Raw genomic sequence first — 55,052 nt, forward strand, 5'->3', positions numbered from 1 at the left:
ACAGAATGCCGAAACCGTCGATCAGAGCCTCCGTGCCGCTGAGGGTGTCAATTTCCCGCTTCACCTCGACGACGTGGGCGTAGGCCGTCTCAGACGGCTGACGTCCCAGTGCTTCTTCTGCGCTGCGGAGCTCCTTATTTAGGGAGCGGAAGCGGTGATGCAAGTGAAGCGCCTGGCGCACCGCCTCGCGCGCATCCTCGGGCGCCGCCGTCTCCAGCACGGTCCACAGGCGGAGCTCGCGCAGCCGCTGCTGGTAGGCCTCGTAGATCGTGCCAACGCCCTTCGCCGGCAAGTGCGAGAGCAGCTCCTCGCGCGAGGTCGGATGGTGCTCGGCATAAATGTCGAGCACGGCCGAGCGCAGATGGGCGAGATCGCCCGCCGGCAGTTCCAGATCCGCGAAGTAGTCGAAGGCCTCGTGGAACAGCAGCGGATGGTTGACGAAGCCGATGACGATGGTGACCTCGCGCAGCGCCGCATCCTGCAGCCCGGCGCGCTTCATCAGGCTCGACCGGGTCAGCCGGTCGGAGACCACGGACCGGCGCATGCCGCCGCCCGGCTTGCCCGGCCCATTCTCCCCGCCTTGCCGCTGCCCCTTGGCGAACCGCTCGCCGCCATTTCCGCCGCCTTGCCCCTTGCCCGAGGAGCCGCGCCCGGATCCGAAGAAGCTGCGCAGCCGGTCCTCGACGTCCTGCAGGTAATGGCGCCGCACGCTCTCGTCGCCGACGACACGGGCCAGCGCCTTCAGCCGGTGCTCGAGATCGGCGCGCCGCTCGGGCGTGTCGAAGCTGCCCCCCGCGGTCTCGCGCATCCAGAGAAGGTCGGCGAGCGGACGGGCCGACGCCATCACCTCGCGAAACGCCTCGGGCCCGTTCTCGCGCACGAGGTCGTCGGGGTCCTTGCCGTCCGGCAGCAGCGCGAAGCGCAGCGAGCGGCCGGGCTTCAGCAGCGGCAGCGCCAGCTCGGCGGCGCGGTGCGCGGCCTTGATGCCGGCGGCGTCGCCGTCGAAGCAGAGGATCGGCTCGGCGGCGTTGCGCCAGAGCAGTTCCAGCTGACGGTCGGTCAGCGCCGTGCCGAGCGGCGCCACGACGTTCTCGAACCCCGCCTGGTGGAGCGCGATGGTGTCCATGTAGCCCTCGACCACCACCAGCGTGCCGGCAGCCTTGGCGGCGCGGCGGGCGCGCGCGATGTTGAACAGCGTCGCGCCCTTGTGGAAGACGTCGGTCTCTGGGGAGTTCAGATACTTCGCCGAGATCTCGGACGACAGCGCCCGCCCGCCGAAAGCGATGATCCGCTCCTGCGCGTCGGCGATGGGAAACATCACCCGGTCGCGGAACCGGTCGTAGGAGACGGCGATGCCCTCGCCGTGCACCACCATTCCGGACGCCTCGACCTCGGCCTTGCCGACGCCCCGCCCAGAGAGGAACTCCTTCAGACGGTTGCGGCTGTCGGGGGCGTAGCCGAGGCCGAACATCTTCTGCGTCGCCGGGTTGAGGCCGCGGTCGCGCAGATAGGCGCGCGCCTTGGCGCCGTCCGCCTCCTGCAGCACGCCGGCGAAGAATTCGGCCGAAAGTTTTAGCGCTTCAAGGATGGTCGAGCGCTGCTCGTCGCGCTTTTCGGCCGCGGCGTCTCTTTCGGGCAAGGCCAGCCCCGCCTCGCCGGCCATCCGCTCGACCGCCTCGGGAAACGACATTCCCTCGGCTTCGACAAGGAAGCGGAAATGGTCGCCCGAGACGCCGCAGCCGAAGCAGTGGTAGCGGCCCTTCTGGTCCTCGCAGTGGAAGGAGGGCGACTTCTCGCTGTGAAAGGGGCAGCAAGCCCAGAAGTCTCCCTTGCCGGGCTGCGACTTCTTGCGGTCCCAGGTGACGCGCCGACCGATCACGTCGGAAATCGGCACCCGGTCGCGGATATCGTCGAGGAAGCTCGGGGAGAAGCGCATGGGTCTTTCGGAAGCTTGTGAGGCGCAGCCATACCACGCCGACCGTCAACATGTGGTGTCTGCCGGGGGTTGTCACCGCGATTCACAGGCGGCAGCACGGCAAAAGCATGGCGCTCCCCTCGCGCCGGCGGTTAGGTAGCGCCCTCACCCCGTTTGGATCCGCCATGCTTGCAGCCCTCACCGCCATCTTCGTCTGCCAGCTTGCCGGGGAGATGATCACCGTCGGGCTCGGCCTGCCGCTGCCGGGGCCGGTCATCGGCATGGCGCTGCTGTTCCTTTTCCTGGTGGTGAAGGGCTCGGTCCCCGCCGCGATCGGCAAGGCCGGCGACGGGCTGCTGCAGCATCTCTCGCTGCTCTTCGTGCCGGCGGGCGCCGGGATCATGATGCATGTCGGCCGGCTCGAGGAGAACGCGCTCGGGCTTGGGGCGGCCCTCCTGTTCTCGACGCTCGCGACGATCCTCGTGACCGCGCTCGTCATGCGGGCGATGACCGGGGGGCGCCGCGATGCCGACTGAAACGCTGCACGACGTCTGGGTCTACCTCGCGGCCTCGCCGCTGCTCTCGCTGACCTTGACGCTGGTGCTCTACAAGCTCGCCTTCGCCGTCTATCGCCGCTCGGGCTTCGTCGCGCTGCTGAACCCGGTGCTCCTAACGGTGATCATGGTCGTCGCGCTGCTGGAGGCGACCGATACGCCCTACCAGACCTATTTCCAGGGTGCGCAGTTCATCCATTTCCTGCTGGGGCCGGCGACGGTCGCGCTGGCGATCCCGCTCTACCGGCAGTTCGAGCGCGTCCGGCAAAATGCGCTCGCGGTGGTCGCCAGCCTGCTGACGGGATCGCTGACCGCCATGGTCACCGCCGTCGGTATCGGCTGGGCTTTCGGCGTCGACCGGGTCAGCCTGATCGCGCTGGCGCCGAAATCGGTCACCGCGCCGGTCGCCATGGGCATTGCCGAAAAGCTCGGCGGCGTGCCCTCGCTCACCGCCGTCTTCGTCATCGCCACCGGCATTCTCGGCGCCTCGCTCGGGACGGTCGCGCTGGATCTCTGCGGCATCCGCAGCCCGATCGCCCGCGGCTTTGCCATGGGCACGGCGTCGCACGGCATCGGCACCGCCCGCGCCTTGCAGGAGAGCGAGATCGCCGGCGCATTCTCGGGACTCGCCATGGGGCTCAACGCCCTCGCCACCGCGATCCTGCTCCCGGTGCTCTGGTCGCTGCTGTTCTAAGAACCCTCAACACCTGGCACAGGCGATGCTGCCGGGGCGAACCGACCGGCAGCATCGACGGCGCGTGTCAGCTCAGCAGGCGCTTGACCACGCCGTTGGCCTTGCCGAAATCCATCTGCCCGGCATGGCGCTCCTTCAGCGCGGTCATCACCTTGCCCATGTCCTTCATGCCGGCGGCGCCGATGTCGGCGATAACCGCGGCGATCGCCGCCTCGGTATCGCCTTCGGCCATCTGCTGCGGCATGAAATCGGCGATGATGGCGATCTCCTCGCGCTCCTTGGCGGCGAGTTCCGGACGCGCGTTGTCCTCGTAGATCTTGGCCGACTCCTCGCGCTGCTTCGTCATCTTGCCGAGGATCTGAACGATCTCGTCCTCGCTCGCGGCGTCGCGGCCCGAGCCGCGGTTGGCGATGTCCTTGTCCTTGATCGCGGCGTTGACGAGCCGCAGCGTGCCGGTGCGGGTCTTGTCCCCGGCCTTCATCGCGTCCTTCAGGGCATTGGTGATCGTGTCGCGCATGGTGGCCTCCTCGGCTCTGTTCTTGTTCTTGGTTCTTGTTCTTGCTGCGGCCGCGGGCACGTGGCGCCGCCTCGTCCGGGGGGCCGGAGAGCCCGGCCGGAGCGTCGCGTCCCGGCGCCTGCGGCCATGCCGGCGTGTCGGTCCGCGATGTAGAGTGACGGGGAAACCCGCGCAAGAGACTTGCAGTTCACGCGGGGAAGGTCGATATCCCAGCGGATGCACATTCTTCCTGCGCCCGACCGCGCGTGTCTGCCCGGCTTTCCCGCCCCGGCAGGGACGCCTTTCCCCGCAGGACTATACACCGAGAGGGCACCGCGATGACCGAAGGCTGGACGAAACGCAAACCGACCGCGCTGCTGGTCCTCGCCGACGGCACCGTCATCGAGGGCGACGGCCTCGGCGCCATCGGCGCGACCGAGGGCGAGGTCTGCTTCAACACCGCGCTCACCGGCTACCAGGAGATCCTGACCGACCCCTCCTACGCCAAGCAGATCGTCACCTTCACCTTCCCGCACATCGGCAATGTCGGCGCGAACGACGAGGACACCGAGGACATGGTGCCGGCGAACGCGCATGGCGCCGTCGGCTGCATCCTGCGCGCCGAGGTCTCCGAGCCCTCGAACTATCGGTCGGCCGGTCATCTGGATGCCTGGCTGAAGAAGCGCGGCGTCATCGCGCTGTCGGGCATCGACACCCGCGCCCTCACCGCCCACATCCGCGACAACGGAATGCCGAACGCCGTCATCGCCCATGATCCCGACGGCAATTTCGACGTCGAGGCGCTGAAGGCGCGGGCGAAGGCCTGGTCCGGCCTCGTCGGCCTCGACCTCGCCAAGGACGTCGCCACTGGCCAGTCCGTGGTCTGGGAGGAGAAGCCCTGGGAGTGGAACGTCGGCTATGCCAGCGAGGCAGAGCCCCGCTACACCGTCGTCGCCATCGACTACGGCACCAAGCGCAACATCCTGCGCCTGATGACCGGCCGCGGCGCGCGGGTGATCCTGATGCCGCCGACCGCGACGGTGGAAGAGGTCATGGCGCACAAGCCCGACGGCGTCTTCCTGTCCAACGGCCCGGGTGATCCGGCGGCAACCGGCGTCTACGCCGTGCCGACGATCCAAGGGCTGATCGACACCGGCGTGCCCATGTTCGGCATTTGCCTCGGCCACCAGATGCTCGCGCTGGCGCTCGGCGGCCAGACCTCGAAGATGCACCAGGGCCACCACGGCGCCAACCACCCGGTGAAGGACTTCACCACCGGCAAGGTCGAGATCGTCTCGATGAACCATGGCTTCGCGGTCGAGTCCGGTTCGCTGCCGGAGACGGTCGAAGAGACGCACATCTCGCTGTTCGACCAGTCGAACTGCGGCCTCAAGGTCAAGGGCGCGCCGGTGTTCTCCGTGCAGCACCATCCCGAGGCCTCGCCCGGCCCGCAGGACTCGCACTACCTGTTCAACCGCTTCTTCGAGCTGATCGACGCGCACAAGGCGGCCTGACCGGCCCCTCAAAACCGCTGCTTACGATGAAGGCGCTCGGGTCACCCCGGGCGCCTTCAGTCTTTCATGAACCTCATCTATGCAGCCTCAGAAGCCGGCGGACGAACAGCCGCAGGCCGCAATAGAAGGTGGCGTGGCGGTGGAGATCATCGCGGTCGCGATCCCCGCCATAGGCGCTTCGGGCGAGGATGATGTCGACAAGCATGGACATGCCTTTCTCTAAACGGAGAGATACGCCGGGCCCGGAACAGGTGGTCGGCGGACGGCTTCATGCGGGAATGCGAAGAGGCAATAGTGACCATAATGTGCACTTCGTGCGCCGTGTCAATGGACATAAAGGCGCACTTCGTGCATATATAGCGGAGATCGCTGAACTGGGGCTTGTCGCCCCGTCCGGCATCTGGAAAGGCCTGCGGCAGCGGCCCTCGGCTGCGCCGCGCCATGGCATGACAACAGGGCTGGGAGCTCAGATGCAAGCGGAAGATTTTCGGAGCTGGCGCAAGGCGCTTGGCTGGAAGCAAAAGGACGCCGCCGAGAAGCTCGGCCTCAAGAAGCGCGTCATCCAGTATTATGAAAAGGGCGATCGGGACGGCAAGCCGGTCGAGATCCCGAAGACGGTCGAGCTCGCCTGCCTTGCCGTGACGCTCGGCTACACGTCCTATGATGGCCGGATGGCCGAGACGATTTCCCCGCCTGAGCCGATCGAACCCGCCGAAGCACCGTCGGACGAGCCGGCTGCGGTCGCGGAAACCGCGCCCGAGAAGGATGCGACCGAGAAAGCGGAAAAGCCACCGGCAAAGCCGCGGGCGAAGGCCAGGGCCACAACGGCAAAGCCCGCAGCCAAGGGCTGAGCCCGGCGCGGGAAAACCGCGGATCTTCAGCCGGCATCGGCACGAGCGCCTGGCAGGCGGCGCCTCGGGATGCCGGCTGTCTTTCTGCCCTTTCGCTTCCGCCGTCTTTTGCCTATAAGCCGGCCTTAGCCTGAAGAATCTTCCAAGCCCCCGAGCGGTCGCGTTTTGCGCGACCGTATTTTCGCGCGGAAACTGGACGCCGAGGAAAGACCCGCCATGCCGAAACGGACAGACATTCGCTCCATCCTGATCATCGGCGCGGGGCCCATCATCATCGGTCAGGCCTGCGAGTTCGACTATTCCGGCACCCAGGCCTGCAAGGCGCTGAAGGAAGAGGGTTACCGGATCATCCTGGTCAACTCCAACCCGGCGACGATCATGACGGATCCGGACCTCGCGGACGCGACCTATATCGAGCCGATCACCCCGGAAGTCGTTGCCAAAATCATCGCTAAGGAGCGGCCGGACGCGCTGCTGCCGACCATGGGCGGCCAGACCGCGCTGAACACGGCGCTGTCGCTCCGCCGGATGGGCGTCCTCGAGAAGTACAATGTCGAGATGATCGGCGCCGATGCCGACGCCATCGACATGGCCGAGGACCGCGCGCTGTTCCGCGAGGCAATGAAGCGGATCAACCTCGAGACGCCGAAGTCGCTGCTCGCCAACGCCACGGAAGCGAAGAGCGCCGACAAGAAGGCGCAGGAGGAGAAGAAGGCGCAGATCCTCGCCGGCGTCACCGACGAGGCCGAGCGCACCGCCATCCTTGCCAAGCTCGAAGCGGACTGGATCGCCGGTGAGGGTGATCGCAAGCAGCGCTACATGGGCCGCGCGCTCGCCGCTGCCGCCACGGCGCTGGAAGAGGTCGGCCTGCCCGCCATCATCCGCCCGTCCTTCACCATGGGCGGCACCGGCGGCGGCATCGCCTACAACCGCAACGAATTCTTCGAGATCGTCGAGGGCGGCCTTGACGCCTCGCCGACCACCGAAGTGCTGATCGAGGAAAGCGTCCTCGGCTGGAAGGAATACGAGATGGAAGTCGTCCGCGACAAAGCGGACAACTGCATCATCGTCTGCTCGATCGAGAACATCGATCCGATGGGCGTCCACACCGGCGATAGCATCACCGTCGCGCCCGCCCTCACCTTGACCGACAAGGAATACCAGGTGATGCGCAACGCCTCGATCGCGGTGCTGCGCGAGATCGGCGTCGAGACCGGCGGCTCCAACGTGCAGTTCGCGGTGAACCCGGCGGACGGGCGCCTCGTCGTCATTGAGATGAACCCGCGCGTCTCGCGCTCCTCGGCGCTGGCCTCCAAGGCCACCGGTTTCCCGATCGCCAAGATCGCCGCGAAGCTCGCCGTCGGCTACACGCTGGACGAGCTCGACAACGACATTACCGGCGGCGCGACCCCCGCCTCGTTCGAGCCGTCGATCGACTACGTCGTCACCAAGATCCCGCGCTTCGCTTTCGAGAAATTCCCCGGCGCCGAGCCGCTGCTGACCACCGCGATGAAGTCGGTCGGCGAGGTCATGGCGATCGGCCGGACTTTCGAGGAATCGCTGCAGAAGGCGCTGCGCGGCCTCGAGACCGGCCTCACCGGCCTCGACGAGATCAAGATCCCCGGCATCGGCGAGGGCGACGACAAGAACGCCATCCGCGCCGCGCTCGGCACGCCCACCCCCGACCGCCTGCTGATGGTCGCCCAGGCGCTGCGCATGGGCACCTCGGAAGAGCAGGTGCACCAGTCCTGCAAGATCGATCCCTGGTTCATCGCGCGCATCAAGTCGCTGATCGATCTGGAAGCCAAGGTGCGCGAGCACGGCCTGCCGGACGACGCCGAAAACTTCCGCTTCCTGAAGTCCGTCGGCTTCTCCGACGCCCGCCTCGCCACGCTGATCGGCAAGGAAGAAGAGGACGTCTACGCCCAGCGCGCCAAGCTCGACGTGCATCCGGTGTTCAAGCGCATCGACACCTGCGCGGCCGAGTTCGCCTCGCCGACGCCCTACATGTACTCGACCTATGAGCGGCCCTTCGCCGGCGCCTTGCGCTCCGAGGCCGACGTCTCCGACGCCAAGAAGGTCGTGATCCTCGGCGGCGGTCCCAACCGCATCGGCCAGGGCATCGAGTTCGACTATTGCTGCTGCCATGCCGCCTTCGCGCTGAAGGATGCGGGCTATGAGGCGATCATGGTCAACTGCAATCCCGAGACCGTCTCGACCGACTATGACACCTCCGACCGTCTCTACTTCGAGCCGCTGACCGGCGAGGACGTGCTGGAGATCCTGCGCCTCGAGCAAAGCCGCGGCACGCTGCACGGCGTGATCGTGCAGCTCGGCGGCCAGACGCCGCTGAAGCTGGCCGAAAGCCTGGAGAAGGCCGGCATTCCGATCCTCGGCACTTCGCCCGACGCGATCGATCTCGCCGAGGACCGCGACCGCTTCCAGCATTTCCTTAACGACCTGAAGCTGCGCCAGCCGAACAACGGCATCGCCCGCTCGGTCGACGAGGCCCGCGTCATAGTCGAGCGCGTCGGCTATCCCGTCGTCATCCGCCCGTCCTACGTGCTCGGCGGCCGCGCGATGGAGATCGTGCGCAACGGACCGCAGTTCGAGCGCTACATCACCGAAGCGGTCGTCGTCTCCGGCAAGTCGCCGGTGCTCATCGACAGCTATCTGTCGGATGCTATCGAGGTCGATGTCGACTGCTTGTCGGACGGGACCACCACCTTTGTCGCCGGCATCCTGGAGCACATCGAAGAGGCCGGCATCCATTCCGGCGACAGTGCCTGCTCGCTGCCGGTGCATTCGCTGTCCGACGCGATCGTCGACGAGCTGGAGCGCCAGACCCGCGAGATGGCGATCGCGCTGAAGGTCGTCGGCCTGATGAACGTGCAGTTCGCCATCAAGGGCGAGGAGATCTACGTGCTCGAGGTCAATCCGCGGGCCTCGCGGACCGTGCCCTTCGTCGCCAAGACCATCGGCTCGCCGATCGCCAAGATCGCCTCGCGCATCATGGCCGGCGAGAGCCTCGACGACGCCTTCGCGGCTTATGGCGGCAAGCCGAACTGGCGGACGCTGAAGCACATTGCGGTCAAGGAGGCGGTCTTCCCGTTTGCGCGCTTCCCCGGCGTCGACACGCTGCTCGGGCCGGAGATGCGCTCGACCGGCGAGGTCATGGGCCTCGACACCAGCTTCGCCGTCGCCTTCGCCAAGTCGCAGCTCGGCTCCTCGATCGACCTGCCGACTGCGGGGACGGTGTTCATCTCGGTGCGCGACGGCGATAAGGAGCGGGCGCTGGCGCCGATCCGCAAGCTCTTCGGGCTCGGCTTCCGCATCGTCGCGACCGGGGGCACGCAGCGCTATCTTGTCGAGCAAGGAATCGCGGCCGAGAAGATCAACAAGGTGCTCGAAGGCCGCCCGCACATCGAGGACGCCATCCGGAACCGCCAGGTGCAGCTGGTCTTCAACACCACGGAAGGCGCCAAGGCCTTGTCGGATTCGCGTTCGCTGCGCCGCGCCGCGCTGATCCACAAGGTGCCCTACTACACCACGCTCGCCGGCATGATCGCGGCCTCCGAGGCGATCGAGGCCTTGAAGGCGGGAAGTCTTGAAGTGCGGTCCTTGCAGTCTTACTTCACCGCCGCTTGAATCGGCCGCTGCGGCCGAGGCGGGGAAACTCGCTCGGCCGGCAGGCCTTGGCGCGGCGGCTGACTGCCATACTTGTCCGTCTATAGAACGGGATGTTTGACAGGCGGCTGGGTCCGCCGCATCATTCTCCCGTGCGGCTTCGCAGGGCCGCCAATCTTGATTTGCCGCTGGTTCCGGTCGGGTTTCCGCCCGGGACCGGTTTGTTTTGTGCGCCGGGCTTCGCCCGGTCGATTGAAAAGTGATCACCGGCCCGAGGGCCGGCGGTCTGAAAGGGTGAGGGCATGGAAAAGGTCCCGATGACGAGTGCAGGCTTCGAGACGCTCAAGGAAGAGCTGCGTCGCCGCCAGCAGGAGGAACGTCCGCGTATCATCGCGGCGATTTCGGAAGCCCGCGCGCACGGCGACCTCTCGGAGAATGCCGAGTATCACGCGGCCAAGGAGTCGCAGAGCCTGAACGAGGGCCGCATCTCCGAGCTCGAGGACTTTACCGCGCGCGCCGAGGTGATCGACGTCGCCAAGCTGTCGGGCGAGAAGATTAAGTTCGGCGCGACGGTCAAGCTGATCGACGAGGATACCGAGGAAGAGAAGATCTACCAGATCGTCGGCGACCAGGAAGCCGACGTGAAGCAAGGTCGCATCTCGATTTCTTCGCCGATTGCCCGCGCCTTGATCGGCAAGGGTGAAGGCGACACGGTCGAAGTGGCGGCGCCCGGCGGCGCGCGCTCCTACGAAATCATCGAGCTGCGCTGGGGCCAGCGCTAAGGCGCGGGTCTCCCCTTCCCGGGAGATCGCCCGGGCCGGACGAGATGATTTGATGGATATCCGTGACGTCGAGGTGATAGCCCCGAACTTCAAGCGCCGCCTGTCCGGCGTCACCTCGACGATCATCCAGCTGGTGCCATTGCAGCGCCAGTCGATCGGCATCGCCACGCTCGGCCCTGGCCTGCCGGATCACCTGCCAAAGCTGCGCTGGCCGCAGCTCTTCGGCCTGTGGTCGAAGCCGGCACGCCGGCCCTTCCGCATCTGGCATGCCCGCCGCAACACCGAGATGCTCGGCGGCCTCGTGCTGCGCGATTTCCTGCGCATGCGGCTGAAGCTCGTCTTCACCTCCGCCGCCCAGCGGCGCCACACCGTGTGGACCCGCTTCCTGATCCGCCGCATGGACGCCATCATCGCCACCAGCGGCCGCAGCGCGGCCTTTCTGGAGCGGCCTGCAACGGTTATCCTGCACGGCATCGACCTCGACGCCTTCTCGCCGGTCCCGCGCAAAGAGCCCTCCCCGGCCCTGCGAAAACTCGAGGGGCGGCTGGTCGTCGGTTGTTCCGGCCGGATCCGGTACCAGAAGGGCACCGACGTCTTCGTCGCCGCAATGATCGCGCTGCTGCCGCAGCATCCCGAATGGACGGCAGTCGTGACGGGGCGAACGACGGCCGAGCACGCGGACTTCGAGAGGGAACTGCGGGACAAGGTCACCAAAGCGGGACTTACTGAGCGCATTCTTTTCGTCGGCGAGGTCGATGACATCGCCGCCTGGTTCCAGCGTTTTGACCTCTACGTCGCACCGCCCCGCAACGAGGGCTTCGGGCTGACCCCGCTGGAAGCGATGGCATCCGAAACGCCCGTCGTCGCATCCGATGCCGGCGCGTTTCGCGAGCTGATCGTCGAGGGTGTGACCGGCAGTGTCGTCCCGGTCGACGATGTCGGCGCCATGGCGGCGGCGATCGAGCCTTACCTTGCCGATGGCGCGCTGCGTCATGCAGCGGGCCTCGCTGCCCTTGCGCATGTGCGGGCCAAGTTTCCACTGTCGCGCGAGGCCGCGGAGATCGGGGCCGTCTACGAGGGGCTGTGGTCCGCCGGCAGCTGAAACTCGGCCTCGACGATGTCGACCAGCCGGTAGCGATGGCCGAGCACCCGCCGGGCGTGCTCCCCCATCAACCGGAACTGTGTCGCGGCGCGGCGGAGGTGGAACGGCAGGTTCTCCCGCGTCACCGGCAACCGCCCGCGCGGGACCTGGATCGACGTTGCCGTCGGGATCGGCACGGGAAGGCCGCGCTCCGCCAGGAGATGCACCTGCATCGCTAGCGCCGGCTCGACCTGGAAGGAGGCGAGTGCCTTCAGGCCATGCAGGAAGGCGTCGACCGGGGCAGCCCCGCGCTCCGCCCGGAGCAGCAGTTTGCGCGCGCCCGCAGGCCAGAGCAGATAGGCGGCCGAGCCGGACTTGTCGCGCGCGACCCCGAGCACGGACAGGCCATCGCGGAGCTTGCGCCGCTCGCCGGTGAGGAAGCGCCGGCGTTCGAAATTCTCGAGGTTCAGGAGATCGACGCCGGCAAGGCCCGCGACCTGATCGAGAAGACTCGGGAGCCGCGGCGACAGCATCACGTCGTCCTCGAGCACCAGAACAGGGTCCACGCCATCAGCGATCTGGCGCCACAGCGCCTGATGCGACAGGAAACAGCCGAGTTCCGGCTTGGTCAGCGGACGCTCCCAGGAGCGGCCGATCCTTGCCGCCGTGGCATCGGTGATCTCGGCGGCCTCGACCGCCGCCATTCGCTCGAGCCGCAACCCCAGCCGCTCGCCTTGCCGCTCCATGAACCGGCGCCGCTCGGCCGCGCGCCCGAGATTGATGAAGACGCTCCGCACCGGCGATAGGGCCCCGGCAGCATCGCCACCCGGCAGAAGCTCGGCTTCCCCTGGCGAAAGCGGCGGCGGGCTGTGGCTCGGCATGGGGCCCCATTCAGGCAGGATCAGGATCGGTCGCCTCGGCGATTGCCCTCCTCTAGCCGGGATGGCGGGGGAGCGAAACCCTTCCCGCCTTCACCAGGCGGTCGCCATCCGGCGATCTCCCGGCCGCAAGCGGACCGTCTCCTCCACCGCTTCCGCCGGCTGTCGTGTTGTCAGTGCCGGTGCCCCCGGCTATGGAAGACGCCAGCCTTGAAAGCGCCCGACCGCACGGCCATTTCAAGGCGTCCCGCCTCTCCTTGTCCGAGTTGCAGATGACCGAGCGCCACGCCCCCGTCCTGATCATCGGTTCCGGCCCCGCCGGCTACACCGCGGCGATCTACGCCGCGCGGGCGATGATGAAGCCATTGCTCGTCGCCGGCCTGCAGGAAGGCGGCCAGCTGACCATCACCACCGATGTCGAGAACTATCCGGGCTTCGCCGACCCCATCCAGGGCCCGTGGCTGATGGAGCAGATGAAGGCGCAGGCGCTGCATGTCGGCACCGAATTCGCCAGCGACCTCATCGTCGAGGTCGATCTCGACCGTCGGCCCTTCCGGCTGCGCGGCGACAGCGGCACGGTCTACACCTGCGATTCCCTGATCATCGCGACCGGCGCCCAGGCCAAGTGGCTGGGCCTCGATTCCGAACAGCATTTCCAGGGTTTCGGCGTTTCGGCTTGTGCGACCTGCGACGGCTTCTTCTACCGCGGCAAGGATGTCGTCGTCGTCGGCGGCGGCAATACGGCGGTCGAGGAGGCGCTCTACCTCTCGCATATCGCCAGTTCGGTCACCGTCGTCCACCGCCGCGACAGTTTCCGGGCCGAGCGAATTTTGCGCGAACGGCTTGCCGCCAAGGACAATGTCAACGTCATCTGGAACGCCGAGGTCGACGAGATCCTCGGCACGACGACGCCGATGAAGTCCGTCACCGGCATCCGCCTGCGCGACCGCATCTCCGGCGCCCTGACAGAGAAGCCGACGCATGGCGTGTTCGTCGCCATCGGCCACGCCCCGGCGGTTGAACTGTTCACCGGTAAGCTGCGGCAGAAGGACTCAGGCTATCTCTGGGTCGAGCCTGGCACGACCCAGACCTCGGTGCCCGGCGTGTTTGCCGCAGGCGACGTCGCCGACGACGTGTTCCGCCAGGCGGTAACCGCTGCGGGGCTCGGCTGCATGGCCGCGCTGGAAGCCGAAAAGTGGGTGGCCGCCGCGGCCATGGACGAGGAACGGCAGGCCGCTGAATAGCCCGGCGTTAAACGACCACGCCGTTTAGTAGCCAGACATTAATCCTTAAGATCGAAATCAAGCTTCGCACCTCGCGTGGTTTGCTATATCGGCCGTCGGAGCGTCCTGCAGCGGGGCGCCGCACCGTAATTCCGCCTCACCTTCCTCCGATGCAATGGCGCGTCTGCGATTAGCCGACCCGGCTGAGCGCAGGTCCGAGCGGGCAACCTGTCGGGCAAGGATCGAACGGCGGAGCAGCCGGTCGAAGGGGGTTTGATGAGTTCCACCGACACGTCGATCAATCCGGAGCCGCCAGCCGCAGCCCCCGCTTCGCGCCTTGCCCTTGCCGGGGAGTGGCTTTCCGCGCACCGCTCGATCCTTGGCATCGCCGCCGTCGTGGCGGTCCTTGCGATCGCCGCCTTCGCCTTGATGCGCCTGACGTCTGAAGTGCGGTACGACGACGTCATCGCGGCTTTCGATACCACCGGCTGGCCCGCGGTGGCGCTGGCGATCGGTTTCACGCTCGTCAGCTTCGTCAGCCTTACCTTCTACGACGTTGGCGCGCTCTCCTATGTCGGCCGGAAACTCTCCTATCCCGCGGTCGCCGCGACGGCGCTCTGCGCCTATGCAGTCGGCAATACCGCCGGTTTCGGCCCGCTCTCGGGCGGCGCCATCCGCTACCGCGGCTACACCCGCCTCGGCCTGACGCCGGAGGAGATCGCCAAGGTCATCGCCTTCGTCACCGTCGCCTTCGGCCTCGGCCTTTTGACGCTGTCGGCGCTCTGCGTCCTGTTCATCGCCGGAACGGTCTCACCCTATCTCGGCCTGCCGCCACTGACGCTGCGCCTTCTGGCCGTTGTCGGTCTCCTGCCCGTCGTCGCGCTCGCGGTCATCGGCCGCGACGGCCACCCTGTACGTCTCGGTCGTTTCGGCTTCCGACTGCCCTCCCGGACGCTGGTGCTGCGCCAGTCCGCGGCCACCGTGATCGACGTCTGCGCGTCCGGCGCCGTGCTCTACGTCCTCCTCCCGCCGACCGATATCGGCTTCCCGACTTTCGTGTGCATCTACGCGGTGGCGATCGCCATCGGCGTGCTCAGCCATGTGCCCGCCGGTCTCGGCGTGTTCGAGACGGTGATCGTGGCGGCGCTCGGCTCGACCGTCGACATCGACCGCGTGCTCGGCGCGCTGGTCCTCTACCGGGTGATCTACTACCTCCTGCCGCTGCTGTGCGCCGCGGTCTTCGTTAGCCTGGCCGAACTGCGCGGCGCCCTCAGCGCCAGCATGGGCACCGAGCTGAAGCTCGCCGGCCGCCGGCTGGCCCCGCCGGTGCTGGCGACGCTGTCGCTGGTCTTCGGCCTGATGCTGATCCTCTCCAGCGTCACGCCGACGCCCACTTCCGACCTCGAGGCGCTGCAGAACGTGGTGCCGCTATTCATCGTCGAAGGCGCGCACTTCCTGACGAGCCTTCTCGGCCTCGTCTTCCTGGTGATGGCGCGCGGCCTTGCCCAGCGGCTCGATGGCGCCTGGCTGGTGGCGCTGACGACGACGTTCGCGGCAATGTTGATGGCGCTGGTCCAGGCGGTCGCCGTGCACGAGGCGGCGCTGCTCCTTTTCTTCGCGCTGGCGCTGATCGCCACCCGCAAGGAGTACAGCCGTCCAGCCTCGATCTTCCGCCAGGCGCTGACAGGCCCCTGGATCGCTGCGATGCTGACGATTTGCGTCAGCGCGGTGATCGTCCTCCTCTTCGTCTACCGTGACGTCGAATACGGCAACGAGCTTTGGTGGCAGTTCGAGTTCACCTCCGAGGCTCCGCGCAGCCTCCGTGCCATGCTCGGCATCACCATCCTTGCCAGCGGCCTTGCCATCTGGAGCCTGGTGCGCCCGGCGATCGGGCGGATCGAAGACCCCGTCGAGGACGACATCGACCGGGCAGCGGAGATCGTGCGGCAGCAGGAGTCCGCCGACGGCAATCTGGTGCGGATGGCCGACAAGAGCGTGTTGTTTTCCAAGGACGGCCGGGCCTTCATCATGTACGCCCGCCGCAACCGCTCGCTGATCGCCCTCTTCGATCCGATCGGGCCGCGCGACGCCTGGCCGGAACTCGTCTGGCAGTTCGTCGAGATGGCGCATGGATGCGGCTGCCGCGGCGTGTTTTACCAAGTCTCACCGGAAGCTCTGTCGATCTATGCCGATGCCGGCATGCGCGCGTTCAAGCTCGGCGAACTCGCGATGATCGACCTCAGCAAGTTCAACCTTGCCGGCGGCAAGCGCGCCGGCCTTCGCCAGGCGAAGACCCGCGGCCAGCGTGACGGGCTGGAATTCTCCGTCATCGAGCAGCCGGATGTGCCCGCGGCTTACGACGAGCTGAAGGCCGTCTCCGACGCCTGGCTGGCACGCCACATGGCGAGCGAGAAGGCGTTCTCCCTCGGCGCGTTCGACGAGGCCTACGTCAAGGCACAGCCGGTCGCGGTGCTGCGCAAGGACGGCCACATCGTCGCCTTTGCGACCTTGATGGTAACCGACACCAAGGACGAGTCCTCGGTCGACCTGATGCGCTTCCACCCAGACGCGCCCGGCGGTTCGATGGATTTCCTGTTCGTGCTGCTGCTGGAGCACCTGAAAGAAGCGGGCTTCAAGCGGTTCAACATGGGAATGGCGCCCTTGTCGGGAATGTCCGGCAACCGGCACGCCCCGATCTGGGACAGGATCGGCACGACGCTCTTCGAGCACGGCGAAAAATATTACAACTTCAAGGGACTGCGCGCCTTTAAAGCCAAATTCCACCCGGAATGGAAGCCGCGCTACATGACGACGTCCGGCAGCCTCAGCCCCGCCCTCGCGCTGATGGACGTAACCTTGCAGATCGGCGGCGGCTTCAAGGGAGTGGTGCGCAGGTGATGTCCGTTCGTTCCAGCATGCTCGCGGCGCTCCTCGCGCTCACGGCTCCCGTCCTGGCGCAGACCGCCCCGGCAGCCCCGGTCGCGCCGGCGCCGGCTGCAGCCGGCACCGCCGCCCCGTTCGACTATGGCATGATCCCTCCGGAGCACATCCTCATGCCGAAGGGCGAGGCGAAGGCGATGGTCGTGCTGCTTTCGGATCAGGCCGGCTGGACGCAAGCTGAGACGACGCTGGCGGATGACCTGTCGGCCAAGGGTGCTTTCGTCATCGGAATCGATCTCAAGGAATACTACCCCGCGCTGGAGAAGGACCAGGACGACTGCGTCTACATGGTCTCCGACATTGAAAGCCTCAGCCAGCAGGTCCAGCGGTCGGTCGGCGGCAGCATCTACCATCTGCCGATCGTGGCGGGCCTTGGCGGCGGCGGCGCTCTGGCGCTGGCGATCGCGGCCCAGACGCCCGACGCCACCATCCAGCACACCATCGCCGTCGATCCGCAAGGCGGCATCCCGCTGGCGAAGGAGCTCTGCACCGATGCCGTGCGCCAGCAGGCCGGCGCGGTCTCGACCTATGGTCTGGCCGATGGCGACCTGCCCGACCCCGTCACCGTCATCCTGACGCCGACAGCACCGGCCGACGGGCGCGCGCATGTCGAAGCCTTGGTCAAAGAGCACGACGACATCACCGTCACCGAGAGCGACGATGCGGCGGCTGCAGCGCTCGCGGACGCGATCGACGCGGCGATGGAAACCGGCGCCTCCGACGAGCTCGGCCTGCCGCTGAGCGTGCTCGAGACCAAGCCGACGCGCGACACGATGGCGATCATCTACTCCGGGGACGGCGGCTGGCGCGACATCGACAAGGAAATCGGCCAGGCCTTCCAGGACGAGGGCATGCCGACCATTGGCGTCGACGCCCTCCGCTATTTCTGGTCGGAGCGCACACCCAAGGAGACGGCCGCCGACCTCTCGCGCATCATCGAGTTCTACACCAAGCGCTGGGGCGTGAAGCACGTGCTCTTGGTCGGCTATTCCTTCGGCGCCGATATCCTGCCGACCACGTACAATCTGCTGCCGGCTGCCGACAAGGCGAAGGTCGCCGAGCTCTCGCTGCTGGCCTTGTCGAAATCGGCCAACTTCCAGATCTCGGTCATGGGCTGGCTTGGGGTCGACGACGACGACGCCTCGAACGTCGCCCAGGTCGCCAAAATCGACGCCAAGCTGATCCAGTGCGTCTACGGCACGGAGGACGACGACACGATCTGCCCCGACCTCAAGGCGTCCGGCGCGGAGCTGATCCCCACCGAGGGCGGTCACCATTTCGATGGCGACTACTCCGCCATCGGCGCCAAGATCCTGGCGGGTCTCGATGCCCGGCTGAAAGCCAAGCCCTGAAGGCCGCTTCGTCGCGCTAGAGGCTTTAGAAGCGGCTTCTCTGGCTTCGGCGATCGATTATGCCCGTCGTGCCTTGATCCCCCCATCTGGATGCGGTCTACGATGGAGGGAACGGGATGCAGGACGCGCGGCTTGACCGTTGCGGTACGGCACACGTCGGCTGGACAACGAAGAGCCGAAGGCTCGATAAGGCTGGCAGGCAGGGAGAAACCAGGATGGCGCTCGACTGGGACAAGCTGCGGATTTTCCATGCCGCAGCCGAGGCCGGCTCCTTCACCCACGCCGCGGATGTTCTCAACCTCAGCCAGTCGGCGATCAGCCGCCAGGTCGCCTCGCTGGAGCAGGAGATCGGCGCACCGCTGTTCCATCGCCATGCCCGCGGGCTGGTGCTGTCCGAGCAAGGCGAACTCCTGTTCCAGACCGCGGCGGAGGTGCTGAAGCGGCTGGAAATGGTCCGCATGCAGCTGACCGAAACCCGGGAGAAGCCGACCGGCCGGCTGCGGGTGACAACGACCGTCGGCCTCGGCTCCGGCTGGCTCACCGAGCGCGCCAAGGAGTTCCTCGAGCTCTATCCGGAACTCGAGCTGCAGCTGGTCCTCGACAACGAGGAAATCGACCTGACCATGCGCAAGGCGGATGCGGCGATCCGTCTGCGCCAGCCGCAGCAGCCCGACCTCATCCAGCGCCGGCTGTTCACCGTGCACCTGCATGTCTATGCCGCCCCCACCTACCTCCAGCGCTTCGGTACGCCAGAGACGGTGCAGGACCTCAGCCAGCACCGGCTGATCACCTTCGGCGAACCGGCGCCGCAATACCTGCGCAACCTCAACACGCTGGAAACGGTCGGGCTGCCGGACGGCCAGTCGCGCTCGTCGATCCTGCAGATCAACAACCTGATGTCGATCAAGGCGGCGATCGAGCGCGGCATCGGCCTCGCGCTGCTGCCGGACTACATGATCGACAAGAACTCCAAGCTGGTCCAGGTGTTGCCGGAAATGGAGATGCCGACCTTCGACACCTATCTCTGCTACCCCGAGCAGCTCAGGAATTCGGCCAAGCTCAAGGTTTTTCGCGATTTCCTGATCTCGAAGGCGCGGACCTGGTCGTACTGAAACTCGACCAGTGGCGGGAAACTTCCCAGCGCCAGCTCTTACCAAATCGAATGCCCATCAAACAGACAGTTCACTGAACCGCCTACTTCCTATGCATTTTATGCATGGCAGGCATGTCATATTGCCAGTGGTTGCGGCGAGCAGGACTGGTAGCCTCATCTCATCGAACGCGGGAAGGCACCTCCTCCCACCGGACCGCTTCGAGCGTCTCCTCCCAAGGATCTGCCAGCAGATCCTCTTTTTAAGCCGGGCTCTCGCGAACCCGGCTTTTTCTTTGGCGGCGTTTTCGCGCGCATGAAGCCCGGTGCCGGTGAGGCTTGCGGCCCTCAGTGCAGCCAGAGCCGTTTCAGCTGCGCCTCGTCCCCGTTGAACTTGTCGCGGTCACAGCGCCCTGCTCCATCCACATCATGCGGGGCCGGCCCGACCGAGCCGTCGGTGTACTGCCACATCGTCCAGGTGTTCCAGTTCCGCGGCACGACCGGTGTCGGGCCGTACTGCGCCAGCCAGAGCCAGCACTGCGCCAGGGTGCTGTCGGTGCCGTTGCCCAGCAATTGCTTGATGTAGTGGCCGGAGTAGAGGCCGGGAAACTTCCCTTGCTTCGCCTCTATATGGGTGACGAAGGCCCTCGCCTCTTCCAGCCCCATGCTGGGCCCGGTCGGGTTCGGCTCGAAGTCGAGCACGAGGAGGGTCTTGTCGTCGGGTTCGGCGACATCGAGGAAATGCTCTGCCTGCTTCACCCCGTCGCTGCCGGTCGCGAAGTGGTAGGCACCCCAGAGGAGACCTGCTGCAACGGCACCCTTGCGGTGCGCGGCATAGGTCTGGTCGACATTGCTTTGACCCTGCGTCGCCTTGTGGAAGACGCCGACAATGCCGGCCTCTTTGATCTTGGCGAAATCCAGATGTCTGTTGTGGTGCGAGATATCGATGACGGCATTCAGGACAGTCGGCATGCTTTCCACTCCCCGTTGAACGACAGGGGAAAAATACACCAAACCGGCGGACTGCCGAAAAGGAGACTGCGTAGCCAGAACGAAAAACGGCGGCCCCTCGCGGAGCCGCCGTCTGATCTTTGAGTGGCGTGAGAGGCTTGCCGAGCCGGCCTCAGCTCTTCAGGCTGGAGCAGAAGCGCTGGATGCGCGAGCAGGCGTCCTCCAGCAGGGCCTCCGACGTCGCATAGGAGATGCGGAAGTTCGGGCCGAGGCCGAAAGCCGAGCCGTGTACGACCGCGACGCCCTCGGCCTCCAGCAGCTCGGAGACGAAGTCCTCGTCGGTCTCGATCACCTTGCCGGCCGGGGTCTTTTTGCCGATCAGGCCCTTGCAGGAGGGATAGACGTAGAAGGCGCCTTCGGGCGACGGGCACTCGATGCCGCTCGCCTGGTTTAGCATGGACACCACGAGGTCGCGGCGACCTTCGAAGATCACGCGGTTCTTCGGGATGAAGTCCTGCGTGCCGTTCAGCGCCTCGACCGCCGCCCATTGCGCGATCGAGCAGGCGCCCGAGGTCTGTTGGCCCTGGATCATGTCCATCGCCTTGATCAGCGCCAGCGGACCGCCGGCATAGCCGATGCGCCAGCCGGTCATCGCGTAGGCCTTCGACACGCCGTTGATCGTCAGCGTCCGGTCGTACAGGCCGGGCTCGACCTCGGCGGGCGTCGTGAAGGTGAAGTCGCCGTAGACGAGGTGCTCGTACATGTCGTCGGTCATCACCCAGACGTGCGGGTGGCGCATCAGAACATCGGTCAGCGCCTTCAACTCATTGCGGGTATAGGCCGCGCCAGAGGGGTTCGACGGCGAGTTGAACAGGAACCACTTGGTCTTCGGCGTGATCGCCGCTTCCAGCGCCTCGGCCGTGACCTTGAAGTTCGCCTCGATCGTCGTCTCGATGATCACCGAGGTGCCGTTGCAGATCGCCACCATCTCAGGATAGCTCACCCAGTAGGGCGCGGGGATGATGACCTCGTCGCCCTCGTCGAGCGTCGCCATGAAGGCGTTGAACAGGATCTGCTTGCCGCCGGTGCCGACGATGGTCTGCTCGGGCTTGTAGTCGAGATTGTTCTCGCGCTTGAACTTCTTCGAGATCGCCTCGCGCAGCTGCGGGATGCCGGAGACCGGGGTGTACTTCGTCTCGCCGCGGTTGATCGCGTCGATCGCCGCCGCCTTGATGTTGTCGGGCGTGTCGAAGTCGGGCTCGCCGGCGCCGAGGCCGATGACGTCGCGACCCTGGGCTTTCAGCTCGCGCGCCTTCTGCGAGACGGCAATGGTGGCGGAGGGCTTTACGCGGTCGAGGGCGGCGGCAAGAAATGCCATGGGAACGGCTCCGGCTGTCATGATTCCAAGGTCTGCAGCGGCGACCCCGCCTGCAAAAACCGGCGAACCGTAAGCGCGGCAGGGACTTGGTGCAAGCCGCGGATCAGGCATAGACCGATGAATTAAGCTGATGGGCGGCGTTGCCCATTGCAATTGGATCGGGCCCCGCTCCCGGCCCAGTCTAGCGCCTGCAGAGCGAGGAGAGCGCGATCATCGCCGTCCACGGCCTGCAGGATTTCGGCAATTGCCACCTCCGACGCTGGATTGCCGCGATGGCCGCTCTGCCCGACTACCGGCTCACGGCAGGGCTGCCGGGACCCTCCGGCAGATGATGGCGATTGCATCCGTCGGCGGCCTCCCGCAGTAGCTGATATGATCGGCATCGCGGCACATGGATTGTGGCATGGCGCGTGACGGAGGGAGGCGGATTTGACGGCCAAGACAGCGCTTCGCTCGCTGCTGATCCTCCTGATGTTGCCGATTGCCGCCAGCGTTGGGTTCATGGCGATCGGCCCGGAACGGGTTTACACCTGGATTGCCGGTCCGGCAGACCAGGGCGCGGTGGATTTCGCGACGCTGCAGCGCCGCACAACGCCGACCGACAGCCTCGCCTGTTCTCCCGCACTTTGCCGCATTCGCGTCGACCTCGCTCTGCCGATCTATGCAGATACGCCCGCCGTGCTGATGGGGCGGCTCGATAGCGTGGTGCTTGCCGACAGCGGCAATCTGGTTCGGGTCGATGACGGCACCCGCCCCGCTTACCGCCGCTACGTCGCCCGCACGGCGGCCATGCGCTTCCCCGATACGATCGACGCAGAGGCGCAGACCCTTGCCGGCGGCAGCGGCCTGATGATCTACGGCCGCTCGCAGCTCGGTACCGGCGACTGGGGCGTGAACCTTTCCCGGCAGCGCGGCTGGGCAGCCGCCCTTGCGATCATCGCAGAGCCCGTGAAGGGCCCGCCGACATCCTGAACGCCGCCTGCGCTTTGCAAGCCGCCGGCTTTTCGCTACGCAGGCAGAGTAATGAGGAGACGGACGTGACCGACGAAATGCCGAAAGGCGACCTGACCATGCGCGTGCCGGCGATGCCCGCCGACGCCAATGCCGCCGGCGACGTGTTCGGGGGCTGGGTGATCTCGCAGATGGACCTCGCCGCCGGCCTCAGCGGCGCTGACCGTGCGCGGGGCCGCGTCGCCACCGTCGCGGTCAATGCGCTGACCTTCAAGAAGCCGGTGAAGATCGGCGACACGCTGTCGGTCTATTCGACGATCCAGAAGGTCGGCCGCAGCTCGATCACCATCCTGATCGAGGCCTGGGCGCAGCGGCATCTGACCCGCGAACTGGTCAAGGTCACCGAGGGCATCTTCGTCATGGTCGCCCTCGACAAAGACGGCAAACCCGTGGAAATCCCGGCGGAGTAGGCGCACGTCGCCGCCCCCGCCGCGCCCGATACCCAATCGCCCCCAAACCATGAGGCATGACCGGCCGCTCGTCTGCCGGATCAGTCCTTCATGGCGATCGCCTGCACCTTGATCCTCGCCCCGAAAGGCAGCCTGGCGGCCTCGTAGATGGTTCGGGCGGGGCGTGGATCGAACAGCTCAGCGTAGAGCGTGTTCACGCTCGGCAGATCGTCGAGATCAGCGAAGGCTATGTCGACGTAGACGATATCCTCGCGGGTGAAGCCGGCTTCGGCGACGATCGCGAACACCAGTTCGAACGCCCGCTCCGCCTCTTCACGCGCCGTGCCCGCACGGTATCCGTCATCGTAGACCGACAGCTGTCCGGAGATGTGGCAGGTGTTGCCGACCACGACGGCGTTCGAAATGGGCGAGGCAGATTTGGGTACGCCGGGGACATCGACGATGAAGCGTCTGGGCATGCTCTGATCCTTTTCGCTCTGCAACGGTCGTCGGAGAAGGCGGGGATGGTGGGCCGCTAGCGTCTCCAGCCTGCTACTCCCGGCGGCTCAATGGGCAAGCTTGAGGGTGATGACGCCGGCAACGATCAGGGCCACACCGGCATAGCGGGCGATGGACGTCGGGTCGCCGAAAATCATCACGCCGACCGTGAACGTTCCGGCCGCCCCGATGCCGGTCCAGATCGCATAGGCCGTTCCGATCGGGATGTCGCGCTGCGCCAGCCAGAGCAGCAACCCGCTCGCCACCATGAAGACAGCGGCCATGGCGATGCCGGTCCAGCGTGTCTCGGGCGTCTGGGCGATCTTCAGCCCGACCGGCCAGCCGATCTCCAGCAATCCCGCCCCTACCAGATACAACCACGCCATGACGCGCTCCTTCTCCCTGTTTTCGTCGCCGGGCCGGAAAGGTCGATCTTTCACCGCCAGCGCTTGTCCAGTTTGAAATACGCACGTATTCTAATTTTTCAAGCACCCGTTTGAAATGGGCACGAAGGAGATGTTCCGATGGGGCGACGTCAAACGATCGACCGGGAGAAGGTGCTCGCAGTCGCCGAGGACATCGTCGGGCAACGGGGTGCGGCTGCGCTGACGATCGATGCGGTGGCCAAGGCTGCGGGGATCACCAAAGGCGGAGTGCAGTCGTCCTTCGGCACCAAGGAGGCACTGATCGCCGCCATGCTGCGCCGCTGGATGCAGGACTATGCCAAGCGCGCCCGTGGTCTCGCCGGAGAGGATCCCTCGCTCGCGCAGCGGGTCGCCGCGCATGTCGAGGTGACGCACCGCGAAGACGAGGACACCCAGCGTCGGGCGGCCAGCCTGCTGGCACTGCTGCTGCAGACGCCGGAGCATCTCGCCGACATGCGGCAGTGGTATCAGGTGCAGGCGGCCGGACTGCACGCCGACGACCCGGCGGCACGGCGCGCACGTCTGGCTTTTCTCGCGACGGAAGGCGCCTTCTTCCTCCGGTTCTTCGGCCTGCTGCCGTTTCCGGCGACCGAATGGGAAGCGGCCTTCGCCGACATCCAGGACCTCCTGGCATCGAAGGATCCCGGCGCGTCCTGATTGTCACGCCGCTTCCCGCCAGAGCATTCGCCTGCTGGCGACCGCGTGCCGGCGGCCGGTCTACGGCGCCGGCCGCCTTGCTACTTGCACACCGCGCGGCGGCGCTGCTTGGTGTCGAGGTGCAGGTGGTCGGCATGGTCCTCGTTGTAGCCAGGTCCCAGCACCGTGCCGAAATAGCGGCAGGCGCTCTCGCGCACCTTGCGCTGGAACGCCTTCTGGCGGAACTCGAAGAAGCCCTTCCGCTCGATCTCCATGAACGAGCCGTCGGCGAACTTGAAGCCGTGCACGTCGAGGGCATCGCCGCTGGCGTGCTGGCTGATCGAGCGCGAGCCGGCGATCCGCGAGCAGCGATAGGACGAGGCGTTGATCAGCACAGTAGGACGCTGCAGCAGCTTCCACCGGGCCGCCGGCATGACCTCGTTCTTCATCCACTGCGCCACCCGCAGCGTCGCCATGCAGTTCATCGTCGCCACCGGGCGGATCGCCACCCCCGGCACGATGTCGGTGACCTTGACGGGATAGTCGATGCCGCAGCTGCGGCCGCGGCTGATCGAGCTGGCGTCGACGAATTTGACGCCGAGCTGCTGCAGGGCCCGCCGGCACATCACCTCGTTCCTGGGCATCGGCTGGTAGCCGCTCGGCGTTTCGTCTTCCAGCTCGCCGCGGCCATCGTCGAGCACCTGGGGCCCGGCCCGGCGCGGCGGCGCGATCGCCTCCAGCGAGGCGTAGCTCGGCCTCGGCCGCGCCGTCCGGCGAACCGGCGTCTCACCCGGGGTCACATCCTTCAGCCCGGCCCAGGGATCGGCCCGTGGCTCGCCGGTCCCGAAGCCCGGATCCTCCTCCACGTCGATCGGCGCCCCCAGCGGCGCGAGCGCCCCCGGCTCGGCCGAGGCCTCGCGCGCTTCCCCCGCATCGAGCGCGGCACCCGCCTCGCCGTCGATCGGGGTGTAGAGCTGCACGTCGCCCGACCCGTCGTCGATAGCGGGCGCGTCGGCGGGCGTGTCCGCCTGGCGGGTTTCGGACGGGGGCGTCTCCGGCGAGAGATTGGCACTCGTGTCGGGAAGGGCTGCGGCAGGAGATGGCGGCCAGTCTGGCGTTTCCTCGGGCACTCCCGTTACTCCATCGTCGGGAGCGTCGGGAGCCGCAAGCGGCGCATAGGCCTGCGGCTGCGGACGGGACGGCACGACCGAGCGGCTCGGAACGTAGACCGGCACCTCGCCGGGACGCGGGGCTGCCGGCACGGGTCCACCCCAGACCATTTTCGGCGCGACACCGCCGGTCACGACGGGGTCGATGTCCCCGGCAATCGCGAAGGGAATGGCGTCCGCTGCCAGACCAAACGCGGCAGCGGACACCCAGATGCGCCATCCGTCTCTACGCAACATCATCGGACGGCCCTCGTGCCCGCGATACTCCAGCGGACACGGACAAGCTACGCGGTCTTGGTAAGCGAATGCTGAACGCTGCCGATCCGAGGCGCCGTTTCCGTAGCGGATTCTGTCGCGATGGCAGGACAGGATTGGCGCCATGAGGGCCAAGCCGCCATACGCACGGCGGTCTCACCGCCGGAAGCCACGCAGCAAAAGGCCCGGAAACCGATGCCGATTTCCGGGCCGATAATTTGACGCGAGGTCGCTTCAGCCCAGCGGCCGACGGCGGAACGCCGGCCGAAGCTTGCCGGTCAGGCGGCCTGTTCGACGGCGTCCAGCGACGCCATGTCGATCACGAAGCGGTAGCGGACATCGTTCTTGAGCAGGCGCTCATAGGCGGTGTTGACGTCCTGGATGGCAATCATCTCGACGTCGCTGACGATGCCGTTGGCGGCGCAGAAATCGATCATCTCCTGCGTCTCCGGCATCCCGCCGATCATCGATCCCGCAATGCTCTTGCGGCCGCCGATCAGGTTGAAGCCCAGCAGCGGATCGAGCGCCGTCAGCGCGCCGACGAGAACCATGGTGCCGTCGACGGTCAGGAGCGCCGCATAAGGGTTGATGTCATGGCCGACGGGGATCGTGTTCAGCAGGAAGTCGAAGGTGCCGCGCGCCGCCGTCATCGCCGCCTCGTCCTTCGAGACCAGCACCGCGTCGGCGCCGAGGCGCAGCGCATCCTTGCCCTTCTCCGGCGAGGTCGTGATCATCACGACTTCGGCGCCCATCGCCTTCGCGAACTTGACGCCCATGTGGCCGAGCCCGCCGAGGCCGACGATGCCGACCTTCTGGCCGGGACCGACCTTCCAGTGCTTCAGCGGCGAATAGGTGGTGATGCCGGCGCAGAGGAGAGGCGCCACCGCCTTCAGGTCGAGGCTCTCGGGAATGCTGACCACGAAGCGCTCCTCGACGACGATCCTGTCGGAATAGCCGCCATAGGTCGGGGCGCCGCTCTCGCGCTCGCGGCCATTGTAGGTGACCGTGCACCCCTCGGCGCAATACTGCTCGAGGCCAGCCAGGCATGGTTTGCAGTGGCGGCACGAATCCACCATGCAGCCGACGCCGGCGAGATCGCCGACCTTCAGCTTGCGGACCTCGGAGCCGACTTCGGAGACGCGCCCGACGATCTCGTGACCGGGCACCATCGGGTAGATCGAGCCGCCCCAGTCGTTGCGGGCCTGGTGCAGATCGGAATGGCAGACGCCGCTGAAGAGAATGTCGATGCGGATGTCGTGCGGTCCGGTATCGCGACGCTCGAAGCTGTAGGGGACGAGCGGCTGGTCGGCAGCGGAGGCTGCAAAGCCTTGGCAGATGAACATGGGAATCCTTGATGGTTCGGCTGCTCCCCGAAAAAGGAAGACATGCCTCAGCAGGCGAACTAGGCCTCACCCGACGGTGCGCAAGGCGGCGCATTGTCTCGGGCGTCCAACGGGCTGTTCCGCCTCGATGCCTTTCGGAAGCCGCCTCTCCCCGCCGTCCCTCATTGCCGGATCCGCTTTTTAGAAAGGCGGGCCCCGCTCGAACAATCGTTCACGTTCGGACGGAAGCGGCAGGTCCGAACGGCGCAAGGCAACGTCCGGTCCATCGAACAGGCCGATGTCTCGCAACATGTCATCGCGTGCCTCCATCAGGTCCAGCGGTCTTTGCCGCCTCGGGCGCGGCTTGGAAAGGACACGCCATGCGACTTGCCAGATGCCCGCGAAACGCCTTTTACTCAAGCGCTTCGTTGGGATGTTCGAGGCGGCGTTGGCCATGATGGTCTCCTTGACAGAGACCCATCTCACCATGCGATCGTCCCGCACTCCAATCGAAGATCGAGGATGACCCATGAGGAGATTCGATGGCTAGAACGCTTCCGCCGCTGGCGGCCTTGCGGGTTTTTGAGGCGGCGGCACGGCACCTGAACTTCACCCGGGCCGCCGAAGAGCTCGGCATGACCCAGAGTGCCGTCAGCTACCAGATCAAGGTGCTGGAGGACCGCGTCGGCTCGCCGCTGTTCGTGCGGCGGGCGCGCGACGTCGTGCTGACCGAAGCCGGGCGGGCCTTGGCACCGGCCACCAGCGACGCCTTCGACCGCATCGCCGCGGCCTTTTCCGCGGCCCGCGGCGCGAGCGAGGGTGTCCTGACCCTCAGCGTGCAACCGACCTTTGCCTCGAACTGGCTCGCCGAGCGGCTCGGTTCCTTTCAGCTGGCCCATCCCAAGCTCGCCGTCCGGCTGGACGTTTCCAACCGGCTGAGCGACCTCGTGCAGGACGATGTCGATATCGCCATCCGCTCCGGACCCGGCAGCTGGGCCGGGCTGGAGGAGCATCGCCTGCTCGCCTGCAGTTTCACTCCGATGCTGAGCCCGGCACTCGCGGAGCGCTTCGGGCCGATCTCCGGACCGTCGGACATGCTGCGGATCCCCCGCGTGTCCCCTGCCGATGCGTGGTGGGACATCTGGTTCGAGGCAGCCGGCATGGCCGATCCGCCGGCGGCGGACGACACGCCGCGCAGCGATCTCGGCACGCAGAGCATTGAAGGCCGCGCCGCAATCGCCGGACAGGGCGTCGGCCTTCTCACGCCGGCCTTCTTCCACGAAGAACTGGCCGCCGGCCGGCTTCTCGCGCCGTTCGATCTCGTCGCCACCAACGGCCATTCCTACTGGCTCTGCTATCCCAAGAGCCGCCGAACTGTGCCGAAGATCCGGGCCTTCCGGGACTGGCTGCTCGCCGCGATCGCCGACAGCGTTCAAACGGCATAAAGCCGCGTTGGAACATTCCGGCAACCCCTTCCCGACTCCGTTGGCTTCCCCCATATTCACGGCATGGCTCCTCCCCAGCAGAAATCCCCCCGGCGCTCGCCGATCCTCGACTTCTCCGACGCTTCCGAGCGCGCCGCGCCCGGTTTCGGCGAGGCTCCCCAAACCGCGCTGACCGGCGAGCCGCTCGGCGGCGCCGTCTCCGGCTGGGCCGAGGAGATCGCGCGCGCGGCCGAGGATCAGGCGGAACGCGCCGCCGACATCGACACCGTGGCGGCCGAGACCAAGCCCGCCGCACCCAAATTGCCGAAAAAGCCGAAGCTGCCCGATGCCAAGGCCGGCCGCTCCGCCCGCGGCACTTCGATGGGCGGCACCACCGATCCGAAGAAACGCGCGGCCGCCGGCCTCAACCCCGTGGCCGGCATGGACATCAGCCTGGAGGACGCCTCGGCCCTTCCCGAAGGCGGCGTAACCGCCACGGTCGAGGCACTGTCGCGTCTGATCTCCGAGGGCAACCCGCTGATCAAGAACGGCGAGGTCTGGATCCCCCACCGACCTGCCCGGCCGGAGAAGTCCGAGGGCGGCGTGCCCTTCCGCATCCAGTCGCAGTTCGAGCCAGCGGGCGACCAGCCGACGGCGATCGCCGATCTCGTCTCGGGCATCAAGGAGAACGACCAGACGCAGGTGCTGCTCGGCGTCACCGGCTCCGGCAAGACCTTTACGGTCGCCAAGGTGATCGAGGCGACGCAGCGCCCGGCGCTGATCCTCGCGCCGAACAAGACGCTCGCCGCCCAGCTCTACGGCGAGTTCAAGAACTTCTTCCCGGACAACGCCGTCGAGTATTTCGTCTCCTACTACGACTACTACCAGCCCGAAGCCTACGTGCCGCGCTCCGACACCTTCATCGAGAAGGAGTCCTCGATCAACGAGCAGATCGACCGGATGCGCCATGCCGCCACCCGCTCGCTGCTCGAGCGCGACGACGTCATCATCGTCGCCTCGGTCTCCTGCATCTACGGTATCGGCTCGGTCGAGACCTATACGGCGATGACGTTCCAGATGGCGGTCGGCGACCGGCTCGACCAGCGCCAGCTCCTCGCCGACCTCGTAGCTCAGCAGTACAAGCGCCGCGACATGGATTTCCAGCGTGGCAGCTTCCGCGTGCGGGGCGACACGATCGAAATCTTCCCGGCGCATCTGGAAGACCGGGCCTGGCGCATCTCGCTGTTCGGTGATGAGATCGAGAGCATCCAGGAGTTCGACCCACTGTCGGGCAACAAGACCGACGACCTTCAGAGCGTGAAGATCTACGCCTCCTCGCACTACGTCACGCCGCGGCCGACGCTGCAGCAGGCCGTGAAGTCGATCAAGATCGAGCTGAAGCAGCGCGTCGAGGAGCTGACCAAGGCCGGGCGCCTTTTGGAGGCGCAGCGGCTGGAGCAGCGCGTCACCTTCGACGTCGAGATGATCGAGGCGACCGGCTCCTGCGCCGGCATCGAGAACTATTCGCGCTACCTCACCGGCCGCCAGCCCGGCCACCCGCCGCCGACGCTGTTCGAATACCTGCCGGACAACGCCCTCGTCTTCATCGACGAGAGCCATGTCACCATCCCGCAGATCGGCGCGATGTACCGGGGCGACTTTCGGCGCAAAGCGACGCTCGCCGAATACGGTTTCCGCTTGCCCTCCTGCATGGACAACCGGCCGCTTCGTTTCGAGGAGTGGAACGCCATGCGGCCGCAGACCGTCGCGGTCTCCGCGACACCTGGTGCGTGGGAGCTGGAGGATGCCGGTGGCGTCTTCGCCGAACAGGTCATCCGCCCGACCGGCCTTACCGATCCGCCGATCGAGATCCGCCCGGCCCGCTCCCAGGTCGACGATCTCCTTGGCGAAATCCGTTCGACGGTGGCTGCCGGCTACCGCGTGCTTGTCACCGTGCTGACGAAGCGCATGGCCGAGGACCTCACCGAATACCTGCATGAGCACGGCGTGCGCGTGCGCTACATGCACTCGGACATCGAGACGCTGGAGCGGATCGAGATCATCCGCGACCTCCGTCTCGGGGCGTTCGACGTGCTGGTCGGCATCAACCTGCTGCGCGAGGGCCTCGACATCCCCGAATGCGGGCTTGTCGCCATTCTCGACGCCGACAAGGAAGGCTTCCTGCGTTCGGAGACCTCACTGATCCAGACCATCGGCCGCGCGGCGCGCAACGTCGACGGCAAGGTGATCCTCTATGCCGACAAGGTCACCGGCTCGATGGAACGCGCGATCGCCGAGACCGACCGCCGCCGCGACAAGCAGACGGCCTACAACACCGAGCACGGCATCACCCCGGCGAGCGTGAAGGCGCAGATCGCCGACATCCTCGACTCCTACTACGAGAAGGACCACGTGCGCGTGCCCACCGGCGCGCTCGCCGCCGAGGGGGCCATGGTCGGCAGCAACCTGAAGGCGCACCTCGATCACCTGCAGAAGGAAATGCGCGACGCCGCTGCCAATCTCGACTTCGAGACCGCCGCGCGGCTGCGCGACGAGGTCAAGCGGCTGCAGGCGACGGAACTCGCCATTGGCAACGATCCGCTCGCCCGCGATCTCGACCTCGAAGGCCCGTCCTCCGGGCGCACTAAGCACGGCGGCAAGCTGAAGGGCCCGCAGGGGCCGGCGCTGGCGCCGGGCTCGGTCGGCACGTTCGAGCGCTCGGGGCCGTCGCTGATCAAGGCGGCGAAGGCGAAGGAAGCGGCGGAAGCGGAGAAGCCCTCCTACTTCCAGAAGCCGGACCTCGACAATATGGGTCCCGGCACAGACACCGCCGTTCCACGCCGCGACGGCTTCCGCAAGAACAGCCTGGACGAGATGACCGTCGGCCGGACGGAGAAGCCGGTTCAGAAGGGCAAGCTGCCGGTGAAGCCGGTCGATCCCTCCGCGAAACTCTCGGCCGCCGCCAAGCGCCTGATCGGCACGCAAGCGGCGCCCATGCAGGACAAGCCGCGCCCGGTCGACGACGGCGGCAACCCGGACGACCTCCGCCCGATCCGCCGAGAGCGCATCGGCATCGGCAGCCACGAGGACCCGGCGCCACGGAAGGCGGGTCGCCGCACGGGCAAGACGGGAAGGCCGGGGCGGTAAAACGTCGAACGTGCCCTTGCGACGCTCAGTATCGAGCGCTTCGCGATGCAAGTTCCGTTCTTCTCCCCTTTGGGGAGGAGGTCGCGGCAGCGGGATGAGGGGTTTTCGCCGCGCCGTCCAGATAGACAGCCTCCCGCGCCGACCCTCTTCGCCCTGCCGGGCACTTCTCCCCGGAGGGGAGAAGAAGGAGCCTTGGTGTTGGCTGTAGGACTTCGGACGCGGCCTAGTCGTTGCCCATTGGATTGCTCGTCGCTTCGGCACGTTCGCGCCAAGTGTCGCCGGGGCGGATCGGCTTGTTGATTTCCGAAAGGCATGCGGTCAGCGATAGCGCTGCGACGAGCAGGAGGACGGTATGCTTCATCTTGTATCTCTCATGGGAGTCTAGCTGTCGTTTCACGGACAGTGGCGGCTAGCTTCGCAGAGAACAAGGCCATCTCTTTTAAAAGCCCAAACCCAGCGAGAGCAAGCCAGCCACTCCACACGGCAAGAAGTTTTAAATCAGGTGGACGAGACTGCGTTGCTGCGCCCCTTGCGAGACGCTGCTTTTTGATGGCCGACGCGCTGCTGACGTCGCCGAGAGCGTCGGCCATTCCTGTTTTACTTCACGACCGGAACACCGGAATCATCAGACGTGTCCTGATCGACGATGTCGTCGTTGGACCCGGTGGTGCTTGGCGCGAGGGTTCCCTCACCGCCAACGCCGTTCTGCAGTCCGCCCGGCCCCTTCGGCTGGCCGGCTTCGCTATCGGCGGCCGAGTCCGCCGCCGGGTCGAGCCCGACGCCTGGAAGGCCGGGCGCAGCCGGAATGCCGATCGGTGTTCCTTGCTGGGTCTCGGACACGCCTGCCAGCAGCGCGGGATCGGAGGTCTGCGCCAGCGCAGGGCTGGCGAGGAGGACGGTGGAAACGAGTAGGAGGCTCAGGCGCATGGTACTCTCCGAAGAAGATCAGGATGGCTTCGGAGAGAGAACAGGCGAGCATCGGCTGGTGTTCCGCCGCCTCGGTGGCGAAGCTCCGGCTTGGCGTTCACATGCCAGAACATGTGCCGTCTTGTTTGCTAGCGCAAATCCCCGACGAGCCCCCGGATTCGCCGTTCCGCCGAGACCTCGTCGCCGGAGGAGGCCTTGCAGATGATGACGTTCATCGCGCCCTCTTTCATCCACAGCGCCATGGGCACCGACAGCATGCCAGAGGTGTAGCGCTTGACGACGTGGCTCTCGTCGAGAGCAAGGTGAGCCGGGGCGGTGACGGTCCAGTTGGCGGGGCTGACCCTTGGATCGCCCGAGAGCGAGGGGTCGAGGAGTACCAGCTTGCCGCCGATCCAGGCCTCGATCTCCTTCCACGGCATGCCCTTCGGCCGCAGCAGGTCCTTGGTCGGGACGACGCGTCCCTCGCCTTTTGGCGCGGTGGCATAGAGGCAGGCAAGTCCGCCCGGGGGACAGAGAGCACCGCTGCAGTCGAAGCGACGGCCGACCGCCATCGTCGCGTCCGCGGCCGGACCGGCGGTCCAGCCGGGAAACAGATCCTGCGCCGCCGCGGGCCAGATCCCGACCGCCAGCGTCACCAGCAAAGCGACAACCCTCACCCTATCCCCCATCTTTCGAAACATCCCGGCGTCATCGTCTGGCGGCAACACCGGTTGAACCGATGCTCCCGCGTTTCGCGAAGATGTAGCGGCCGAAAGTTGCGCCGCGCTGTCGCTGCAGCGCGGCAGGCAGGCCCGGATCAGACGAGATAGGGGTTGGTCAGCCGTTCCTCGCCGAGCGTGCCGCCGGGGCCATGGCCGCACATGAAGGCGACGTCGTCGCCGAGCGGCAGGACCTTGTCGCGGATCGAGGCGATCAGCGTCGCATGGTCGCCGCCGGGCAGGTCGGTGCGGCCAATGGAGCCGCGGAACAGCACGTCGCCGGCATGCAGAAAGCGGGCTTCGTCGTGGAAGAAGACGACATGGCCGGGCGCGTGGCCAGGGCAATGCAGCACGGCGAAGCGATGCTCGCCAAAGGAAACGGTATTGCCGTCCTCGAGCCACCGGTCGGGGGTGGCATTGCGCATGCCGCCGCCCGCGCCGAACATCTCCGCCTGCTTCTCAATGTTTTCCAGCAGCGGCTTGTCGGCCTGGTGAGGCCCGATGATGTCGACGCCGAGCGCCGTCTTCAGCGCCATCGCGCCGCCGGCATGGTCGAGATGGCCATGCGTCAGCCAGATCGCCTCGATGGTGACGCCGAGTTGCCGGATGGCGGCGACGATCTTCTCGACGTCGCCACCGGGATCGACGACGACGCCCCGCTTCGACACTTCGTCGAAGAGAACCGCGCAGTTCTGCTGGAACGGCGTCACCGGCACGATCTGCACGGAGAGCCGGTCCGGGCCGGAGCCTGGGGTGGTGCCAGGCTCCATCGGGGTTTCGCTCATTCGGCCGCCGCGCGCTTCGGCTGCACTTCGGCAGCGTAGTCGGCGATCAGCTGCCGGCTGATGTCGCCGGGCGTGAAGGTATAGGGGCCGACCTCGGACACCGGGGTGACTTCGGCCGCCGTCCCGCAGAGGAAGCACTCGGTAAAGCCTTCCATCTCCTCGGGCTGGATGTGGCGGGCGCGCACCTCGTAGCCGCGGCGCTTGGCGAGATCGATCACCGTGCGGCGGGTGATGCCGTCGAGGAAGCAGTCCGGGTCCGGGGTGTGGATCACGCCGTCCTTGACGAAGAAGACGTTGGCGCCGGTGGCCTCCGCCACATGGCCGCGCCAATCCAGCATCAGCGCGTCGGCATAGCCCTTGGCCTCGGCCGCATGCTTGGAGATGGTGCAGATCATGTAGAGCCCGCTCGCCTTCGCCTTCGACGGCGCGGTGCGCGGGTCGGGGCGGCGGTATTCGGCGAGATCGAGGCGGATGCCCTTCATCTTCTGCTCGGGGTTGAAGTAGCTCGGCCACTGCCAGATGGCGATGGCGACGTTGATCTTGTTGTTCTGCGCCGAGACGCCCATCGACTCCGAGCCGCGCCAGGCGATCGGCCGGACATAGGCGTCCTCGAAGCCTTGCCGGTGCAGCAGCTCGATACAGGCGGCGTCGATCTCGTCGGCGGTGTAAGGCACCTTGAAGCCGAGCAGCCGGCCGGACTCGATCAGCCGGTCGGTGTGCGCCCGCAGCTTGAAGATTTCGCCACCATAGGCGCGCTCGCCCTCGAACACGGCGCTGGCATAGTGCAGACCGTGGGTCAGCACGTGCACCTTGGCGTCGGCCCAAGGAACGAACTCGCCGTTGAACCAGATCTGGCCGTCCAACTGGTCGAAGGGAACTGTGCTCATGCCGCTCTCGGCGCCTCCCGGCGCCCTCCTCTCAACTCGATCGAATGCTGGTACTCCCGCGGATTCTTTCCGCTTTCGAGCGCCTCGTCAAATGACCGATGGTCCGCATTCGGCAGAACCGCCGGCTTGCCATAGAGTGATCACGGGCGGCGTCCGGCTGCAGGCGCCACGCGGCCCGTCGCCGCTTCCCGACCGCCGTCGCTTCGGGTGGGAAGCCGACCTCTCACGGTCGGCCTGTTCCCACGGCGGCACATCGGTGTAACAATGGTGGGAATATACGTCAATGGTACTGACCTAATTTGATGGACGCCAGCTTGCATGACTCCCGGGCGCAGGGCGGCCCTGCCGCGCCCCTCCCTTCAGACCCCGCCCCTTCCGACATCGTGACGGAGCCCCTTGCCACGACCGGAGATCTCGACTTCCGGATCATCGAACTGTTCTTCTTCGCCTACCGCGAATTCACCGCCGATGCCGACCTCGTTCTGGAACGCTACGGTTTCGGCCGCGCCCACCACCGGGTGCTGCACTTCGTTAACCGGTCCCCCGGCATGACCATCGCGGATCTGCTCGACCTGCTGCAGATCACCAAGCAGTCGCTGTCGCGCGTGCTGCGCCAGCTGATCGATGGCGGTTTCGTCGAGCAGTTGCCCGGCGCCGAGGACCGGCGCCAGCGGCTGCTCTTTCCCACCAGCCGCGGTCGCGGTCTGACGCTGGAACTGTCGCGGGCGCAGGCCGAGCGCATCGAGGCGGCCCTGGCGGCGCGCGGCATTGCCGATGCGACGTCGGTCACCACGTTCCTGATGGAAATGGCGGGAGACCACGGGGCGACGAAATCGTGGTTCCGCAAGCAAGGCATCGAAGGAGGACCGGCGCATGGCCGAGGTTGAAACTGCGCCGGCACAGACTGTCACGCCCTCGGCGCCCTTCCTGGACGACGACGCCCCGCACCTCCTGATCGTCGACGACGACCGCCGCATCCGCCAGCTGCTGTCGCGCTTCCTGTCCGAGCGCGGCTTTAGGGTCTCCGTCGCCGCCGACGCCGCCGAGGCGCGGAAAATCCTGAAGGGGCTCGACTTCGACCTCTTGGTCGTCGACGTGATGATGCCCGGCGAGAGCGGGCTCGACCTCGTGCGCGGCTTCTCGGCGATCCGCGACACGCCGATCCTGATGCTGACCGCCCGCTCCGACACCGAGCAGCGGATCGAGGGGCTGGAGGCCGGCGCCGACGACTACCTGACCAAGCCGTTCGACCCGCGTGAGCTCCTGCTGCGGATCAACAACATCCTGAAGCGCGGCGCGCCGGCGCCGATCGTCAAGGTCGAGAACGTGCGTTTCGGGCCTTTCACCTTCTCGCTGACCCGGCGCGAGCTGAAGCGCGGCGTCGACATGATCCGGCTGACCGAGCGCGAGCAGGACATCATGGCGCAGTTCGCCACAAAGGCCGGCGAAACCATCCAGCGGCAGGAACTGCTCGGCGACGAGACCGAGGTCGGCGAGCGCACCGTCGACGTCCAGATCAACCGCCTGCGCCGCAAGATCGAGAGCGACCCGGCAAACCCGCTCTGGCTGCAGACCGTGCGCGGCATCGGCTACCGCCTGAACGTCGATTGACCTAGGCTGGTCGCATGGCACTTCTCGACACAATCCGCACCCGCCTGCCGCAGCGCCCGTCGCTGCCACCGGCGCTGCGCAAGCTCCTGCCACAGCGCTTCTCCCTGCCGAGCCCGTGGCGGGGGCCCTTGCGGCACGTGCCGAAGTTCGTCGGCCGCGTCATGCCCAAGGGCCTCTATCCCCGCTCGCTGATCATCATCATCGCCCCGATGGTGCTGCTGCAGTCGGTGGTGGCCTTCGTCTTCATGGAGCGGCACTGGCAGCTGGTGACGCAGCGCCTGTCGACGGCGGTGGTGCGCGACATCGCCGGCGTCATCGACGTGATCGAGACCTATCCACAGGATCCGGATTTTGCGCAGGTGACCCGTCTCGCCCGCGAGAAGCTCGACCTCAACATCGCCGTGCTGCCGCTGGAGCCCCTGCCCGCCCCGGCGCCGAAGCCGTTCTTCAACATCCTCGACGGCATCCTGTCGGAGGAGATCACCGACCAGATCAACCGGCCGTTCTGGATCGATACGGTGGGGGCGTCGAGGCTTGTCGAAATCCGCATCCTCCTGAAGGACCACGTGCTGCGGGTCTTCGCGCGGCGGAACTCGGCCTACGCCTCCAACACCCACATCTTCCTCCTGTGGATGGTCGGCACGTCGCTGGTGCTGATGCTGATCGCCATCCTCTTCCTGCGCAACCAGATCCGGCCGATCGAGGCGCTGGCCGAAGCCGCCGACGGCTTTGGCCGGGGCCAGCCGATGCCGACGCATTTTCGCCTGCGCGGTGCCTCCGAAGTCCGGCGGGCCTCGCTCGCCTTCGTCCAGATGCGCGACCGCATCGAGCGCCAGATCGAGCAGCGCACGCAGATGCTCAACGGCGTCAGCCATGATCTGAGAACCATTCTCACCCGCTTCCGGCTGCAGCTGGCCCTGTTCGGCGAGGGCGAGGACCAGAAGGAGCTGAACGACGACATCGACGAGATGCAGCGCATGCTGGAGGGCTATCTCGCCTTCGCCAAGGGCGAACAGGGCGAGGATGTCGCCGAGTTCGACCTCGAGGCCGCTTTCGCCAAGTTCGAGGCCGAGGGCCGGCTGAAGAACCGCAAGGTCTCGACCGAGGTGATCGGTGATCCCCGCATCATGGTCCGGCCCGGCTCGTTCACGCGGCTGATCGGCAACCTCGTCCTCAACGCCATGCGGCACGCCGGCAGCGTGCGCATCCTCGCCAAGCACGAGGGGCGCTGGCTGACGGTGACGGTCGAGGACGACGGCCCCGGCATCCCGGCCGAAATGCGGGAGGAAGTCTTCAAGCCCTTCGTGCGGCTCGATACCGCCCGCAACATCGACGCCGGCGGCACCGGCCTTGGCCTTGCCATCGCCCGCGACATCGCGCGCAGCCATGGCGGCGATATTCTGCTGTCGGACAGCACGATGGGCGGGCTGAGAGCGATGATCCGGGTACCGGCTTAGGCTTTGGCAGGAGGCGAGATCAGGGCTATCGTCGAGATGTCAGCGAACCACCCGCGAACGGAGCCATCGAGATGACCAGCATTACAGCCTCGGTCGAAATAGATGCAGCCACCCGGGCCAGGATGGACAGTCTGGCGGAGAAAACTGGCCGGTCGGTCAGCACCTTGACGCGCGAGGCTGTCCACCAATACCTCGATCGCAAAGAGGCGGAGATGGCGGTCCGGGCGGACGCGCTCGCGGCGTGGGTTAAGTTCAAGACCGACGGCCTGCATGTCAGCGGCGAGGAGGCGGATGCCTGGCTAGCCGCTCTGGAAAACGGTGAGGACATCGATCCGCCAGCATGCCACGTCTGATCTGGTCCCCTCAGGCGCTCAGCGACCTCTCGAAACTACACCGCTTTCTCCTCGACCATGACGAAGCGCTGGCACGACGGGCCATCAAGACCATTCGCGAAGGACTGACGCGGCTGGAAAGCCACCCGGAAGCCGGGCGAAAGGCCGGAGGAATGCCGGCGGGGTTTCGGGAATGGTCCATTCCCTTCGGTCGCAGAGGATATGTCGCTCTTTACCGACAGGATACGAGGGGCGTTGTCATCCTTGCCGTTCGTCACGCCCGCGAAGCCGGCTTCATCAAAGAGGATTGAGCTCCGCGACACCGTGGGGACCTGGCATCAGACTCAGCTCCTTCGGATATTGCTTGTGTTCAAGGACAAGACCGAGAAGAGGCTGGATCAGAACAGCCGCCCACCATTCGGCACCGTGTGCCCCGGCGCCAGCAGGACGACTTCGCCGGCCTCGTCCGGAAGCCCGAGCGTCAGCACCTCCGAGCGCATCGGGCCGATCTGGCGCGGCGGGAAGTTGACCACCGCGATCACCTGGCGCCCGACCAGATCTTCCGGTGTGTAGTGCACGGTGATCTGCGCCGAGGACTTCTTCACGCCGATCTCGGGACCGAAATCGATCTTCAGGATGAAAGCCGGCTTGCGGGCCTTCGGAAAAGGCTCGGCCTCGAGAATCGTACCGACGCGGATGTCGACCTTTTGGAAATCGTCGTAGGCGATCTCCGGCGCCGGGGCGCCCGCGTGCTCCGTCATCTCAATCCTTCGACAGTTCGCGCGCGCGGTCGCGGGCGGCGGCGACGGCCGCGGTCATCAGCGGGCCGAGCCCGTCCGGCGCCATCAGCACCTCCAGCGCGGCCTGGGTGGTGCCATTTGGCGAGGTGACGTTGCGGCGCAGCTGGTCCGGCGCGTCGTCGGATTGGATCATCAACTCGCCGGCGCCAGCGACGGTGTGGCGGGCGAGCTTCATCGCGAGATCCGGGGTCAGTCCTGCCGCAACGCCGGCGGCGGCCAAGGTCTCCGCGAGATGGAAGACGTAGGCCGGACCGCTGCCCGATACCGCCGTCACCGCATCGATGTCCGCCTCGTCGTCCAGCCAGACGACGGGGCCGCTCGCCGACAGGAGCGCGTCGGCCTTCTCGCGCAGCGCCAGCGTCACCGCCGGATTGGCGACGGCGCCGGTGATGCCGCGGCCGATGAGGGCGGGCGTGTTCGGCATGGCGCGCACGACCGGCAGGTCGCCAACGAGGCCGGCGATGAAGCCGAGCGTCTTGCCCGCGGCGACCGAGATGACCAGCGTGTCCGGCGTCAGCGCGGGCTTCAGCGCTGCGAGCGCCTCGGCCATCACCTGCGGCTTCACCGCCACCAGCACCACGTCGAAGGATTCATCGGGGACTGCTTTCTCCCAGCGGAGAGCGCCCGATGCGATCAGCGCCTGTAGCGCGGTGCCCGGCGAGGGATCAACGACGAGGATATCCTCGCCGGCGATGCCATTCTCGACCCAGCCGCGCACCATGGCGCCGCCCATATTGCCGCCCCCGAGCAGCAGGATGCGGCCGAAAGCCGAGCTGAACGCCGTCATGCGTTGCCCACCGTCTCGAACATGCTGCAGGACAGAGCCTCGTCGGCGTCCTTAGAGGCCCAGACCACGAACTGGAACGCCTGATAGAAGCGCTCGCAGTTTTCGAGCGCGCAGGTCAGCAGGCGCTCGGCCTGCTGGCTGGTCGGATCCGCACCGCCTGACAACAGAAGAGCGTGCCGGAACATCACCGCGCCTTCCTTCGGCCAGAGGTCGAAATGTCCGATCAGCAACTGCTCGTTGATCCGGGCGAGCAGACGAAGAACTTCGACTTGGCGATGCTCCGGCACCTTCAGATCGAAAGCGCAGCCAAGATGCAGCGCCTCGTAGCTCGGCATCCAGGAGAAGGAGACGGAATACTCCGTCCAGAGCCCGGCAACCGAGACGGCGATCTCGTCGTCGCAAGGACGCTCGAACACCCAGTCCCGGTTCGATGCGACCAGCTCGATCACGTCGACCGGATTGAACTGGCGTTCGGCCCCTTCGAAATTCATCCCCACCACCTGCACCCCGATCCCGATTCATGACGAGGGGCGATTCCGGCCGCACCGGATCGCCCCGTCGATGACGCCGGATCCGAGCGGATCCCGCGCTGGCCGGCCCGCCGCAGTGCGGCGAATCAACCTTATGAATCAGTGTATAGGCCGGGATTCCGGTGTCGTAGGGGGTTAAGGGATTATTAAGGATTTTAACGAAAAACGCCGCCCGAAGGCGGCGTCACCGGGGACCTAACCGACTCCTGCCAAAGGACTTTCGAGTCCGGCGGGATCGGGGGACAAGCTGTGGAGAGGCTGTGGATAACAGCCCGCTGCCGGTCAGACGGCGCTGTCAGCGCCGGAGAAGGGCGACGGCATGCGCGCTTCGAGATCCGCCAGCCGCTTCTTCAGCGCCTCGTTCTCCAGCCGGGCCTTCGCCGCCATGTCGCGCACGGCCTCGAATTCTTCGCGCTGCACCAGGTCCATCTGGTTGATCAGCCGCTCGCCCTGCGTGCGGAACGCCGTCTCGACCTCGCGGCGCACCCCCTGGGCAGCGCCCGCGGCATCGGTCATCAGCCGGGCGAATTCATCCAGCATTCGGTTCGGGCCCTTGGGGGTCATGGCGTGTCTCCGGTTCGATTGTTCCTGATCTGGAGGTAGGCGTGCGGCAAGGGCTTGGCAATGCCGCAGGCCCTTCGCGCCGCAGAGATCGCCGCGCAGCCTGCGACGACAGGCGAAAGCGGGATGCCTTGACCCGCGCAAGACCCGCAGCCAAGGTCGCGCCGCCTGCCGACCCGTCGTCGGCCCCGGAGTGCCTTTGCCTTGAATCCTGCCTTCTCTGCGCTCGGCGTGCTCGCCTATCCCAACATCGACCCGGTCTTCCTGTCGCTCGGGCCGATCCAGTTGCGCTGGTACGGGCTGGCCTATGTCGCCGGCATCCTCTGCGGCTGGCTTTACGGGCGCGCCCTCGTCGGCAATCCGAAACTCTGGGCGAATGGCGTAGCGCCGATCACCAAGCTGCAGATCGACGACTTCATTCTCTGGATCACCGGCGGCATCATTCTCGGCGGGCGCATCGGCTCGATCCTGTTCTATGATTTCCACCGCTACAGCGTCGATCCCTGGGCCATGGTGCGGATCTGGGAGGGCGGCATGTCCTTTCACGGCGGGCTGATCGGCGTCGTCATCGCCATCGCCATCTTCACATGGCGCCAGAGAATCCCGCTCTGGAGCCTGATCGACGTGACGGCAGCCTCGGTGCCTTTCGGCCTTCTGTTCGGGCGTCTCGCCAACTTCATCAATTCCGAGCTCTGGGGCGCGCCGACCAATGTCGCCTGGGCCTTCGTCTTCCCGACGGGCGGGCCAGAGCCGCGCCATCCGAGCCAGCTCTACGAAGGCCTGCTCGAGGGCGTCGTGCTCTGGCTGGTGCTGCGTCTGATGACCCATCACTTCAAGCTGCTACGCAAGCCGCGCTTCGTCGGCGCCGTGTTCATCGGCGGCTATGGCCTCGCCCGCATCTTCGTCGAGTTCTTCCGGGTTCCCGACATCCAGCTCGGCTATCTCCTCGGCACGTCCTGGCTGACCATGGGCATGATCCTGTCGCTGCCGATGCTCGCCGTCTCGCTCTGGGGCATGGCGACGGCGAAGGACACGGTCTACGCGCCGCCGGCAAAGGTCGCCTGACGCGATGACGACCGCGCTGCAGGGCATCATCGCCGAGGTGATCCGGCGGGAGGGGCCGATCGGCATCGACCGCTACTGGGACCTCGCCCTCTTCCACCGCGAGCACGGCTATTACACCAGCCGCGAGCCTTTCGGCGCTGGCGGCGACTTCGTTACGGCGCCCGATGTCAGCCAGATGTTCGGCGAACTGATCGGCGCCTGGCTGGTTGCCGCCTGGAACGGGCTCGGCCGCCCCTCCCCCTTCGTGCTCGCCGAAATTGGACCGGGCCGCGGGACGCTGATGGCGGACATCCTGCGCACCGTGCGCAAGCTCGACATCGCCTTCCTCAAGGCGGCGCGGATCGCCCTCGTCGAGACGTCGGAACGCCTGCAGCGGGTGCAGGCCGAAAGGCTGGAGAGTTTCGACCTGCCGATCCGCCACGTCCGCCGGCTCGCCGATGTCGAAGCCTTGCCGCTGCTGCTCGTCGCCAATGAACTCTTCGACGCAGTGGCGATCCGCCAGTTCGTCCGCGGCGACGGCGTCTGGCATGAGATCGTCGTCGAAGTCTCCGGAGAAGCCGCCCTCGGCTTCTCCTTGCGCAGAGCGCCGGACGACGTCGAACTCGGCTTCCCCCTGGGGCTACCGCCGGCCGAGCCCGGCACGACGCTCGAAACCTCCCCGCAGCGCGACGCCATCGCCGACGCCATTGCCGCTCGGCTCGCCGCGCACGGCGGCGCGGCGCTGATGATCGATTACGGCCACACGGCGAGTGCCTATGGCAACACGCTGCAGGCGATGCGGGAACATGGCTTCGCCGACCCGCTGGAGAGCCCCGGCGAGGTCGATATCACCAGCCATGTCGACTTCCAGGCGCTGTCCGCGCGATTCGCGCGCGCTGGTCTTGCGGTCGCCCCGGTCATCGGCCAAGGCGATTTCCTAATCCAGCTTGGCCTCGGCGAACGCGCGGCGCAGCTCGGACGCGGCCGTGGCGAGGCCGAACAGGCGACGATCATGGCCGCGGCGCACCGCCTGTGCGGCCTCGGCGAGGACGAGATGGGCGCCCTGTTCAAGGTGCTCGCCGTTGCCTCGGCCCCGTTGGCACTCCCGCCTTTTGCCGCCTGACGTCTTCCGCGCCGTCAGATTGACTTCCCCGAGAGCCTCCACCACGATCCCGCGCCATGTCAGATGATCGCCTCAAAGACGCCTCGCACCTCCTTGTATCGGACGTGGTGACGGCCCCGCCTCTTGCCGACGGCAAGGGAATTCGCCACGCCTTCTTCACCCGCCGGGGCGGGGTATCGCGGGATATCTATGCCGGCCTGAACATGGGTATCGGCTCGAAAGACGACCCCGACGCCGTGCACGAGAACCGCGCCCGCGGGGCGCATTTTCTGGGGCTGACGGGTCCCGACCTCGTGACGCCCTGGCAGGTGCACTCGGCCACCGCCATCGTCGTCAGCGAGCCGTTCAGCGGCGAGAGGGCGCAGGCGGATGCGATCGTCACCCGCACTCCCGGCATCGCCATCGGCGTCGTCACCGCCGACTGCGGCCCCATCCTCTTCGCCGATGCGGCCGCCGGTGTCGTCGGGGCTGCCCATGCAGGCTGGCGCGGGGCAGCTGGCGGCGTGCTGGAGGCGACGATTGCCGCCATGGAAGAATGCGGCGCGACCCGGGCGGGCATCACCGCCGTCCTCGGCCCGACGATCACGCAGACAAACTACGAGGTCGGCGCCGACATGGTGGATGCCGTGCTCGCCGACCATCCTGACGCCCGTGGATTCTTTGCGGAGGGCACCGCACCGGACAAGCGGCAGTTCGACCTGCCCGGTTTCATCCTCGACATGCTTCTAAAAGCCGGCGTTGCCGGCAGTTTCGTCGGGCACTGCACCTACGCGGAAGAAGACCTCTTCTTTTCCTTCCGGCGGACGACACATCGTGGCGAGACCGATTACGGCCGCCAGCTCGCCGCCATCGCCATCGACCGATAGGGCTCTTCCCATGCTGCACTTCTCGCGCGACGAATTCGACGCCCGCCGCGACCGACTGGTCATGGAAATGGCCGAGCGCAAGATCGACGCCCTGCTGCTGTTCGCGCAGGAATCGATGTACTGGCTGACCGGCTACGATACGTTCGGCTTCTGCTTCTTCCAGTGCCTCGTCGTGAAGGCCGACGGCGAGATGCGGCTGTTGACCCGCTCGGCCGACCTTCGGCAGGCCAAGCACACCTCGATCCTCGACAACGTCTCGGTCTGGCGCGATCGCGGCGCGGCCGATCCGGCGATCGATCTCCGGGACATGCTCGACGATATGGGGCTTCTCGGCGCCAAGATCGGCGTCGAATGGGCGACGCACGGGCTGACCGCCGCCAATGGCCGGCTGGTCGAGGCCAAGCTCGGCTCTTTCGCCGCGCTGAAGGACGCCTCCGACCTCGTCTCCAGCCTTCGCGTCCTCAAGAGCCCGGCCGAGATCGCCTATGTGCGCGAGGCCGCCGCCATGGCCGACGATGCCTTCGAGGCCATGCTGCGGCTGGTCAGGCCCGGCGCGAACGAGGCGCAGCTGCTGGAAACCCTGCAGGGGTCGATCTTTGCCGCGGGCGGTGACTATCCCGCCAATCCCTTCATCATTGGCTCCGGGCCCGACGCCTTGCTGTGCCGCTACAAGGCGGGGCGGCGCGCTCTCGACGCGGAGGACCAGCTGACCGTCGAATGGGCGGGCGTGAAGGCGCAGTACCATGCCGCCGTGATGCGCACCGTGGTCGTGGGTGAGCCGACGGCGCGCCATCGTGAGCTTTTTGCCGCCGCAAGCGAAGCGCTGGCGGCCGTTGAGGAAGCCATGCGCCCCGGCAAGACCTTCGGCGACGTGTTCGATGCCCATGCCGGCGTGATGGAGGCGCACGATCTCGTCCGCCACCGGCTCAGCGCCTGCGGCTATTCGCTCGGCGCGCGCTACGCGCCGTCCTGGATGGAGCAGCAGATGTTCGTGTCCGGCAATGCCGAGCAGATCCAGCCGGGGATGACCCTGTTCGCCCACATGATCATCATGGATTCCGACAGCGGCACCGCCATGACCCTCGGCCGCACCTATCTCACCACCACCGAAGCGCCCGAACCGCTGTCGCGGCTGCCGATCGAAATGACTGTCGTCTCCTAGAACGCCGCGCATCCGAAAGAATGCCCGTACAACGAACTATCTTCTCGGATCGGAAGCATCTTTTCGATGGGGTGAGCACATCCCATCGCAGGCGGTTCAGGCAAGCCGCAAGTCCTGGCGAGGCGGCGTTCGAGCCGCTTTCGCAACCATCTCGCAGACCGGCAGTGTCGATGGCGGCTTCGGATGCTTCAGGTTTTGTTACCGAAATCTTCCTATAGCCATCCCTACCGGAACCGGACGACAAGGAAGGACGGGCATGAGATTGAACTTGGCTTGGCTCGCCATCCTGCTGGGGCCGTTTGGCCTTGCGGGCTGTTCGGCCAGCGACCCCGGCATGGGAATGACACCGCCCGGCGCGATCGCGGGCGCGAGCGCCTCCCCCGTCACCCAGGACCTCTCGCCGGCACCGGTGCAGCCGGGGCCGACCTTTGCCGCTGCCCCCGCGGGCGCCACCCAGTCCGGGCCGATCCAGTTCCTGCCGCTCGTCGGTGCCCCCGAAGCGAAGGTCGCGATGCTGTCGCAGGCGCTTGGACAGGCCGCTGCCGCCAACGGCATTGCGCTGTCACCGGCGGATGGGCCCGTCGCACCGCAACGGCTGAAGGGCTATCTCTCGGTGCTGACCGAAGGGCGGGAGACCGTGGTGATCTACGTCTGGGACGTCGTCGATCCGCAGGGCGTCCGGCTCAACCGCATACAGGGCCAGCAGCGCGTTGCAGCTAGCAGCAGCACCGATCCCTGGTCGGTCGTCGATGCGGCAGCCCTCCAGGCGATCGCCGCGACGACGATGCGGGAATTCCACAGCAGCGCGCCGACCCGTGGCTGATTTTCCGGGCGCGGCGTATTTACCGCACTGCACAGTAATTGGGGCGATATCGCCTTTTGCCCTTCTCCCTGGTTTGACTCTTCAACGGTAGTCGTTAATGAGCCGGCCCAGACAGCAGCGAATTTAACGTCCTGACGACCGCCCGCGAAACCAGCCGCTGGCGGTTTGGTCCTCATGATTGTGACAGGCAAGCGACGATGAAACTCTTTGTCGGCAATTCCAATCGTCAGCTCGCCGAAGCCATCGGCAAGTACCTGGAACTGCCCCTCGGGCAAGCCTCCGTCCGCCGCTTCGCGGACCAGGAAATCTTCGTCGAGATCCAGGAAAACGTCCGCGGCGAGGACTGCTTCATCATCCAGTCGACCTCCTACCCCGCCAACGACCACCTGATGGAACTCCTGATCATGACGGATGCGCTGAAGCGGGCTTCCGCCAAGCGCATCACAGCGGTCCTGCCGTATTTCGGCTATGCCCGTCAGGACCGGAAAGCGGGCGGACGCACGCCGATCTCGGCCAAGCTCGTCGCCAACCTGATCACCGAGGCCGGCGCCGACCGCGTCATGACGCTCGACCTGCATGCCGGGCAGATCCAAGGCTTCTTCGACATTCCGACCGACAACCTCTTCGCCATTCCGCTGATGGCGCGCGACATCAAGGAACACCAGGACCTCTCGAACACCGTCGTGGTGTCGCCGGACGTCGGCGGTGTGGTCCGCGCCCGCTCGCTGGCGAAGCGAATCGACGCCCAGCTGGCGATCGTCGACAAGCGCCGCGAGCGGCCGGGCGAGTCCGAGGTCATGAACGTCATCGGTGATGTCGCCGGACATGACTGTATTTTGATCGACGACATCATCGATTCCGGCGGCACGCTCTGCAATGCCGCGGAAGCGCTTTTGAGGATCGGCGCCAAGAGCGTGAAGGCCTACATCACGCACGGCGTACTGTCAGGCGGAGCCGTCGCCCGCATCACCGCCTCGATGCTGGAAGAGCTGGTAATCACGGACTCCATCCAGCCCACCGCGGCCATTCGCAACGCTCCGAACATTCGCGTGGTGACGACGGCCAACCTCCTCGGCGAGGCGATTGCCCGCACCACAACGGAGCAGTCGGTTTCCTCGCTCTTCGATTGATGGAAGGCGCGAAACCGCCCATTTTGCTTGTCTGCGCACCCTTGCTGGTTGCACGGCTCACTGAGTGTCCCTAAGATAATTGCTCTGGGAGACGACGGTGAGAAATACTAATGTTGTGGACTGACAGTCAGGTTACCCTTTTGATTACCCTCTGGAATCAGGGCAAGACTTCAGCCCAGATTGCCGTACGATTTCCCTCGCTCGGTCATGATACCGTGCTCGAGAAAATCGAGCTGATGAAGCTGAAGCGCCCAGCGCGCCATGCCGTCACGGCGCCCTCAAGGCGCGTCTTCAAGTCATCTGCGGTTTCTTCGCTCGGTCACTCGCCACGCTACAAGATGGCTCTGACCGGCCAAGCGAAACGACGGGTGGAGCAGCAGGTCGAGAGGATCGCCCAGGCTGATCTCGTGGCGGGCCGTGACCAGGTTGCCTACGCTCGCAAAGTCAGGCACCTGACCGCGTTGATGTCGCTCGACAGGGATCTGTTTCCTCAGATCGATGCGCGGAAGGGCGCCCGTCAGGAGCTTTCGGACAACCGCTTCTCCCGACAGTTTACCGCGGCTTAATCCATTTGCCGGCTGATGGCGGCAATGGCGGTCGGAGACGGACAGGTGATTGCCTGTCGATCGACACGCGGAGAGTTGTCAGGCCTGCATGACCGTCGTCGCCGCTTATGTCTATGCCGAGGGAAAGCGAGTTCGTTCGGTCTCCCTCGATACGACCGAGGACCTGGTCCTATCGGCTGGCGAGTTCGTCTGGATTGGCATCGTCGATCCGACCGATACAGAACTTCAGCAGCTGCAGCGGCACTTCCGCCTTCATCCGCTCGCGGTTCAGAGCGCCAACAAGGCTTATGTCCTGCCGAAGCTGGAGGTCTACGATGAAGAGTTGTTCATTGTCGCCCGCACAGCAGCGTTGAACGGACAGACCATCGCCTATGGCAAGACGGCGATCCTCGTCGGCGAGACGCACATCATCACCATGCGGTCCGGCTCGATGCGGGACCACACCGAGCTTCGGGCCCGGCTGGAAGCCTCGCCGCATCTCCTGAAGCATGGCGTCGACTACGTGCTACACGGCGTGCTCGACTTCGTGGTCGACGGCTATCTGCCAATCGTCGAGGCGATCGAAGACGATATCGCCGAAATGGAGCGGCGCGCGCTGGATGCCTTTCTCACGCGGACCGAGGTCGCGCGCATCTTTTCCCTGCGGCGCGAACTGATCCGCTTTCGCCGTATCATGGGCCCGACGGAAGAAGTGCTGAGCCGGCTCGGCCACATCGACGTCGACTGCATCGACGACGCAACGCGGCCGTATTTCCGCGACGTGCTGAACCGGGTGCGGCGTATTGCCAGCATGATCGAGGGGCTGCGGGAAATCCTGTCCTCGGTGCTGGAGGCGGCAAGCCTCCTCGAACAGCAGCGGCAAGGCGCCATCACCCGCCAACTTGCCGCCTGGGCCGCCATCCTGGCGGTTCCGACCGCCATTGCCGGCATCTACGGCATGAATTTCCAAAACATGCCCGAGCTCGCCTGGACATACGGCTACCATCTGACAGTGGCGGTCATCGCCAGCGTCGCCGGCTACCTCTTCTTTCGCTTCAAGCGCTCGGGCTGGCTGTAGTCGTCGGGAAGAGGCAGGTTCAGCCCCTCAGTCGCGGCAAACTTGCCCCTCCCCTGCCCTTGCGCTATAGACCGCACGTCCGCGCGGACACCCTTGGAGGCAGCGCGGAGTTAAGCGGCCGTGGCCGCTTTTCGTCGTTTCGGTCCCGATTTAGGATACCGGTTCGATAACCTCTGAATGAACACGAAGGAAACAGCCATGAGCGAGACCTACACGGTCAAGGCCGAGGCGCGCGAGAAGGTCGGCAAGGGGGCCGCCAGACATCTTCGCCGCAACGGACTAGTGCCCGCCGTTATCTACGGCGACAAGCAAGCCCCGATGCCGATCACCATTCCCTACAAGGAAACCTTCCTGAAGCTGCACGCCGGTGGCTTCAAGACGACGGTCATCACGATCGACGTCGGCGGTCAGCAGATCCGCGTCCTGCCGAAGGACTACCAGCTCGACCCGGTGAAGGACTTCCTGACCCATGTCGACTTCCTGCGCGTCTCCAGCCGCACGGTCGTCGCGGTCGAGATCCCCGTGCACTTCGAGAACGAAGATGCTGCCCCCGGCATCAAGGCCCAGGACGGCACGCTGAACGTCGCGCACCACACCGTCGCGGTGCATTGCCCGGCCGAAGAGATCCCGGAGGCCTTCACGGTCGACCTGACCGGTCTCGAGATCGGCGACGCGATCCACGCCTCCGACCTGAAGCTGCCGAACGGCGTCACCCTCGACAACGAGGAAGACTTCGTGGTCGCCACCATCGTGCCGCCGATGGCGGAAGAGGTCGACGAGGTCGAGGAAGCCCCGGAGACGGAAGTCACCGAGCAGGGCGACGAAGCCGAGACCGACGAGAAGTAATTCTCGACTGTTCGAACGACGACAAGGGAGGCCGGGCGCATGCTGCTCATCGCAGGATTGGGCAATCCCGGCCCCCAATATGCCGGCCATCGGCACAATATCGGCTTCATGGCGCTCGACGCCATCCAGCGCGATCCTTCATTCCGCCCATGGACCAAGAAGTTCAAGGGCGAGTTCTCCGAAGGCCAGATCGGGACCGAAAAGGTCCTCCTGTTGAAGCCCCTCACCTTCATGAACGACTCCGGCGCATCGGTCGCCGCGGCCGCGAGCTTCTACAAGCTCGAGCCCGGCCAGATCGTCGTCATACACGACGAGCTCGACCTCGCCCCCGCCAAGGTCCGCGTGAAGACCGGCGGCGGCAATGGCGGGCATAACGGGCTGCGCTCCATCGATGCGCATCTTGGCAGCAAGGATTACCGCCGCGTCCGCCTCGGCATCGGCCATCCCGGCTCCAAGGAGCGGGTGCACGGCCACGTCCTCTCCGACTTCCACAAGGTCGACCGCGACTGGCTGGACCCGCTGATCGACGCTGTCGCCCGCCAGGTCGGGCTGATTGTCGAGGGCGACGATGCCCTCTTCATGAACCGCATCGCGATGGCCCTCTCCTCGGACGAGCCGCCCTCCGCGCGCGGCTCGGCCAATGGCACCGTGGCGAAGGCCGGAACGAAGGCCGGAGCCCAGAGCCATATCCGCCAGGCGCGGCCCGCGGAGGCCCCGAATCCGCCAGCAAGCGGCGCGATGGCGGACATGCTGAAGCGGTTGTTCGGCAAGGAATAGGGCTTTCGCGCCAGAGTCTCGACGGGCGCTACCCTTTCAGTTTCGTCATCCTCGGGGCCTTGGCCCCGGGGACCCATGCCCGGACCATCGAGAATCATGCCCGCGGTCGACCGGCACCGAAGCGCAGAGGAAAAAGGTCGCGGCATGGGTCCCCGCGCTTTGCGCGAGGATGACGAACGTGAGCCGTGGGCGGCTGTCCCGCCTCCAAAAACCCTGCCAAAACCGCAGGAAACATTGACCCCCACCCGCTGACCCTGCAAACAGCAGGCCAGCCCCCATTTCTTTCCGCGGACGCGGGAAACGAGCCAAAAGGAAGCGGAACCCATGGGTTTCAGATGCGGTATCGTCGGCCTGCCGAATGTCGGCAAGTCCACGCTGTTCAACGCGCTCACCAAGACGGCGGCGGCGCAGGCGGCCAATTATCCGTTCTGCACCATCGAGCCGAACACCGGCGATGTCGGCGTTCCCGATCCGCGCATGGCGGTCATCGCCAAGATCGGCAAGTCGGCGCAGATCGTGCCGACGCGCATCACTTTCGTCGACATCGCCGGCCTCGTGCGCGGCGCCTCGAAGGGTGAAGGCTTGGGCAACCAGTTCCTCGCCAACATCCGCGAAGTGGACGCCATCGTCCACGTGCTGCGCTGCTTCGTCGACGACGACATCACCCATGTCGAGGGCAAGATCGACCCGGTGGCGGACGCAGACACGGTCGAGACCGAGCTGATGCTGTCCGACCTCGAAAGCCTCGAGCGCCGCATCGTCGGCATCCGCAAGCGCGCCTCGACCAAGGACAAGGAGTCGCTGGCCATGCTGCCGGTGATGGAGGCGGCGCTGACCAAGCTGAACGCCGGCGAGCCGGTCCGCGTGCTCCTGAAGGGCATGCCGGCGGACGAGCTGGCGATCCTTCAGGGGCTGAACCTCCTGACCTCCAAGCCGGTGCTCTACGTCTGCAACGTCGCGGAAGCCGATGCGGCCACGGGCAACGCCTACTCGGAAGCCGTCGCCGAAATGGCTAAGCGTCAGGGCGCCGGCAGCGTCATCATCTCGGCGGCGATCGAATCCGAAATTGCCCAGCTGCCAGAGGCGGACGTTCCTGAATACATGGAAGCGGTCGGCCTGACGGAGCCCGGCCTCGACCGGCTGATTCGTGCCGGCTACGACCTTCTCAGCCTCATCACCTACTTCACCGTCGGGCCAAAGGAGACGCGCGCCTGGACGATTGACCGTGGCACCAAGGCCCCGCAGGCCGCCGGTGTCATCCACACCGACTTCGAGAAGGGCTTTATCCGCGCCCAGACCATCGCCTACAACGACTTCGTCGCGCTTGGCGGTGAAGTCGCGGCCAAGGAAGCCGGCAAGGCGCGCGACGAAGGCAAGGAATACGTCGTGCAGGACGGCGACATCCTGATGTTCAAGTTCAACAACTGATCCCACCCTCATTTGCGCTGCAAGTTCAGGCCCCGTCCCGTCAGGCTCCATAAAGCCCCACCGGGGCGGGGCCTTTCTTTGGGCAGGCAATCACCGGACTGACGATCCCGTCTGCTTGTCTGACCCGACGCGGTCACCAGCCCGCACCCGCGGGCGACGACGCAATACCGGCACAACGTTAGGTAACTATTATAAACTGATTGTCATACTGGTCACACGGTGGCGCCGGTCGCCGTTCGCGCAGCGCGTGCACGCGCCCCGTCATGTCTCCGCGTGTTCCAACACGACGGAACCAGTAGGCCACGACCATGAAAATCAATCAGAAGCTGTCCCTGACCTTTGCCGCTCTCCTTGCCGTCATCGCGGTGGCCAATTCGCTGATCTATTACGGGATCGGAACATCGTCGGCAGCCCACGAAGCGAAATCACAAAGCCTTTTGCAGACGATCCAGATCGAGAAGATGCGGGCGGCGCTGTACCGGCAGCAGAATGCCGTCGGCAACACTCTGGCCACCGGCGAGGAACGTTTCTCCAAGACCTATGCCACGGCGAAGGCCGCCTTCCTGCAGGCCGGCGACAAGTTCATGGAGATGTCGCCGACATCGGAGCAGAACAGCGGCGTGCTGCTGACCCGCGAGATCGTCAACAAATGGTGGACGGATGCGGGTGACGCGATGATCACCCTGGGGCGCGATCCGGCGACCCATGCCGCAGCGCTGCAGCTCGTCAAGCAGTTCCCTCTCGGCAAAGCCTATGACGCGATCGACGAGGTCGAGAAGCTTCAGGGTGAACGCGTGCTGGCAATGCAGGCCGAGGCCGAGCGCGGCGAGAGCGCCATGCGCGGTGTGCTTGCCATTTCCTTCGCGCTCGTCGTCCTTGTGGCCGTGGCGATGGGTGTCGTCCTCTCGCGGTCGATCGCCAAGCCTGTCGTTCGCCTCACCGGCGCGATGCGGCGCCTCGCCACCGGCGACAATGCAACCGAAGTCCCCTTCCTCGCCCGCAAGGACGAAGTCGGCGAAATGGCTGAAGCGCTTCAGACCTTCAAGGCCGCGGCCTTGGAGAAACTTGCGCTCGAAGCCGAGGCGAGTGCCGCGCGGCAGGCCAAGAAGAGCCAGGACGAACGCCAGATGGCGCTTGATGGCGCCAAGGCGGAAGACCTTGTCGCCTTCGTCCATGCTGTCGAGCATGGGTTCAACGCTCTTGCGGAGGGCGACCTGACCATCCGCATGCATCAGGCGGTGGCGCCCGAATTCGAGCCGATCCGCGCGAAGTTCAATATCAGCGTCGAGAAACTGGAAGACGCGATCGGCGGCGTCATCGGCGGTGTCTCCACGCTGCGCACGGGCCTCAGCGAGATCTCCGTCGCCTCCAACGACCTCGCCCATCGCACTGAGCAGCAGGCCGCCAGCCTCGAGGAGACGGTCGCGGCCCTCTCCGAAGTCACGCGCGGCGTCAACCAGACCGCGGAAGGCGCAGCACGGGCGCAGGTCGGCGCGCTCTCGGCGCAGAAGAAGGCCGAGAAGGGCGGCGAGATCGTCGGCAGCGCCGTCGAGGCCATGAGCCAGATCGAGCAGTCCTCCGACAAGATCGGCAAGATCATCGGCGTCATCGACGAGATCGCCTTCCAGACCAACCTCCTCGCCCTCAACGCGGGCGTCGAAGCCGCGCGGGCTGGCGAGGCGGGCCGTGGCTTCGCCGTGGTGGCGCAGGAGGTGCGGGGCCTTGCCCAGCGTTCGGCCGAGGCCGCCAAGGAGATCAAGGAACTGATCTCGACGTCATCGGCCCAGGTCGAGCGCGGCGTCGCCCTCGTCACCGCCTCCGGCAAGTCGCTGGGCGAGATCGTCTCCGAGGTCGCCGACATGTCGAGCGTCGTCGCCGAGATCGCTCGCAGCGCCAAGGAGCAGGCGGTCAGCCTGCGCGAGGTGTCTGCCGCCGCCGACCAGATGGACAAGGTCACCCAGCAGAACGCCGCGATGGTCGAGGAGGCGACGGCTGCCGCCCAGACGCTGTCGAACGAGACCGACGACCTCGCGGCCATGGTCGAGCGGTTCCGCATCGCGACCGGGCAGGCAGCGCGCGGCCGAGGACATGGGCAGTCCTCCGCCGGCCGCGTCCAGAGCCGCGCGGCCTGAACCGGCCTCGGCAGGACGGCGGGAGGCCCTTCTATTCTCGGTCATGTACCCTCTCCTGACGGAGAGGGTGGCAACGAGAGGAAGGCCAACCGTCCGAATGTCGATGCCTACGCAAAAGCGCACACGGCTCGGCGTTTCGCGGTCTCACGTTACCGGATCAACCTACAGCCCGAGCCGGTGCCGTCCGGGGTTCCCCTTCGTGCCGCCGGCGTCCTAGATGGTGGGCCGAGGCAGGAGGCAGGATATGCGGACATTCGAGGATTTCCCGGTAGGTGCGACCTTTGCTTTGGGCCCCTACCCCGTCAGCCGGGACGAAGTCATCGCCTTTGCCGAGGCGTTCGATCCGCAGCCCTTCCACCTCGACGACGCCGCGGCGGAGGCCAGCCTTCTCGGCGGCCTGTCGGCATCCGGCTGGCATTCCTGCGCGATGATGATGCGGATGATGGTCGACGGCTTCCTCGCAGGCTCGACCGCACAGGGCTCGCCCGGGGTCGACTACGTCAACTGGCTGAAGCCGGTTCGGCCCGGCGACACCCTCTCGGGAACCATGACGGTGCGGGAGGCACGCGTCTCCGTCAAGCGGCCAACGCTGGGTGTCGCCAGGCTGCACAACGCCGTCCTGAACCAGAAGGGCGAGACCGTGCTGGAGACGGAATATACCGTCATGATCACGACGCGGGCGGGGCTCGGCGCATGATCTTCTGGGACGTGTTCACCATCGGCGAGGTCCATGCGCTCGGCGAGTACACCTTCACCGAGGAGGAGGTCCTGCGCTTTGCCCGCGCCTACGACCCCCAGCCGTTCCACGTCGATGCCGAGGCCGCGAAGAACTCGCTGCTCGGCGGGCTCTGCGCCTCCGGCTGGCAGACGGCCGCCGTGTTCATGAAGCTGAACGTCGCCTATACCCGCAGGCTCGCGGATGATTTTGTCGCGGCCGGCCATCCGGCGCCGCGCACCGGCCCCTCCCCCGGCATCAAGGAGCTGCGCTGGCCCCGTCCGGTCTTCGCCGGCGATACGGTGAACTATACGCTCGCCATCACCGGCAAGCGGGCATCGGCAAGCCGGCCAGGCTGGGGCCTGATCGAGGCCCGTACCCTCGGCACGAACCAACATGGCGAGAC

55 protein-coding genes (2 of these 55 running past the window's edge) are annotated in these 55,052 nt (G+C 66.3%); 35 read left to right on the plus strand and 20 right to left on the minus strand.

Annotated elements, in window-relative coordinates; genetic code table 11:
* Positions 1–1,936 carry the 5' portion of a DNA primase gene (gene dnaG / locus ACZLZY_RS06730; RefSeq protein ID WP_472932910.1) on the minus strand. 26 nt of this gene lie to the left of the window's left edge, so the window shows 1,936 of its 1,962 coding nt (coding positions 1–1,936); it begins with the start codon at positions 1,934–1,936; the stop codon falls past the left edge of the window.
* Positions 1,937–2,100: 164 nt separating this feature from the next.
* Between dnaG and ACZLZY_RS06735 the strand changes: the two genes are divergently transcribed.
* Both ACZLZY_RS06735 and ACZLZY_RS06740 read left to right on the plus strand, forming a co-directional pair.
* Entirely contained in the window at positions 2,101–2,451 is a 351-nt protein-coding gene (locus ACZLZY_RS06735; protein WP_472932912.1) for a CidA/LrgA family protein, read from the plus strand.
* A complete protein-coding gene (locus ACZLZY_RS06740) occupies positions 2,441–3,163 on the plus strand; it encodes an LrgB family protein (RefSeq protein ID WP_472932914.1) in 723 nt (240 codons plus the stop codon). The genes ACZLZY_RS06735 and ACZLZY_RS06740 overlap by 11 nt, the downstream gene beginning before the upstream one ends.
* 67 nt (positions 3,164–3,230) lie before the next feature.
* Here ACZLZY_RS06740 and ACZLZY_RS06745 read toward each other — a convergent pair whose 3' ends face one another.
* Positions 3,231–3,680, minus strand: a complete 450-nt coding sequence (locus ACZLZY_RS06745; RefSeq protein WP_472932916.1) for a GatB/YqeY domain-containing protein — start codon at positions 3,678–3,680, stop codon at positions 3,231–3,233.
* A gap of 317 nt (positions 3,681–3,997) precedes the next feature.
* Between ACZLZY_RS06745 and carA the strand changes: the two genes are divergently transcribed.
* A complete protein-coding gene (carA, locus tag ACZLZY_RS06750) occupies positions 3,998–5,173 on the plus strand; it encodes a glutamine-hydrolyzing carbamoyl-phosphate synthase small subunit (RefSeq protein ID WP_472932918.1) in 1,176 nt (391 codons plus the stop codon).
* Between the two features lie 73 nt (positions 5,174–5,246).
* Here the strand turns inward: carA and ACZLZY_RS06755 are convergent, their stop codons facing one another.
* Positions 5,247–5,384 (minus strand): hypothetical protein, encoded by a 138-nt coding sequence (locus tag ACZLZY_RS06755; RefSeq protein ID WP_472932920.1) that lies wholly within the window; start codon positions 5,382–5,384, stop codon positions 5,247–5,249.
* Here ACZLZY_RS06755 and ACZLZY_RS06760 point away from each other — a divergent pair.
* The 4 genes from ACZLZY_RS06760 to ACZLZY_RS06775 all read left to right on the plus strand — a co-directional run bounded on the left by ACZLZY_RS06760 (position 5,377) and on the right by ACZLZY_RS06775 (position 11,535).
* A complete protein-coding gene (locus tag ACZLZY_RS06760) occupies positions 5,377–6,024 on the plus strand; it encodes a helix-turn-helix domain-containing protein (protein WP_472932922.1) in 648 nt (215 codons plus the stop codon). The genes ACZLZY_RS06755 and ACZLZY_RS06760 overlap by 8 nt on opposite strands.
* Positions 6,025–6,240: 216 nt before the next feature.
* Positions 6,241–9,672: a carbamoyl-phosphate synthase large subunit gene (carB, locus tag ACZLZY_RS06765; protein WP_472932924.1), complete on the plus strand. Its 3,432-nt coding sequence runs from the start codon at positions 6,241–6,243 to the stop codon at positions 9,670–9,672.
* Positions 9,673–9,953: 281 nt separating this feature from the next.
* Positions 9,954–10,433, plus strand: coding sequence for a transcription elongation factor GreA (greA, locus tag ACZLZY_RS06770; RefSeq protein WP_472932926.1), 480 nt, complete (start codon positions 9,954–9,956; stop codon positions 10,431–10,433).
* A gap of 49 nt (positions 10,434–10,482) precedes the next feature.
* Entirely contained in the window at positions 10,483–11,535 is a 1,053-nt protein-coding gene (locus ACZLZY_RS06775) for a glycosyltransferase family 4 protein (protein ID WP_472932928.1), read from the plus strand.
* Here ACZLZY_RS06775 and ACZLZY_RS06780 read toward each other — a convergent pair.
* Positions 11,505–12,395: a glycosyltransferase family 25 protein gene (locus tag ACZLZY_RS06780; RefSeq protein WP_472932930.1), complete on the minus strand. Its 891-nt coding sequence runs from the start codon at positions 12,393–12,395 to the stop codon at positions 11,505–11,507. The genes ACZLZY_RS06775 and ACZLZY_RS06780 overlap by 31 nt on opposite strands.
* Before the next feature lie 269 nt (positions 12,396–12,664).
* Between ACZLZY_RS06780 and trxB the strand changes: the two genes are divergently transcribed.
* The 4 genes from trxB to ACZLZY_RS06800 all read left to right on the plus strand — a co-directional run bounded on the left by trxB (position 12,665) and on the right by ACZLZY_RS06800 (position 19,019).
* The gene (trxB, locus tag ACZLZY_RS06785) at positions 12,665–13,636 is read left to right on the plus strand and encodes a thioredoxin-disulfide reductase (protein ID WP_472932932.1); all 972 of its coding nucleotides are present in this window, start codon (positions 12,665–12,667) and stop codon (positions 13,634–13,636) included.
* Positions 13,637–13,891: 255 nt separating this feature from the next.
* Positions 13,892–16,513 (plus strand): bifunctional lysylphosphatidylglycerol flippase/synthetase MprF, encoded by a 2,622-nt coding sequence (gene mprF / locus ACZLZY_RS06790; protein WP_472932935.1) that lies wholly within the window; start codon positions 13,892–13,894, stop codon positions 16,511–16,513.
* 17 nt (positions 16,514–16,530) lie between these two features.
* The gene (locus ACZLZY_RS06795; protein WP_472933141.1) at positions 16,531–17,907 is read left to right on the plus strand and encodes a virulence factor family protein; all 1,377 of its coding nucleotides are present in this window, start codon (positions 16,531–16,533) and stop codon (positions 17,905–17,907) included.
* A gap of 215 nt (positions 17,908–18,122) precedes the next feature.
* A complete protein-coding gene (locus tag ACZLZY_RS06800; protein WP_472932937.1) occupies positions 18,123–19,019 on the plus strand; it encodes a LysR family transcriptional regulator in 897 nt (298 codons plus the stop codon).
* Positions 19,020–19,345: 326 nt separating this feature from the next.
* On the opposite strand, the gene ACZLZY_RS06805 is transcribed toward ACZLZY_RS06800, so the two are convergent.
* Both ACZLZY_RS06805 and ACZLZY_RS06810 read right to left on the minus strand, forming a co-directional pair.
* On the minus strand, positions 19,346–19,969 hold the full coding sequence (locus tag ACZLZY_RS06805) for a glycoside hydrolase family 25 protein (protein WP_472932939.1): 624 nt from the start codon (positions 19,967–19,969) through the stop codon (positions 19,346–19,348).
* A gap of 151 nt (positions 19,970–20,120) precedes the next feature.
* Positions 20,121–21,326 (minus strand): pyridoxal phosphate-dependent aminotransferase, encoded by a 1,206-nt coding sequence (locus ACZLZY_RS06810; protein WP_472932941.1) that lies wholly within the window; start codon positions 21,324–21,326, stop codon positions 20,121–20,123.
* A 429-nt stretch (positions 21,327–21,755) separates the two neighbouring features.
* On the opposite strand from ACZLZY_RS06810, the gene ACZLZY_RS06815 reads away from it, so the two are divergent.
* Both ACZLZY_RS06815 and ACZLZY_RS06820 read left to right on the plus strand, forming a co-directional pair.
* Positions 21,756–22,298 (plus strand): hypothetical protein, encoded by a 543-nt coding sequence (locus tag ACZLZY_RS06815; RefSeq protein WP_472932943.1) that lies wholly within the window; start codon positions 21,756–21,758, stop codon positions 22,296–22,298.
* A gap of 77 nt (positions 22,299–22,375) precedes the next feature.
* Positions 22,376–22,747: an acyl-CoA thioesterase gene (locus ACZLZY_RS06820; RefSeq protein WP_472933143.1), complete on the plus strand. Its 372-nt coding sequence runs from the start codon at positions 22,376–22,378 to the stop codon at positions 22,745–22,747.
* Positions 22,748–22,827: 80 nt separating this feature from the next.
* On the opposite strand, the gene ACZLZY_RS06825 is transcribed toward ACZLZY_RS06820, so the two are convergent.
* Both ACZLZY_RS06825 and ACZLZY_RS06830 read right to left on the minus strand, forming a co-directional pair.
* A complete protein-coding gene (locus ACZLZY_RS06825) occupies positions 22,828–23,205 on the minus strand; it encodes a RidA family protein (RefSeq protein ID WP_472932945.1) in 378 nt (125 codons plus the stop codon).
* A gap of 87 nt (positions 23,206–23,292) precedes the next feature.
* A complete protein-coding gene (locus ACZLZY_RS06830) occupies positions 23,293–23,610 on the minus strand; it encodes a DMT family transporter (RefSeq protein WP_472932947.1) in 318 nt (105 codons plus the stop codon).
* Between the two features lie 138 nt (positions 23,611–23,748).
* Between ACZLZY_RS06830 and ACZLZY_RS06835 the strand changes: the two genes are divergently transcribed.
* Positions 23,749–24,306 carry a TetR/AcrR family transcriptional regulator gene (locus ACZLZY_RS06835; RefSeq protein WP_472932949.1) on the plus strand — a complete coding sequence of 186 codons (558 nt, stop codon included), beginning with the start codon at positions 23,749–23,751 and terminating at the stop codon, positions 24,304–24,306.
* Positions 24,307–24,386: 80 nt separating this feature from the next.
* On the opposite strand, the gene ACZLZY_RS06840 is transcribed toward ACZLZY_RS06835, so the two are convergent.
* From ACZLZY_RS06840 to ACZLZY_RS06850, 3 genes are all read right to left on the minus strand, one after another.
* Positions 24,387–25,694, minus strand: coding sequence for an extensin-like domain-containing protein (locus ACZLZY_RS06840; protein WP_472932951.1), 1,308 nt, complete (start codon positions 25,692–25,694; stop codon positions 24,387–24,389).
* 293 nt (positions 25,695–25,987) lie between these two features.
* Positions 25,988–27,052, minus strand: coding sequence for an NAD(P)-dependent alcohol dehydrogenase (locus tag ACZLZY_RS06845; protein ID WP_472932953.1), 1,065 nt, complete (start codon positions 27,050–27,052; stop codon positions 25,988–25,990).
* A 180-nt stretch (positions 27,053–27,232) separates the two neighbouring features.
* Entirely contained in the window at positions 27,233–27,487 is a 255-nt protein-coding gene (locus ACZLZY_RS06850; protein ID WP_472932955.1) for a hypothetical protein, read from the minus strand.
* Positions 27,488–27,573: 86 nt separating this feature from the next.
* Between ACZLZY_RS06850 and ACZLZY_RS06855 the strand changes: the two genes are divergently transcribed.
* Together ACZLZY_RS06855 and uvrB are read left to right on the plus strand one after the other, a co-directional pair.
* Positions 27,574–28,476 (plus strand): LysR substrate-binding domain-containing protein, encoded by a 903-nt coding sequence (locus ACZLZY_RS06855; RefSeq protein WP_472932957.1) that lies wholly within the window; start codon positions 27,574–27,576, stop codon positions 28,474–28,476.
* 300 nt (positions 28,477–28,776) lie between these two features.
* Complete coding sequence (uvrB, locus tag ACZLZY_RS06860; RefSeq protein WP_472933145.1) at positions 28,777–31,602, plus strand: excinuclease ABC subunit UvrB; 2,826 nt, start codon at positions 28,777–28,779, stop codon at positions 31,600–31,602.
* 223 nt (positions 31,603–31,825) lie between these two features.
* Here uvrB and ACZLZY_RS06865 read toward each other — a convergent pair whose 3' ends face one another.
* The 5 genes from ACZLZY_RS06865 to ACZLZY_RS06885 form a co-directional block, all read right to left on the minus strand.
* Positions 31,826–31,963, minus strand: coding sequence for a hypothetical protein (locus ACZLZY_RS06865; RefSeq protein ID WP_472932958.1), 138 nt, complete (start codon positions 31,961–31,963; stop codon positions 31,826–31,828).
* A gap of 236 nt (positions 31,964–32,199) precedes the next feature.
* A complete protein-coding gene (locus ACZLZY_RS06870; protein WP_472932960.1) occupies positions 32,200–32,529 on the minus strand; it encodes a hypothetical protein in 330 nt (109 codons plus the stop codon).
* A gap of 128 nt (positions 32,530–32,657) precedes the next feature.
* A complete protein-coding gene (locus tag ACZLZY_RS06875) occupies positions 32,658–33,197 on the minus strand; it encodes a hypothetical protein (protein ID WP_472932961.1) in 540 nt (179 codons plus the stop codon).
* A gap of 128 nt (positions 33,198–33,325) precedes the next feature.
* Positions 33,326–34,012: an MBL fold metallo-hydrolase gene (locus ACZLZY_RS06880; RefSeq protein WP_472932962.1), complete on the minus strand. Its 687-nt coding sequence runs from the start codon at positions 34,010–34,012 to the stop codon at positions 33,326–33,328.
* Positions 34,009–34,899, minus strand: a complete 891-nt coding sequence (locus tag ACZLZY_RS06885) for a branched-chain amino acid aminotransferase (protein WP_472932964.1) — start codon at positions 34,897–34,899, stop codon at positions 34,009–34,011. Before ACZLZY_RS06885 ends, ACZLZY_RS06880 begins: the two co-directional genes overlap by 4 nt.
* Positions 34,900–35,282: 383 nt before the next feature.
* Between ACZLZY_RS06885 and ACZLZY_RS06890 the strand changes: the two genes are divergently transcribed.
* From ACZLZY_RS06890 to ACZLZY_RS06910, 5 genes are all read left to right on the plus strand, one after another.
* Positions 35,283–35,786 carry a MarR family winged helix-turn-helix transcriptional regulator gene (locus tag ACZLZY_RS06890; protein ID WP_472932965.1) on the plus strand — a complete coding sequence of 168 codons (504 nt, stop codon included), beginning with the start codon at positions 35,283–35,285 and terminating at the stop codon, positions 35,784–35,786.
* The gene (locus ACZLZY_RS06895) at positions 35,773–36,510 is read left to right on the plus strand and encodes a response regulator (RefSeq protein WP_472932966.1); all 738 of its coding nucleotides are present in this window, start codon (positions 35,773–35,775) and stop codon (positions 36,508–36,510) included. Before ACZLZY_RS06890 ends, ACZLZY_RS06895 begins: the two co-directional genes overlap by 14 nt.
* 161 nt (positions 36,511–36,671) lie before the next feature.
* Positions 36,672–37,967: an ATP-binding protein gene (locus ACZLZY_RS06900; protein WP_472933147.1), complete on the plus strand. Its 1,296-nt coding sequence runs from the start codon at positions 36,672–36,674 to the stop codon at positions 37,965–37,967.
* A gap of 71 nt (positions 37,968–38,038) precedes the next feature.
* Positions 38,039–38,320, plus strand: a complete 282-nt coding sequence (locus tag ACZLZY_RS06905) for a CopG family ribbon-helix-helix protein (protein ID WP_472932967.1) — start codon at positions 38,039–38,041, stop codon at positions 38,318–38,320.
* Positions 38,308–38,610 carry a type II toxin-antitoxin system RelE/ParE family toxin gene (locus ACZLZY_RS06910; RefSeq protein WP_472932968.1) on the plus strand — a complete coding sequence of 101 codons (303 nt, stop codon included), beginning with the start codon at positions 38,308–38,310 and terminating at the stop codon, positions 38,608–38,610. The genes ACZLZY_RS06905 and ACZLZY_RS06910 overlap by 13 nt, the downstream gene beginning before the upstream one ends.
* A gap of 87 nt (positions 38,611–38,697) precedes the next feature.
* On the opposite strand, the gene ACZLZY_RS06915 is transcribed toward ACZLZY_RS06910, so the two are convergent.
* From ACZLZY_RS06915 to ACZLZY_RS06930, 4 genes are all read right to left on the minus strand, one after another.
* Positions 38,698–39,060, minus strand: a complete 363-nt coding sequence (locus tag ACZLZY_RS06915; protein WP_472932970.1) for a tRNA-binding protein — start codon at positions 39,058–39,060, stop codon at positions 38,698–38,700.
* Position 39,061: 1 nt separating this feature from the next.
* Positions 39,062–39,886 carry a pyrroline-5-carboxylate reductase gene (proC, locus tag ACZLZY_RS06920; protein ID WP_472932971.1) on the minus strand — a complete coding sequence of 275 codons (825 nt, stop codon included), beginning with the start codon at positions 39,884–39,886 and terminating at the stop codon, positions 39,062–39,064.
* Entirely contained in the window at positions 39,883–40,377 is a 495-nt protein-coding gene (locus ACZLZY_RS06925) for a type III secretion system chaperone family protein (RefSeq protein ID WP_472932972.1), read from the minus strand. Before ACZLZY_RS06925 ends, proC begins: the two co-directional genes overlap by 4 nt.
* Positions 40,378–40,698: 321 nt before the next feature.
* Positions 40,699–40,980: an accessory factor UbiK family protein gene (locus tag ACZLZY_RS06930; RefSeq protein WP_472932973.1), complete on the minus strand. Its 282-nt coding sequence runs from the start codon at positions 40,978–40,980 to the stop codon at positions 40,699–40,701.
* Between the two features lie 201 nt (positions 40,981–41,181).
* Between ACZLZY_RS06930 and lgt the strand changes: the two genes are divergently transcribed.
* The 14 genes from lgt to ACZLZY_RS07000 form a co-directional block, all read left to right on the plus strand.
* Positions 41,182–42,042 (plus strand): prolipoprotein diacylglyceryl transferase, encoded by an 861-nt coding sequence (lgt, locus tag ACZLZY_RS06935; RefSeq protein ID WP_472932974.1) that lies wholly within the window; start codon positions 41,182–41,184, stop codon positions 42,040–42,042.
* Between the two features lie 4 nt (positions 42,043–42,046).
* Complete coding sequence (locus ACZLZY_RS06940) at positions 42,047–43,144, plus strand: class I SAM-dependent methyltransferase (RefSeq protein WP_472932976.1); 1,098 nt, start codon at positions 42,047–42,049, stop codon at positions 43,142–43,144.
* A 56-nt stretch (positions 43,145–43,200) separates the two neighbouring features.
* On the plus strand, positions 43,201–44,010 hold the full coding sequence (gene pgeF / locus ACZLZY_RS06945; protein WP_472932978.1) for a peptidoglycan editing factor PgeF: 810 nt from the start codon (positions 43,201–43,203) through the stop codon (positions 44,008–44,010).
* A gap of 10 nt (positions 44,011–44,020) precedes the next feature.
* A complete protein-coding gene (locus tag ACZLZY_RS06950; protein WP_472932980.1) occupies positions 44,021–45,172 on the plus strand; it encodes a M24 family metallopeptidase in 1,152 nt (383 codons plus the stop codon).
* A 256-nt stretch (positions 45,173–45,428) separates the two neighbouring features.
* Entirely contained in the window at positions 45,429–45,995 is a 567-nt protein-coding gene (locus ACZLZY_RS06955) for a hypothetical protein (RefSeq protein ID WP_472932982.1), read from the plus strand.
* 197 nt (positions 45,996–46,192) lie between these two features.
* The gene (locus ACZLZY_RS06960; protein WP_472932984.1) at positions 46,193–47,125 is read left to right on the plus strand and encodes a ribose-phosphate pyrophosphokinase; all 933 of its coding nucleotides are present in this window, start codon (positions 46,193–46,195) and stop codon (positions 47,123–47,125) included.
* A gap of 110 nt (positions 47,126–47,235) precedes the next feature.
* Complete coding sequence (locus ACZLZY_RS06965; protein ID WP_472932986.1) at positions 47,236–47,691, plus strand: hypothetical protein; 456 nt, start codon at positions 47,236–47,238, stop codon at positions 47,689–47,691.
* A gap of 88 nt (positions 47,692–47,779) precedes the next feature.
* Positions 47,780–48,748, plus strand: a complete 969-nt coding sequence (gene corA / locus ACZLZY_RS06970) for a magnesium/cobalt transporter CorA (protein WP_472932988.1) — start codon at positions 47,780–47,782, stop codon at positions 48,746–48,748.
* A 198-nt stretch (positions 48,749–48,946) separates the two neighbouring features.
* Entirely contained in the window at positions 48,947–49,594 is a 648-nt protein-coding gene (locus ACZLZY_RS06975) for a 50S ribosomal protein L25/general stress protein Ctc (protein WP_472932990.1), read from the plus strand.
* Positions 49,595–49,633: 39 nt separating this feature from the next.
* The gene (pth, locus tag ACZLZY_RS06980; protein ID WP_472932992.1) at positions 49,634–50,371 is read left to right on the plus strand and encodes an aminoacyl-tRNA hydrolase; all 738 of its coding nucleotides are present in this window, start codon (positions 49,634–49,636) and stop codon (positions 50,369–50,371) included.
* A 324-nt stretch (positions 50,372–50,695) separates the two neighbouring features.
* Positions 50,696–51,799, plus strand: coding sequence for a redox-regulated ATPase YchF (ychF, locus tag ACZLZY_RS06985; protein WP_472932994.1), 1,104 nt, complete (start codon positions 50,696–50,698; stop codon positions 51,797–51,799).
* Between the two features lie 308 nt (positions 51,800–52,107).
* Entirely contained in the window at positions 52,108–53,931 is a 1,824-nt protein-coding gene (locus ACZLZY_RS06990) for a methyl-accepting chemotaxis protein (protein WP_472932996.1), read from the plus strand.
* A gap of 244 nt (positions 53,932–54,175) precedes the next feature.
* Entirely contained in the window at positions 54,176–54,628 is a 453-nt protein-coding gene (locus tag ACZLZY_RS06995) for a MaoC family dehydratase (RefSeq protein ID WP_472932998.1), read from the plus strand.
* Positions 54,625–55,052, plus strand: the 5' portion of a protein-coding gene (locus tag ACZLZY_RS07000) for a MaoC family dehydratase (protein WP_472933000.1). The gene runs 43 nt beyond the window's last position; 428 of the gene's 471 nt are visible here — the first part of the coding sequence; its start codon is at positions 54,625–54,627; its stop codon lies off the right edge, out of view. The genes ACZLZY_RS06995 and ACZLZY_RS07000 overlap by 4 nt, the downstream gene beginning before the upstream one ends.

Source organism: Mesocryomonas lacus (genome assembly GCF_055730135.2).

What these genes read in the sequence shown, in the direction of transcription:
- ACZLZY_RS06795 (WP_472933141.1), top strand. Translation starts at nt 16,531, where the DNA reads ATGCTCGCGGCGCTCCTCGCGCTCACGGCTCCCGTCCTGGCGCAGACC.
- pgeF (WP_472932978.1), top strand. Translation starts at nt 43,201, where the DNA reads ATGTCAGATGATCGCCTCAAAGACGCCTCGCACCTCCTTGTATCGGAC.
- ychF (WP_472932994.1), top strand. Translation starts at nt 50,696, where the DNA reads ATGGGTTTCAGATGCGGTATCGTCGGCCTGCCGAATGTCGGCAAGTCC.
- ACZLZY_RS06870 (WP_472932960.1), bottom strand. Translation starts at nt 32,529, where the DNA reads ATGCGCCTGAGCCTCCTACTCGTTTCCACCGTCCTCCTCGCCAGCCCT.
- ACZLZY_RS06805 (WP_472932939.1), bottom strand. Translation starts at nt 19,969, where the DNA reads ATGCCGACTGTCCTGAATGCCGTCATCGATATCTCGCACCACAACAGA.
- ACZLZY_RS06975 (WP_472932990.1), top strand. Translation starts at nt 48,947, where the DNA reads ATGAGCGAGACCTACACGGTCAAGGCCGAGGCGCGCGAGAAGGTCGGC.
- ACZLZY_RS06830 (WP_472932947.1), bottom strand. Translation starts at nt 23,610, where the DNA reads ATGGCGTGGTTGTATCTGGTAGGGGCGGGATTGCTGGAGATCGGCTGG.
- ACZLZY_RS06950 (WP_472932980.1), top strand. Translation starts at nt 44,021, where the DNA reads ATGCTGCACTTCTCGCGCGACGAATTCGACGCCCGCCGCGACCGACTG.
- pth (WP_472932992.1), top strand. Translation starts at nt 49,634, where the DNA reads ATGCTGCTCATCGCAGGATTGGGCAATCCCGGCCCCCAATATGCCGGC.
- ACZLZY_RS06905 (WP_472932967.1), top strand. Translation starts at nt 38,039, where the DNA reads ATGACCAGCATTACAGCCTCGGTCGAAATAGATGCAGCCACCCGGGCC.
- ACZLZY_RS06895 (WP_472932966.1), top strand. Translation starts at nt 35,773, where the DNA reads ATGGCCGAGGTTGAAACTGCGCCGGCACAGACTGTCACGCCCTCGGCG.
- ACZLZY_RS06820 (WP_472933143.1), top strand. Translation starts at nt 22,376, where the DNA reads ATGCCGAAAGGCGACCTGACCATGCGCGTGCCGGCGATGCCCGCCGAC.
- ACZLZY_RS06840 (WP_472932951.1), bottom strand. Translation starts at nt 25,694, where the DNA reads ATGATGTTGCGTAGAGACGGATGGCGCATCTGGGTGTCCGCTGCCGCG.
- ACZLZY_RS06925 (WP_472932972.1), bottom strand. Translation starts at nt 40,377, where the DNA reads ATGAATTTCGAAGGGGCCGAACGCCAGTTCAATCCGGTCGACGTGATC.
- proC (WP_472932971.1), bottom strand. Translation starts at nt 39,886, where the DNA reads ATGACGGCGTTCAGCTCGGCTTTCGGCCGCATCCTGCTGCTCGGGGGC.
- ACZLZY_RS06855 (WP_472932957.1), top strand. Translation starts at nt 27,574, where the DNA reads ATGGCTAGAACGCTTCCGCCGCTGGCGGCCTTGCGGGTTTTTGAGGCG.
- ACZLZY_RS06910 (WP_472932968.1), top strand. Translation starts at nt 38,308, where the DNA reads ATGCCACGTCTGATCTGGTCCCCTCAGGCGCTCAGCGACCTCTCGAAA.
- ACZLZY_RS06810 (WP_472932941.1), bottom strand. Translation starts at nt 21,326, where the DNA reads ATGGCATTTCTTGCCGCCGCCCTCGACCGCGTAAAGCCCTCCGCCACC.
- ACZLZY_RS06880 (WP_472932962.1), bottom strand. Translation starts at nt 34,012, where the DNA reads ATGAGCGAAACCCCGATGGAGCCTGGCACCACCCCAGGCTCCGGCCCG.
- corA (WP_472932988.1), top strand. Translation starts at nt 47,780, where the DNA reads ATGACCGTCGTCGCCGCTTATGTCTATGCCGAGGGAAAGCGAGTTCGT.
- ACZLZY_RS06885 (WP_472932964.1), bottom strand. Translation starts at nt 34,899, where the DNA reads ATGAGCACAGTTCCCTTCGACCAGTTGGACGGCCAGATCTGGTTCAAC.
- carB (WP_472932924.1), top strand. Translation starts at nt 6,241, where the DNA reads ATGCCGAAACGGACAGACATTCGCTCCATCCTGATCATCGGCGCGGGG.
- carA (WP_472932918.1), top strand. Translation starts at nt 3,998, where the DNA reads ATGACCGAAGGCTGGACGAAACGCAAACCGACCGCGCTGCTGGTCCTC.
- ACZLZY_RS06955 (WP_472932982.1), top strand. Translation starts at nt 45,429, where the DNA reads ATGAGATTGAACTTGGCTTGGCTCGCCATCCTGCTGGGGCCGTTTGGC.
- ACZLZY_RS06800 (WP_472932937.1), top strand. Translation starts at nt 18,123, where the DNA reads ATGGCGCTCGACTGGGACAAGCTGCGGATTTTCCATGCCGCAGCCGAG.
- ACZLZY_RS06755 (WP_472932920.1), bottom strand. Translation starts at nt 5,384, where the DNA reads ATGTCCATGCTTGTCGACATCATCCTCGCCCGAAGCGCCTATGGCGGG.
- ACZLZY_RS06965 (WP_472932986.1), top strand. Translation starts at nt 47,236, where the DNA reads ATGTTGTGGACTGACAGTCAGGTTACCCTTTTGATTACCCTCTGGAAT.
- ACZLZY_RS06825 (WP_472932945.1), bottom strand. Translation starts at nt 23,205, where the DNA reads ATGCCCAGACGCTTCATCGTCGATGTCCCCGGCGTACCCAAATCTGCC.
- ACZLZY_RS06835 (WP_472932949.1), top strand. Translation starts at nt 23,749, where the DNA reads ATGGGGCGACGTCAAACGATCGACCGGGAGAAGGTGCTCGCAGTCGCC.
- mprF (WP_472932935.1), top strand. Translation starts at nt 13,892, where the DNA reads ATGAGTTCCACCGACACGTCGATCAATCCGGAGCCGCCAGCCGCAGCC.
- ACZLZY_RS06845 (WP_472932953.1), bottom strand. Translation starts at nt 27,052, where the DNA reads ATGTTCATCTGCCAAGGCTTTGCAGCCTCCGCTGCCGACCAGCCGCTC.
- ACZLZY_RS06900 (WP_472933147.1), top strand. Translation starts at nt 36,672, where the DNA reads ATGCCCAAGGGCCTCTATCCCCGCTCGCTGATCATCATCATCGCCCCG.
- trxB (WP_472932932.1), top strand. Translation starts at nt 12,665, where the DNA reads ATGACCGAGCGCCACGCCCCCGTCCTGATCATCGGTTCCGGCCCCGCC.
- ACZLZY_RS06930 (WP_472932973.1), bottom strand. Translation starts at nt 40,980, where the DNA reads ATGACCCCCAAGGGCCCGAACCGAATGCTGGATGAATTCGCCCGGCTG.
- ACZLZY_RS06735 (WP_472932912.1), top strand. Translation starts at nt 2,101, where the DNA reads ATGCTTGCAGCCCTCACCGCCATCTTCGTCTGCCAGCTTGCCGGGGAG.
- ACZLZY_RS06865 (WP_472932958.1), bottom strand. Translation starts at nt 31,963, where the DNA reads ATGAAGCATACCGTCCTCCTGCTCGTCGCAGCGCTATCGCTGACCGCA.
- ACZLZY_RS06850 (WP_472932955.1), bottom strand. Translation starts at nt 27,487, where the DNA reads ATGGCCAACGCCGCCTCGAACATCCCAACGAAGCGCTTGAGTAAAAGG.
- ACZLZY_RS06995 (WP_472932998.1), top strand. Translation starts at nt 54,176, where the DNA reads ATGCGGACATTCGAGGATTTCCCGGTAGGTGCGACCTTTGCTTTGGGC.
- ACZLZY_RS06960 (WP_472932984.1), top strand. Translation starts at nt 46,193, where the DNA reads ATGAAACTCTTTGTCGGCAATTCCAATCGTCAGCTCGCCGAAGCCATC.
- ACZLZY_RS06990 (WP_472932996.1), top strand. Translation starts at nt 52,108, where the DNA reads ATGAAAATCAATCAGAAGCTGTCCCTGACCTTTGCCGCTCTCCTTGCC.
- ACZLZY_RS06915 (WP_472932970.1), bottom strand. Translation starts at nt 39,060, where the DNA reads ATGACGGAGCACGCGGGCGCCCCGGCGCCGGAGATCGCCTACGACGAT.
- ACZLZY_RS06745 (WP_472932916.1), bottom strand. Translation starts at nt 3,680, where the DNA reads ATGCGCGACACGATCACCAATGCCCTGAAGGACGCGATGAAGGCCGGG.
- ACZLZY_RS06780 (WP_472932930.1), bottom strand. Translation starts at nt 12,395, where the DNA reads ATGCCGAGCCACAGCCCGCCGCCGCTTTCGCCAGGGGAAGCCGAGCTT.
- ACZLZY_RS06740 (WP_472932914.1), top strand. Translation starts at nt 2,441, where the DNA reads ATGCCGACTGAAACGCTGCACGACGTCTGGGTCTACCTCGCGGCCTCG.
- ACZLZY_RS06940 (WP_472932976.1), top strand. Translation starts at nt 42,047, where the DNA reads ATGACGACCGCGCTGCAGGGCATCATCGCCGAGGTGATCCGGCGGGAG.
- ACZLZY_RS06875 (WP_472932961.1), bottom strand. Translation starts at nt 33,197, where the DNA reads ATGGGGGATAGGGTGAGGGTTGTCGCTTTGCTGGTGACGCTGGCGGTC.
- ACZLZY_RS06760 (WP_472932922.1), top strand. Translation starts at nt 5,377, where the DNA reads ATGGACATGCCTTTCTCTAAACGGAGAGATACGCCGGGCCCGGAACAG.
- greA (WP_472932926.1), top strand. Translation starts at nt 9,954, where the DNA reads ATGGAAAAGGTCCCGATGACGAGTGCAGGCTTCGAGACGCTCAAGGAA.